This window comes from Streptomyces sp. NPDC058632 (assembly GCF_042717095.1).
Classification (GTDB): Bacteria; Actinomycetota; Actinomycetes; order Streptomycetales; family Streptomycetaceae; genus Streptomyces.
In genome coordinates this window covers 1-41,672 of sequence record NZ_JBHXQZ010000073.1, presented here as the reverse complement: position 1 = coordinate 41,672, position 41,672 = coordinate 1, and the positions used below count along the sequence as shown (strand labels likewise).

Genomic DNA, 41,672 nt, shown 5'->3' with positions numbered 1-41,672 from the left:
AAACGCCCGGTCACATTCCGAACCCGGAAGCTAAGCCCTACCGCGCCGATGGTACTGCAGGGGGGACCCTGTGGGAGAGTAGGACGCCGCCGAACTATTCTTATAGAGCTCTGGCTCTTGGGCACGCAGCCCGAGAGCCAGAGCTTTTTTGCTTTGAGGTAAGGTCAGTGAGCATCATCGGCACGTTTCCCACAGGAGGTCCCCGGGTGGAGGTCCAGGAGACTCGCGTCCAGACGGACCGTGTCCTCACCATCCCGAACATCCTCAGCATGGCGCGACTTCTCGGCGTGCCCCTCTTCCTGTGGTTGATCCTCAGGCCGGAGTTCGGCGGCCCGAAAAGTGACGGCTGGGCACTCCTGGTGCTCGCCCTGAGCGGTGTCAGTGATTATCTGGACGGCAAGCTCGCGCGGCGATGGAACCAGATCAGCAGCCTCGGCCGGCTTCTGGATCCCGCGGCGGACCGGCTCTACATTCTTTCGACCCTTGTCGGGCTCACCTGGCGCGAGATTCTTCCGCTTTGGTTGACGGCCGTACTGCTGGCCCGTGAGCTGGTTCTGCTGGTGATGGTGGGTATCCTCCGGCGCCACGGCTACCCGCCACCACAGGTGAACTTCCTTGGGAAGGCAGCCACCTTCAACCTGATGTGTGCCTTCCCGTTGCTCCTGCTCAGTGACGGAAACGGCTGGATCTCGTCACTCGCTGCTATTTTCGGATGGGCGTTCGCCGGATGGGGTACAACGCTCTATTGGTGGGCAGGAGTCCTCTACGTGGTGCAGGTCCGCCGCCTGGTTCGTGCGGACGCCATGGCCGGTTGACCTCGCTGAGTGGCACGCGCAACGTCGCGCGATGGCCCGCAGTGGAAAAATGCGGGACAATCTTGGTGAGGGAAGTCGGCTAGACCGTCATCTTATGAGGAGGACGCTTCCGACATGAAGGCCGTCGTGATGGCCGGGGGCGAAGGCACGCGCCTTCGTCCCATGACCTCAAGCATGCCCAAGCCGCTCCTGCCGGTAGTCAATCAGCCGATCATGGAGCACGTTCTGCGGCTGCTCAAAAGGCATGGGCTCAACGAAACCGTTGTGACTGTCCAGTTCCTGGCGTCGCTCGTCAAGAACTATTTCGGTGACGGCGAAGAGCTCGGGATGGAGCTCACCTATGCCAATGAGGAGAAGCCACTCGGTACTGCAGGAAGCGTCAAGAACGCCGAGGAGGCACTGAAGGACGATGCCTTTCTCGTCATCTCCGGTGACGCGCTGACGGATTTCGATCTCACCGAGCTGATCAATTTCCACAAGGAGAAGGGTGCACTGGTCACGGTCTGTCTGACCCGGGTGCCCAATCCGCTGGAATTCGGTATCACCATCGTGGACGAGGAAGGCAAGGTCGAGCGCTTCCTGGAGAAGCCGACCTGGGGTCAGGTCTTCTCCGACACGGTGAACACCGGCATCTACGTCATGGAGCCAGAGGTCTTCGACTATGTCGAGGCCGACGTACCCGTCGACTGGTCCGGGGATGTCTTCCCGCAGCTGATGAAGGAAGGCAAGCCCGTCTACGGCTTCATCGCCGAGGGCTACTGGGAGGATGTCGGCACGCACGAGAGCTACGTGAAGGCTCAGGCCGATGTCCTCGAGCGCAAGGTCGACGTCGACATCGACGGCTTCGAGATCTCCCCGGGCGTATGGGTCGCGGAGGGAGCCGAAGTACATCCCGATGCCGTGCTGCGCGGGCCGCTCTACATCGGTGACTACGCCAAGGTCGAAGCCGGCGCCGAAATTCGTGAGCACACGGTGGTGGGCTCCAACGTCGTCGTGAAAAGCGGGGCCTTCCTGCATAAGGCCGTCGTGCACGACAACGTGTACGTCGGGCCGCACAGCAACCTGCGGGGATGTGTGCTCGGCAGGAACACCGACGTCATGCGCGCGGCGCGGATCGAGGACGGCGCCGTCATCGGCGACGAGTGCCTGATCGGTGAGGAATCGATTGTTCAGGGCAACGTGCGGGTGTATCCGTTCAAGACGATCGAGGCGGGCGCGTTCGTCAACACCTCGGTCATCTGGGAGTCCAGAGGACAGGCACACCTTTTCGGGGCCCGTGGGGTGTCGGGAATCCTGAACGTCGAGATCACGCCGGAACTCGCCGTTCGGCTGGCCGGCGCCTATGCGACGACGCTGAAGAAGGGATCGACGGTCACCACGGCCCGAGACCATTCCCGTGGTGCCCGTGCCCTGAAGCGTGCGGTCATCTCCGCGTTGCAGGCCAGCGCCATCGACGTACGGGATTTGGAGAACGTACCGCTGCCCGTGGCCCGGCAGCAGACCGCGCGGGGCAGCGCGGGCGGCATCATGATCCGGACCACCCTCGGCGTGCCGGACTCCGTCGACATCATGTTCTTCGACGAGCAGGGCGCCGACCTCTCGCAGGGCAGCCAGCGCAAACTGGACCGGGTGTTCGCGCGGCAGGAGTACCGACGCGCGTTCCCGGGCGAGATCGGTGACCTGCACTTCCCGGCGAGCGTCTTCGACTCGTACACCGGCTCGCTGCTGCGGAACGTCGACATCACGGGAATCGCGGAGTCCGGGCTGAAGGTGGTCGTGGACGCGTCGAACGGCAGCGCGGGGCTCGTGCTGCCAAGTCTGCTCGGCAAGCTCGGAGTGGACTCGCTGACCATCAACCCGGGGCTCAACGAGTCCAGGCCGACCGAGACGGCGGATGTCCGGCGTTCGGGGCTGGTGCGGCTCGGCGAGATGGTGGCGTCCTCCGGTGCCGCGTTCGGTGTGCGGTTCGACCCGGTCGGTGAGCGGCTCTCCCTCGTCGACGAGAAGGGGAGGATCATCGAGGACGACCGGGCGCTGCTCGTCCTGCTCGACCTCATCGCGGCCGAGCGGCGCAGTGGCCGGGTCGCGCTTCCGGTGACCACCACCAGGATCGCCGAGCAGGTGGCGGCCTACCACGGCACCCAGGTGGAATGGACGACCACCTCGCCCGACGACCTGACCCGCGTGGGCGGTGAGGAGGGCACGATCTTCGGCGGTGACGGCAAGGGAGGTTTCATCGTTCCGGAGTTCAGCAGGGTCTACGACGGCACTGCGGCCTTCGTCCGGCTCATCGGTCTGGTGGCGAGGACGCAGCTCACGCTCAGCCAGATCGATGCGCGCATCCCACGTGCACACGTGATCAAGCGTGACCTGGCGACCCCGTGGGCGGTCAAGGGGCTCGTGATGCGGCGGGTCGTCGAGGAGGCCGGCGACCGCTTCGTGGACACCACCGACGGGGTGCGTGTGGTGGAGACCGACGGCCGCTGGGTGATGGTGCTGCCCGATCCGGCCGAGGCGGTCACCCACCTGTGGGCCGAGGGCCCCGACGACGCCTCTGCCCAGGCTCTGCTCGACGAGTGGGCATCGGTCGTGGACAGCGCCGGACGGTAGCCGGAAGGAGCGTCGGACGAGCGGTACGGGTGTGTGCCGGACAGGCGTCCCCAACGGGGCCTGTCCGGCACGCCTGTGGGCCCGTTCGGAGGTAGCGACCGCGGCATGCGACGATGTGCGGCATGCCGCAGCAACCCCCTGTTCGGAGCGCACCCCAGCGGCTACCGCGTCCGGACGCGTCCATGTCGTTGATCACCAACGTGATGGACCACAGCCTCGACGAGGGATACGCCGAGGCTGCCGCGCGGAAGCAGGCCGATGGTGACGGAGGTATGCCGAAGACCCTCAGGGCGAAACTGGGGCTCGCCGGCGGTCTGGTGCTCACGGCCCTGGTGGTGACCGTCGGAGCCGCGCAGGCCAGAGTGGAGGCTCCCGTCGTCGCCAAGGAGCGCGAGGAGCTGATCGAGAGGATCGACCGGGAGACCGAGGCGGCGGACAAACTCGAGGACGGCGTCGACGCCCTCCGTGCCGACGTGAGCGCGCGGCAGCGCGAGGCGCTCAGGCAGAGCGGTGAGAGCGACCGCACCGATGTGGTGGGCATCCTGGCGGGCGCCGTCGCGGTGCACGGCCCCGGCGTGAAGCTCGTGGTGAACGACGCCAAGGACACGAGCACCGGCGGGGACGGCGACGCCCGGTCGACCACAGGGTTCTCCGACACCGGGCGGGTCCGCGACCGGGACATGCAGCGCGTGGTCAACGGCCTGTGGGAGTCCGGCGCCGAGGCGATCTCCATCAACGGGCAGAGGCTGACCGCTCTTTCTGCGATCAGGGCCGCGGGGGACGCGATACTGGTCGACAACAGGCCGCTGGTACCGCCGTACACGGTCTTCGCCGTGGGGGACGGCCAGGAGCTGAGCAGCCGGTTCCAGAACAGCTCGGACGGGCTGTACCTGCATGCCCTGCAGGAGAACTACGGCATCCGTACCGCTCTCTCGGTGGAGGACGACCTCCGGCTGCCCGCCGCACCGAGTGTGATCGTACGAACCGCACAACCGATAACCGATAACGCACCTGAGGAAGGCACATCGTGATCGCCGTACTGGGCCTCGTCGTGGGAGTCGTGGCCGGCCTGTTGGTCAGGCCCGAGGTCCCGGCGGTCGTCGAGCCGTACCTGCCGATCGCCGTCGTGGCGGCGCTCGACGCCGTCTTCGGCGGGCTGCGGGCCATGCTCGACGGCATCTTCGACGACAAGGTCTTCGTGGTGTCGTTCCTGTCGAACGTGGTCGTCGCCGCGCTGATCGTCTTCCTCGGTGACGAGTTGGGTGTAGGTGCCCAGCTGTCCACGGGTGTGGTGGTCGTCCTCGGCATCCGGATCTTCTCCAACGCCGCGGCGATCCGCCGGCACGTGTTCCGGGCGTGAGACCGATGAGCGATCAGGACCACGAGCACGAGCAACCCCGTCAGGACGGCAGGATGACGCCCGAGCCGCAGGCCGGACCCCGCGCGGCCACCGGAGCCCACCGGGCGTCCCGGTCCCACCCCGCCTCGGCACCGCGCCCTGCTCCCGCGCCGCGTCCCGCTGCGGCATCCGGCGGAGGGCTCCGGAAGGAACTGCCCGACGAGGTGCCCGTAGGCGTGAGCAGGGCCGCGGAGTCCGCCTCCACGGAGGGGGCGGAGCCGCCGGAACGGCACGGATCCGGTCTGTCCGGACGGCAGCGGCTGGTGAACAGCCTGTGGCCGCCTCGGATCACCCGGGCCCAACTCGTCGTCGCTCTCCTGCTGTTCGGCCTGGGCTTCGGCCTGGCCGTCCAGGTGGCCTCGAACAGCGAGGGCGACAGTGCCCTGCGTGGTGCCCGCCAGGAGGATCTCGTCCGCATCCTCGATGAACTCGACGACCGCACAGAGCGTCTTGAGGACGAGAAGCAGGGACTCGAGGAGCAGCGCGACGAGCTCGAGAACAGCTCGGACCAGGCCGAGGAGGCTCGTCGGCAGACGCTGGAGAGGGAACGCCAACTCGGCATTCTGGCGGGCACGGTGGCCGCACAGGGTCCCGGCATCACGTTGGTCGTCGAGGACCCGAAGGGGATGGTCGAGTCGAACATGCTGCTCGACGCGGTCCAGGAACTGCGCGCGGCGGGCGCCGAGGCCATTCAGGTGAACGGCATACGGGTCGTGGCGGGCACCTACCTGTCGGATTCCGGTGACGGAGTGAGCGTCGACGGGAACAAGATCACCGCGCCCTATCGTTTCAAGGTCATCGGCAAGCCGCAGGACCTCGAGCCGGCGCTCAACATCCCTGGAGGAGTGGTGCAGACTCTCGAGAAGGAACAGGCCACCGCCTCGGTGGAGAGGTCGACCAAGATCGTCGTGGATGCCTTGCGACCGGCGAAGCAGCCTGGCTACGCTCGGTCGTCCTCGCAGTGAACCGGGGGTGCATGGAGGGCGACCGGCAAGGGCAAGAGGTTGCGGGGGGTCGGCGCACCGAATGGGTGGTGCGTGGTGGAAACTGTCTGGTGGATACGGACGTTGTGAGGATGTCCGGGTCGGCCAGTGTGTTCAGTCAGGGTTCGTCCTGCCCCACGGGCGGGTCTGTTTCGGTCAAGGGGAATCGCCCGTGAAGTTGTTTGGGAAGTTGTTCGGCAAGAGCGCGCGAGAAGGCCGCGGCAATGCGACCGCTCGTCATCGCGCACAGCCCGACGCGGAGGCGTCGCGTCCGCTGTACCGGGATCAGGCCGGAGCTCCCGGCGAGGACGTCGCGGGAGGCCAGGGCGCGCCGTCGGTTGACCCTGCGCAGTCGAGCGGCATAGGTTTCGGGCAACCGTCGGCCTCAGGTACAGGTGGAGGGTTCTCCGCCCCGTACCCGTCCCGGGCCCCCGGTGGGCAGGAGGATCCGTCCATGTCGGCCTTGGTGTGTACGAGATGCGGTAACCGCAACGCGGAGAACAGCCGCTTCTGTTCGAACTGCGGCGCCCCGCTCAGGCCCGGAGCCGTCCCGGAGCGTCCCTCCGAGACGACGTCCACCATCTCCATCTCCGGTCTCGAGGCGTACGACGCCGAGGTCACCGGCCAGACGCAGGTCCCGGCGCTGTCCCCGGAGGCGCAGGCGGCCGTCGACGCGCTGCCGATGGGTTCCGCGCTCCTGGTGGTGCGCCGCGGGCCGAACTCGGGCAGCCGTTTCCTGCTGGACGGCGATCTGACCACGGCCGGCCGCCACCCGCAGAGCGACATCTTCCTGGACGACGTGACGGTCTCCCGTCGGCACGTGGAGTTCCGCCGCAGCCAGGACGGTTCGTTCACGGTGGCCGACGTGGGCAGCCTGAACGGCACGTACGTCAACCGCGAGCGGATCGACCAGGTCGGTCTGTCGAACGGTGACGAGGTGCAGATCGGCAAGTACCGGCTGGTCTTCTACGCGAGCCAGCGGGGCTACTGACCCTCCCCGGACTCCGTCCGGGGCACCCTGACCCCAGGGAAGGTCCATGCTTCATACACCGAGCGGCGGTGCCGGGCACGGTACCGCCGCCGCGGAAACTGGACTGATGAGCATCGGCACAGTGCTGAACGTGCTGCGCGAGGAATTCCCCGAAGTCACCATCTCCAAGATCCGTTTCCTGGAGTCGGAGGGGCTCATCGAGCCGCAGCGGACCCCCTCGGGGTACCGCAAGTTCAGCGCCGGGGACCTGGAGCGTCTCGGCCATGTCCTGAGGATGCAGCGGGACCACTATCTGCCGCTCAAGGTGATCCGCGAGCACCTGGACGCCATGGAGCGCGGCGAGGCCGTCCCGCTTCCCGCGCTGTCCCGGCAGAAGGACGGGGAAGCGGGCCCCGAGCCGTTTGCCGACCCGCCCGCCACAGCGGCCCGGATCGGGCGGGCGCAGTTGCTGGCGGCGGCCGGCGTCGACCAGCGTCAGCTCGCGGAGTGGGAGTCGTACGGGCTGCTCGCGCCGGTCGAGGACGAGGTCTACGACGCCGAGGCGGTCACCGTCGCCGGCCTCATCACCGAGCTGGGGCGGTTCGGGATCGAGCCGCGGCATCTGAGGGCGATGAAGGCCGCCGCCGACCGGGAGGCCGGGCTGGTCGACCAGGTCGTCGCTCCGCTCAAGCGTCACCGCAACCCGCAGACCAGGGCGCACGCACAGGCGCGCACGAAGGAGCTCGCGGGCCTCACGGCGAAGCTCCACGCCGCGCTGGTGAGCTCGGCGCTCGGGGTGCGGCTGTCATGAGGACGAGTGCGGGGCGCGGAGGGCCGGATCGGCCGCCCGATCCGGGCCCGACTACCCAAACGTCCCGGGCACGGCCTAGGGTTGCTGTGTGAACGAGCTCGATGTCGTAGGTGTCCGGGTCGAAATGCCCTCGAACCAACCGATCGTGCTGCTGCGCGAAGTGGGAGGCGACCGGTACCTCCCCATCTGGATCGGACCGGGGGAGGCGACGGCCATCGCCTTCGCCCAGCAGGGCATGGCTCCAGCGCGCCCGCTGACCCACGACCTCTTCAAGGACGTGCTGGAAGCCGTCGGCCAGGAGCTCACGGAAGTGCGCATCACAGACCTGCGTGAGGGGGTCTTCTACGCGGAGCTGGTCTTCGCCAGCGGTGTCGAGGTGAGTGCCCGGCCGTCCGACGCCATAGCGCTGGCGCTGCGTACCGGTACGCCGATCTACGGCAGCGACACGGTGCTCGACGACGCGGGGATCGCCATCCCGGACGAGCAGGAGGACGAGGTGGAGAAGTTCCGCGAGTTCCTCGACCAGATCTCGCCGGAGGATTTCGGCTCCAGCAGCCAGTGAGAGGCGCCGGCCGTTCCGCCGGAATGCCGCTCGGAGCCGCGGTGCGTGAGAGCCTCACCCGGCCCGCACGGAGGGCATTCGGCTAGCCTTTCCCCGCGGCGGGGCACGGGAAACCACTCTTAGGGTGATTATCACTCGGCGTGCCGAGTGTGGCGATCGTTGACGCACCCTTGGTGACTGCCTACCGTCGAGGAGGCAGGTCAAGGACGGAGGTCGGCGTGAGAAGCACCGGCGACGGTACGGCTGGGGGTGCTCCCGGACATGGTCTCGGGGCGAGCGGTCCGTACCCTCCCCCAGGCTCTCAGCTCCGCGCGAGCGGGGCGTATGCCCATCACGGCAGCTCGGCCGATCCTGCTCCGCAGCGACCGGCGGCCGTGCCGAGCAGTGGAGGGGCGACGACGTCCATGGCGTCCGAGGAGATCGGCTACCGCGGCCCCACGGCCTGCGCGGCCGCCGGCATCACCTACCGGCAACTGGACTACTGGGCCCGCACGGGACTGGTCGAGCCCAGTGTGCGGCCCGCCCATGGCTCGGGGACACAGCGGCTGTACAGCTTCCGGGACGTTGTCGTCCTGAAGATCGTCAAGCGGTTCCTGGACACCGGTGTCTCGCTGCAGAACATCCGGACCACCGTCCGGCATCTGCGGGAGGGGGGCTTCCACGACCTGGAGCGCATGACGCTGATGAGCGACGGCGCCACGGTCTACGAGTGCTCCACACCCGATGAGGTCCATGCCCTGCTCCAGGGCGGCCAGGGAATCTTCGGGATCGCCGTGGGAGTGGTGTGGCGGGACGTCGAGAGCGCGCTCTCGCAGCTGCACGGGGAGCGTATCGACACCGGAGAGACACTGATCGGCCCCAACCCGGCGGACGAGCTGGCAAGACGGCGCAACCGCGCCGTATGAGCCGCTGCGCCGCACGAGTGGTCCGCCCCGACTGCGCTGTCCGTGCGGTGGGGACGGCCGGCGGCAGGCGGGGTGGGGCGTTGTCAGTGGCGTAGGGCAGCATCGGGGATGTGAGATCCGCGCCCACCGTCCTGCACCTCGACATGGATGCCTTCTTCGCCTCGGTGGAGCAGGCGTCCAAGCCGAGCCTGCGCGGGAAGGCCGTGGTCGTGGGCGGGCTCGGACCGCGCGGTGTGGTCGCCACCGCCTCGTACGAGGCCCGGCTCTTCGGGGTCCATTCCGCGCTGCCCATGGCGCAGGCGCGGCGGCTCGCGCCGAACGCGGCGTATCTGGTGCCCCGCTTCGCGTTGTACCGGTCGATCAGCGACCAGGTGATGGGGCTGCTGCGGGCGCTGTCACCGCTGGTGGAGCCGTTGAGCCTCGACGAGGCGTTCGTGGATCTGGAGGCCGGCGGGGCGGCCTGGGACGAACGGTCCGCGCGGCTGGCCGGGGCGAAGCTGCGCGCGGACATCCGGGCGGTCACGGGGCTCACCGGATCGGTGGGCCTGGCGGCCTCCAAGATGCTGGCGAAGATCGCCTCGGAGCAGGCCAAGCCGGACGGCCTGGTGCTGATCGAGCCCGGGACCGAGCGGGCCCTGCTGGCGCCGCTGTCGGTCCGGACTCTGCCGGGTGTCGGTCCGGCCACCGGTGACCACCTGCGGCGTGCCGGGATCCACACGGTCGGGGAACTTGCCGAGGCAGGGGAGGCCGAACTGGTACGTCTGCTCGGCAAGGCGCACGGACACGCCCTGCACGCCATGTCCCTGGCGCGGGACGAACGATCCGTGGTGGCCGAGCGGGAGACGAAGTCGGTGTCGGTCGAGGACACCTACGACGTGGACATCCACGACCGGGTGCGGGTCGGGGTGGAGGTCCAGCGCCTCGCCGACCGCTGTGTGCGCCGGCTGAGGGCGGCGGGACTGTCGGGTCGGACCATCGTGCTGAAGGTGCGCCGGTACGACTTCTCGACGCTCACCCGCTCCGAGACCCTGCGGGGGCCCACGGACGATCCGGCGGTGGTGCGCGAGGCGGCGGCGCGGCTGTTGGACTCGGTCGACACGACGGGCGGTGTGCGGCTGCTGGGCGTGGGGGTCAGCGGGCTCGCGGACTACACGCAGGAGGACCTGTTCGCGCAGGCGGCGGGGGAGAGGGAGAAGGAGCTGCTGGGCGAGGGGGCGGAGGCGGCCGCGCCCTCGGAACGGCAGCAGGCGGGCGCCGAACGGCGCTGGCCGGCCGGGCACGACGTACGGCACCGTGAGTACGGCCACGGGTGGGTCCAGGGCAGCGGCCTGGGGCGGGTCACCGTGCGGTTCGAGACGCCCGGGTCGGCGCCGGGGCGGGTGCGGACCTTCCGGACCGACGACCCTGCCCTGCACCCCGTGGACCCGCTGCCGTTGCTGGAGCGAAGACCTGGGGACGACAGGGAGAGCGCGGACGGCCCGAGCGGCAAGGAGGGCCGGGACGGTGAGGGCGGCCGGGAGGCCCGGGGCAGCCAAGAGGCGGCGGCTGGTGCGGGAGCGGCGGGTGTCTCGGATCCAGGGCCCTCGGGAGGGTAGGGCACGGGGCTGCCCTGGAGGTGGAACAGGGACGAGGACCGTGCGGGCTGTGCCCTCAGAGGCCGGACGGCGGGACAGCAACGGCACATGGGGGGACGGAGGACGTCAGGCGGAGTCGTCGCTGCCTGCGAGTTTGCCGAAGTCGTGGTCCGGGAGCGGAGGAGGGGCGGCGATGTCCAGGCCGTAGTGGTGGTAGAGCTGGAGTTCCTGCTCCGGGGAGAGATGACGGCCCACGCCGAAGTCGGGGGCGTCCTTGATCAGGGCGCGTTCGAAGGGGATGTGGAGGCCGCCGTCGATCAGCTCGCTCGGCTCCAGGGGGACGAAGGCGTCCCGGCTGAACAGACCGGTGCGTATCGCCGCCCACTCCGGCACGCCGGTGGCGTCGTCGAGATACACCTCGTCGATCGTGCCGATCCGGGTGCCGTTGCGGTCGAACGCCTTGCGGCCGATCAGGTTGCGCGGATCGATGTCGGTCTGCACGGGCCCTCCACTGGTCGCAATTGCGCACATCACTCGTCAGCACTACAAAACGGCAGAATCGGCCCGACGGCCACTCGAACCTCCGGCTCCCGCCCTCGCTGGTACGCTGGCAGCGGCTGCTGACCCCGTGCGGGAGAGTCCTCCAGGCACCATCGGAGGGCGCCGAAGGAGCAAATCCTCCCCGGAATCTCTCAGGCCCACGTACCGCATGGACGAGGTCACTCTGGAAAGCAGAGCGGGTGTCGACGGCTTCCGCTCTCACCGACGGTGAAAGCCGGCTGCCCCGGGCGGTTGGTGAAACTCTCAGGTTGAGATGACAGAGGGGGAGGCCGTCCGGGCACCCGTCATGGTGCCCCTCGAAGGTCGTCAGACCAGGAGGCCTCCGCACATGACCACCCATCGCACCCCCCTTTCCGAGCTCGAACAGGGAACACCCTTCGAGCAGCGTCACATCGGCCCCGACCACGAGGCCCGCGCCAAGATGCTCGCGCAGGTCGGTTACGGCTCGCTCGACGAGCTGACGGCCGCCGCGGTCCCGGATGTGATCAAGAACGCCGACGCGCTGGACCTGCCGGGTGCCCGGACCGAGCCCGAAGTGCTGGCCGAACTGCGATCGCTGGCCGACCGCAACGAGGTGCTCGGCTCCATGATCGGGCTGGGGTACTACGGGACCTTCACGCCGCCCGTCATCCTGCGGAACGTGATGGAGAACCCCGCCTGGTACACGGCGTACACGCCGTACCAGCCGGAGATCTCGCAGGGGCGGCTCGAGGCGCTGCTGAACTTCCAGACCGTGGTCGCCGAGCTCACCGGCCTGCCGACCTCCGGGGCCTCCCTGCTCGACGAGGGCACCGCTGCCGCCGAGGCGATGGCGCTGTCGCGGCGCATGGGCAAGAACAAGAAGGGCCTGTTCCTGGTCGACGCGGACGCGCTGCCGCAGACCGTCGCCGTCATCGAGACCCGGGCCGAGCCGGCCGGTGTCGAGGTCGTTGTCGCCGACCTGGGCGAGGGCATCCCCGCCGAGGTGGCCGAGCGGGAGATCAACGGCGTGCTGATCCAGTACCCGGGCGCCTCCGGTGCCGTGCGCGACATCAAGCCGGTGATCGACCAGGCGCACGAGCTGGGCGCGCTCGTCACCGTTGCCGCCGATCTGCTCGCCCTCACGCTCCTGACGTCCCCCGGCGAACTCGGCGCGGACATCGCCGTCGGCACGACGCAGCGCTTCGGCGTGCCGATGGGCTTCGGCGGACCGCACGCCGGATACATGGCCGTACAGGAGAAGATGGCGCGCAGTCTGCCCGGCCGGCTCGTCGGTGTCTCCGTCGACGCGGACGGGCACAAGGCCTACCGGCTCGCCCTCCAGACCCGTGAACAGCACATCCGCCGTGAGAAGGCCACCAGCAACATCTGTACCGCCCAGGTGCTGCTCGCCGTCATGGCCGGCATGTACGCCGTGTACCACGGCCCCGAGGGGCTGCGGACCATCGCGTGGCGCACCCACCGCTACGCGACGGTCCTCGCCGAAGGGCTGCGGGCCGGTGGCGTGGAGATCGTCCACGGCGCCTACTTCGACACGCTGACCGTACGGGTCCCGGGGCGGGCCGCCGAGGTCGTGGCCGCCGCCCGGGACAACGGCGTCAACCTGCACCTCGTCGACGCCGACCTCGTCTCGATCGCCTGCGACGAGACCACCACGCGCGACCGGCTCGCCGCCGTGTGGAGCGCCTTCGGCGTCGAGGGTGACGTCGAGTCCCTGGACGCGGCCGCGCGGAACACCCTCCCCGGCGCCCTGCTGCGCACCGACGAGTACCTGACGCACCCCGTCTTCCACCAGCACCGCTCCGAGACCGCGATGCTGCGCTACCTGCGCAGGCTCGCCGACCGCGACTACGCGCTGGACCGCGGGATGATCCCGCTGGGCTCCTGCACCATGAAGCTCAACGCGACCGCGGAGATGGAGCCCATCACCTGGCCCGAGTTCGGGCAGCTGCATCCCTTCGCGCCGGCCGGACAGGCCGAGGGTTACCTCACCCTCATCCACGAGCTGGAGGACCGGCTCGCGGAGGTCACCGGCTACGACAGGGTGAGCCTCCAGCCCAACGCGGGCTCCCAGGGCGAACTGGCCGGGCTGCTCGCCGTACGCGGCTACCACCGGGCCAACGGTGACGAGCAGCGCACCGTCTGTCTCATCCCGTCCTCCGCGCACGGAACCAACGCCGCCAGCGCCGTCATGGCCGGTATGAAGGTCGTCGTCGTGAAGACCGCCGAGGACGGCGAGGTCGATGTCGACGACCTGCGCGCGAAGATCGAGCGGTACCGCGACGAGCTGTCGGTGCTGATGATCACCTATCCCTCCACGCACGGTGTGTTCGAGGAGCATGTCGCCGACATCTGCGCGGCCGTGCACGAGGCCGGCGGCCAGGTGTACGTGGACGGCGCGAACCTCAACGCGCTGGTCGGGCTGGCCAAGCCCGGACACTTCGGCGGGGACGTCTCGCACCTGAACCTGCACAAGACCTTCTGCATCCCGCACGGCGGCGGCGGTCCCGGCGTCGGCCCGGTCGGCGTGCGGGCGCACTTGGCGCCGTACCTGCCCAGCCACCCGCTGCAGCCCGAGGCCGGGCCGGAGACCGGGATCGGGCCCATCTCGGCGGCACCGTGGGGCTCCGCGGGTATCCTCCCCATCTCGTGGGCGTACGTCCGGCTGATGGGCGGCGAGGGGCTCAAGCGGGCCACCCAGGTGGCGGTACTCAGCGCCAACTACATCGCCAAGCGCCTCGAGCCGCACTACCCGGTGCTGTACACCGGTCCCGGCGGGCTGGTCGCGCACGAGTGCATCATCGACCTGCGACCCCTGACCAAGGCGACCGGCGTGAGCGTGGACGACGTGGCCAAGCGGCTGATCGACTACGGCTTCCACGCGCCGACGATGTCGTTCCCCGTGGCCGGGACGCTGATGATCGAGCCGACCGAGTCCGAGGACCTGGCCGAACTCGACCGGTTCTGCGAGACGATGATCGCGATTCGCGCGGAGATAGAAAAGGTCGGCTCCGGTGAGTGGCCCGCGGACGACAACCCCCTGCGCAACGCCCCGCACACCGCCGCCGCGCTCGGCGGGGAGTGGGAGCACGCGTACAGCCGTCAGGAAGCCGTCTTCCCGACCGGCGTGAGCACCGCAGACAAGTACTGGCCGCCGGTCCGCCGTGTCGACCAGGCCTTCGGCGACCGCAACCTGGTGTGCTCCTGCCCGCCGCTCGAGGCGTACGAGGACTGACGCGGCGGGAGAACCTGCGGGAGAACCCCCTACCGGGGAGTGGAAGGGCCCTGTTTCGGCCAGGTGGCCGGGCGGGGCCCTTCGCCGTACCTCCGACCTGCCCTGTGGGGTCAGAGCAGGGTCTGGGTGGGACCGGGACTGCTCCCGCGTGTCAGACGCGGTCGATATGGACGTTTGTCGACTTCACTCGGGCTGTGGCCTCCATGCCGACCTCCAGCCCCAGTTCCTCGACGGCCTCGCGGGTCAGCAGCGAGACCAGCCGGTGCGGGCCTGCCTGGATCTCGACCTGGGCGGCCACGTCTCCGAGCTTGATCGCGGTGACGATGCCGGGAAAGGCGTTGCGCGTCGAGGTGTACGGCGTGCCCTCCTCGGTCGCGCCGGCCTTCGCGAGGTCGACCGAGAACGCCGCCAGGTCCTGCCCGTCGATGAGCCGCCGTCCGCCTTCGTCGCGGTGGGTGGTGACCCGGCCCGCGTCCGCCCAACGGCGGGCGGTGTCCGGGCTGACGCCGAGCAGACGCGCTGCCTGGCCGATCGTGTAGGACTGCATGCCGATCACGATAGGGCGGGCGGTGGAGCCGGACGGGGCGGGGGCGATGAGAGGGAGCGGCCCCGGCGCCCTCCGAGCGTCAGGTTCGTCGGATCCAAGTCCACCGACCAGCTCTCCGGCAACCCCGTCGGACTGCCCGGGCCGTGGGCCGGCTCCGACTGCACGGCCCTGTTCTCGTATGACTACGGCGAACGGACGTGTAGCGCTGTGTGACGTTCGGAGCTGGATCTGGCGCGAGAGGCGGCGGTACAGCGGTTGGCGATAGCGCCGGTTCCGCTTCGAGGTCGGCTTATCAGACTTCTGTCACCTGACGGCCCGCCAGGGTGGTGCTGCGGTAAATACCGGATTCACTGCGGCGGACCTCTATCGCGATCATCGCGACCTGCGGCGGGCCGTTTCGCCCGCCGGGGCGAGGTGTACGCATTTACTGCGGCAGCGTCGGGAGGGCGGAGCGGGCGTGACGATCGAACCAGTGACCGAACCCGGGAGCGGGAGCGCGCTCTGGATGCCGCGCGCCCGGGTGGTACCCCTGTCCGCCCCGCCCGCGTCGTACACCGCGGCGGTCGAGCGGTACCTCACCGGCGCGGGCATCGCGAAGTCCTCCGCGCGGATCTACCGGATCTCGCTGACGACGTGGGGATGGATGCTCGCCGGCGAGCCCGCGCCGACCGGCCCGGCCCGCCGAGGAGCGAAGCCGCCCGTCTTCCCCCTCGCCGCGATCGACGACCCGGCGCTGCCGGAGGTGCCGGCCGAGCCGGCCGCCGCGCGGGCGGACGAAATGGACGCCGGCACCGTCAACCGGGAGCTGTCCATCGCGCGCAGGGCGATCGGCTGGTGGCAGAGGCAGGGATGGATCGAAGGCGATGCGACGACCGGCATCGAGCGGCGGCCGGCGCCGCCGGACCGCACCAAGGCCCTGGCCGAGAACCAGATCACCTCCCTGTGGTGCCTGGACGTCTCCCTGCGGGAGAAGACGTTCTGGAGGATGCTCTACGAATCGGCAGCCCGCGCCGATGAGGTGCTGTGCCTGAACGGCGAGGACCTGTGTCCGGCGGACAAGCGCGGGAAGATCATCGCAAAGGGTGGGGCGACGGAGTGGATCCACTGGCAGTCCGGCACCGCCCAGCTGCTGCCGCGCCTCATCGCCGGCCGCAAACGCGGGCCGCTGTTCGTCACCAGCCGAGCCGAGAATCAAGCCCCCGCCCCAGGAGAACGGCCAGGCTCTTGAGCGGCCAGGACGGCAGGAGCACCTGACGAGCCGTTTCGGGCGTCGTCGCGGTGCGGGGGACGAGCCGAACGCAGGCGACCATCCCGTGGGTCCTCACCAAGGTCTGGGGTACCACGACCGCCGCGGCAGCAGCCATGTCGTCCGGCATAGGCCGACGCCTCGCCGAACCGCTGGCGTATCGCTTAGCGGGGCCTGAGTCCGTCGACGACGACGTCCAGCATGCGGTTTAGTTGGGGGCGCTGCTCGGGTGCGCCGGCTACGGAAAGCAAACCGGCGAGGATGCCGCCTACGTCGGTCGGGTCGATGTCGCTGCGCAGTTCTCCTGCTGTGGCGCCGGCCTTGAGCACCATCGCCAGGACCTGCTGGACCTCGTCACAGACCGGTCCGGTGCCGAAGCGGCCGGAAGCGCTCATGGCGACCAGGGCCTCGCAGATGCCGCGTCGTTCGCCGGCCCAGTCGGCGAATCGGAGCATCCACGCGTGGAGGGCCTGTGCGGGCGGCTCGGTAGCCAGCAGGGTGCGCGCGTCTTCGCGCAAGGGGCGGATCTGGTCCCGGTAGACCTCTTCGACCAGATCCTCTCGGGTGGGGAAGTGCCGGTACAGGGTGGCGTTCCCTACTCCCGCGCGCTTGGCGATCGCATCCAGCGAGATCGCGCGTCCGGAGGCGAAGGCTTCGGCGGCCGTGACGATCAGCTGCTCGCGGTTGCGCTGCGCGTCGGCGCGCAGGGTGCTGCGTGGAGGTGTCATGACCTTCGCGATCGTGAGTGTCGGATGAGGCTCGGGAGCGAATTGGGGATGTCCCCGGTTCAGTGTACGGTGAGACAACCGGGGAGTTCCCCGATTGTGAAGTGGTCTCGCCCACTGCTTCAGCGACGAAAGGTCTGCCATGCCTACAGCGCTCATCACCGGGGGGACGACCGGGATCGGTAGAGCGACGGCCGAGCTGCTGCACGCCCGCGGCTACCAGGTCGCGGTCACCGGACAGAATCCTGATTCCCTCGCACGGGCACGGTCCGAGCTCCCCGACAACGTGCTCGTCGTCCGATCCGATGCGCGCGTGCTCTCCGACACCGACGCTCTGATGTCAGCGGTGTCGGCGCGGTTCGGGTCACTGGACCTGCTCTTCCTCAACGCCGGGATATTCCGTCCGGCACCGGTAGCCGATGTGACGGAGAAATCGTTCGACGAGCACGCCGACCTCAACTTCAAGGGCCAGTACTTCACCCTCCAAAAAGCCCTTCCCCTCATGAACGACGGCAGCTCGATCGTCCTGACCGTGGGCATCGGATCCCGTCGCGGCAGCCCTGGCGCCACAGTGGGGGCGGCGACACGCGGCGCGCTGTTGGCGATGCTGCCCTCGCTCGCGCTCGAACTGGCTCCGCGCGGAATTCGCGTCAACGCCGTGAGCCCCGGGGCCACCGACACCCCACTGTTCGACAAGCTGGGAGTGCCCCAGAGCGGCCGGGACGCCATGCGCGCGAAGATCCCCTTCGAGCGCTTCGGATCCAGCCAGGAGGTTGCGGAAGTAGTCGCCTTCCTCGCCTCGGACGCCGCCAGCTATATCACCGGTCAGGACGTCGCCGTGGCCGGTGGCTACGGGCTCGGCGCCTGACATACGGACACTTGCCGGTCAACCGGCCCGCACCTCTCGAACGCCACGCACCACAACTACAGGAGAACGCGATGCCACTCACCCTCGACACCTACCGGCTGCTGGGCCGTTCCGGGCTGCGGGTCTCACCGCTGGCGCTGGGCGCGGCCACCTTCGGCAACGACTGGGGCTGGGGCGCCGAGCGCGAGGAGGCGCGCAAGCTCTTCGATCGCTACACCGAGCTCGGCGGCAACTTCTTCGACACCGCCAGCACCTACACCAACGGCAGTTCCGAGCGACTGCTGGGCGAGTTCACCCGCACCAACCGCCCCAAAATGGTGCTGGCGACGAAGTACTCGACGCTGCGCCAGCCCGGTGACCCCAATTCCGGGGGTGCGCACCGCAAGAGCATGCTGGCGTCGGTGGAAGCCAGTCTGCGGCAGCTGAACACGGACTACATCGATCTGCTCTATCTGAATGTATGGGACTTCAGGACGCCGGTGGAGGAGATCCTGCGCGGCCTGGACGACCTGGTGAGGCAGGGCAAGGTTCTGTATGTGGGGATCTCCAGCGCCCCTGCCTGGCAGGTGTCGCGCATGCAGGCGATCGCCGACCTGCGTGGCTGGTCGCCGCTGGTCGCACTGGAGATGGAGTACAGCCTGATCGACCGTACCGGGGAGCGTGACCTGATCCCCATGGCACGCGAGATGGGGCTGGGTGTGGTCTCCTTCTCCCCGCTGGGCGGCGGGGTGCTCACCGGCAAGTACAGCAGGGAGGACCAGAACCCGGTGGGCCCGGTTGCCGGCGAAACCGCCAGCAACCGCAAGAACCTCAACGCCGCCCTGGGATGGGTCACCGACCGTAATCTTGCCATCGCCGATGTGGTGAAGGAGGTGGCCTCGGAGCTGGGCCACACACCTGCCCAGGTCGCCCTGGCCTGGAACCTGCACTCCCCGGGCGTAACGGCACCCATCATCGGCGCCCGCACCATCGCGCAACTGGAAGACAACCTGGGCGCCCTGCAGGTCGACCTCGCTCCTTCCCAGCTGGCCCGCCTCGACGAGGTCAGCGCCATCGACCTCGGCAATCCGCACGGCCTGCTCGCCAGCGACCACATCCGCACGGTCACCACAGGCGACATGAAGATCGAAAACCGCCGCTGATTCACTTCACGAACCGCGACATCCAGACATATCGCCACGTTTTCGATGATGGAACGGAGCAACCTCGGCATGGGTAAGTACAGCGACAAGAATGTGGTGATCACGGGTGGCAGCAGCGGCATGGGGCTCGCGGTAGCGGAGCTGCTGGTGCGAGGCGGAGCCCGCGTGGTGATCACCGGCCGGTCTCAGGAGACGCTCGACGCGGCGCGCAAGCGGCTCGGCGAGAATGCCGTGGCCGTCCGGAGCGATGTGGCCTCACTGTCCGACCTGGACACGCTCGCCGACCGTGTGAAGAGCGAGCTCGGCTCGATCGAGGCTCTGTTCGTCAACGCCGGAATCTCCGCCCTGACGCCCCTGGAGTCGACGACCGAGGAGGCATACGACGAACTGTTCGCGATCAACGTCAAAGGCGCCTTCTTCACTCTGCAGAAGCTCGCCCCGCTGCTGAGCGCGGACGCCGGCGTCGTCCTCACCACCTCGATCGCGAACGTCATCGGCTTGGTGGACACCAGCGTCTACGCGGCCGGCAAAGCGGCGCTGCGCTCGATGGCCCGCACCTTCTCCCGCGAACTGCTTCCGCGAGGTGTTCGTGTCAACGCGATCAGCCCGGGTCCCATCGACTCGGGGATTCTGGAAAGGATGAACTTGTCCGAAGAGGCCGCCGAACAGTTCAGGGCGGAGCGGACCGCGAGCAACCCCATGGGGCGTTACGGCACGGTCGAGGAGTTCGCCAAGGCGGCCGCATTCCTCGCCTTCGACGCCACGTACACCACCGGCATCGAGCTGGCCGTGGACGGCGGCGAAACCCAGCTCTGAACTCGCCCTGCCGTCCCGCCACGGGCGTACGGCCCGCTACGACCGACCGAGAGACTTCCACCATGACCGTCCAGGGACCATACGGAGGTCTCTTCGTGCGCTCAGCAGAACTGATCACGCAGACGCTGGTCACCGTTCATGGCGAGCATGTCGCGGTGCTCGGGATTGCCGGCCCAGTTCCTGCGCGCTGACGGCACAGATGCGGCGGGAAGCGGCCATGATGAGGTCGCCGAAGGGCCCCACACCGCCTCGGCTTCCTCTGGGGTGACGCTGCGAGTCCTCACGGTGAGGTCCTCGGCGACCTTCTCCGCGCGTCGTCATGCCACCGACGGTGAGAGGACGCAGGCTCAGCGGCGCATCCGCCCGGCCACGCCGCCCCAGTCACGCGGGGGCCGTCGCGCTCTCACTCTCGAAGCCGGCGGGCAGGTCGTCCTCCGGGTTGCGCCACCGGTTCGCGCCTGCCACCCGGATCTCCCGGCGGCGCAGCGCGTCCCGCAGCGACACCAGCACGCACAGCTCGCAGGGGATGCGCTCCACGCGGCCCTTGTCGTCCACCGCCGCCGCCCGCCACTGCTCGGGCACCACACCCTCCAGCGGCACCGTCTCCGCCGGGTCGAAGAACGCGCCCTCCTTCAGCGGCTGCTCCAAGTACCGCTTGAGCGGGTCGATCGCGTCCATCACCGGCCGGTAGGCGGTGTTGTCGCACTTCAGCTCCAGTGCCCGCAGCAGCGGCGACAACATCCGCCGCCAGTGCGCCGAGTACGACGACCGCAGCACCGTACGTACCCGAGCCTTGTAGCGGGCCTCGTTCGCCGCGGCCTCCGCCGCCAGCGCCTTGAGCGTCTTCTCCCCGCCCACTGCCGGGAAGATCACCCGCCGCACTGTGCCCGACGGCTCCGATAGCGCCGCCTCCGCTACCCGCAGCAGCATCGCCTCCTTGCCGCGGACCTTCTTCAGCTCCGCCCCCGGCTCCTTCTCGACCTTCCGCTCCGCCCTCGTGTTGATCTTCAGCACGAGCTGGATGAACAGGTCCACCAGCGAGTCGGTGATCTCCGTCTGCCGCACATGGCACAGCGTCGCCAGCAGCGTCAGGTGCCGCGGCGGCTTCATCCGCTCCAGGTTCGCCCGGAACCCGTACGCCGCCCGGATCTCGCCCCGATGCCGCTGGATCGCCCTGCTCTGCCAGTCGTAGTCCGCCCACGCCTCCGCAGGCACCTTGACCTGCTGGGCCACGTACACCACCGCGGCGGCCGGCACCTCCTTGGCCGACTCCGGGAACCGGGCCTCCATCTCGGAGAACCTCAGCAACAACGCGAACCCGAGCCGGGTCGCCCCGGACTTGTTCCGCACCCGCCTCATGTCGTCTTCGAGCAGCGTCCAGACCTCGATCAGGTCCTCCGGATCCCAGTCCTGCCGCACCCGCACTCCTCCACCCCGCCCGAGATCACTCGTTCAGCTCAACAAGGCGCCCGACGAGGGGAAACGACGACCACAGCAGTCACACGGCGCTACATGTCCGTTCGCCGTAGCCATACGAGAACAGGGCCGTCACACACGGCGTGACGGGACGTCACGCCGTGCGAGGGGCCTTGGGCGCGCTTCGGGGCCGGTTCGCGGGAACTCCCGCGGTCCGGCCCCTGGTGTTCCGCGGGCGGTACCTGCTCCGCCCGGCAAAGCTAGGCGGTGGTCGTCACCTGGAGATCGTCCCGGAGGCGCTGCGGGGCGATGCAGCTGCCGTCGGGCAGGAGTTCACCGGTGTCCTCGAAGAGCACGACACCGTTGCACAGCAGGCTCCAGCCCTGCTCCGGATGGTGCGCCACGAGACGGGCGGACTCCCGGTCGGCGGAATCGGCTGAGGGGCACGGTGACTGGTGCTGGCACATGGATGGGATCTTTCGCTTTGGCATGGCCTGTGGGCCGGCTGTCGTTTCAGTTCCGCGGCGTGAAGCCTCGTTCATGGCCGCCTCCCCGTTGAGATAGGCCCGTCGAGACAGGCCGGTCGGAAACAAGTGTTGCCCTTTGGGCAGCGATCCGCAGGAATTCCGCGGCACTGCCCCTCACCGGTTGATGACGCGTCACCCGGGCGGACGGTTCAGTTCAACGGCACTGTCACTTCGGGTGGTTCCGCGTAGCCGGATGAGGCTGGTCCGGCCCGTGCTCCTGGTTGCTCCGGGTGCTTTGAGCCATGGCGGTCTTCCTCCTGGCATGCGCGTGCCCCGCCGTCGGTGGTCCGCCGGCGGGGCACGGAAGAGCGAGGTGCGGGAGGCGGGGCAGGTGTCAGGCGGGTGAGCCGAGCAGCCGGTCGGGTGTGACCCGGTGGGTCAGCACCGGGAGCAGTTCGGCGGCCCGGTGCGGCCGGTGGGCCGCGATGCCCGGCGGCGCCGGGGCGAGCGGGACGAGCAGGTCGGTGGCGGCCGGATGGCCGGTGGCACCGTCCGCGGTGCGGTCGCCGTGCAGCCAGAGGGCGAGCATGTAGAGGCCGGGCACCGACAGCAGCCGGGGCTGGTACGGCTGCGGCAGGGCCTCGGCCTGGCGCAGGGCCAGTTCGGTGGAGGTGATGTAAGGGCCCTCGAAGAAGCGGGAGAAGGTCCAGCCGTCGGGGGTGAGCACGGTGTCCGCCGCGGCCACGGCCCGGTCGCCGCAGCGGATCAGGAAGCGCCAGCCTGCCAGCCGCGTCGCGGACACGCCCTCGGCGGTGACCCGGTCCAGGACGTGCACGGGCAGCGGCAGTTCGGGCGAAGCAGGCCCCTCGGCACCGAGGAGGGAGGGAGTTCGGGCCTCGCTGACCGCGGTGGAGGAGGAGAGCGCGGTCAGGACGGAACGCAGTGCGGGCGCGGGAGCCGGGGGGACATGCAGGGGCATGGTGAGTCGCCTCTCATTCGAAGGCACAGTGGCGCGAGGGCGGGGCGGACGGCGCTGTCAGCTCGCGAAGGTCAAAAGGCAGGGCCGGGGGTCTGAGTACGAGAGGTGGGGGTGAGGACTGCCGCACGTCACCTCGTCGGCTGGATCACTCGACCGTGGGCGCCAACCTTCTGCCTTGTCCACAGAGTTTATACGACGCGTGTTCGGACCATGTTTCGGCTAGCCGTTTTCGAACCGCGGAACAAGGGTACTTTTGGACGATGAAACGGGGGAATTATCCCGATTCTCGACCGGGGATACGGCGATGACCTCGATAAATGGCCGTGCAGTGGTAGGCCTATTGTCGTCGGCGTTTTTCACGAGTTCGCCGTCGCCTTGTAACGTGCACTGTCGGCCATGCCGCGTGAATGTGCCACTGGTTACCGTTCACCAGCGTAGCGGTCGACAGAGCAGTTCGGGGCGTTATCGATCGCATCCGCTGGGCATCCTCCTCTGTGGACCGGGACTCCGGCGGCCGATCATCGGACCGCCCATCCAAGAAGGAAGGACGCTTCGATGGGGGAGAAGGTCGTGGCAGGCGGGTTCGACCTGTCCGATCGCCAGCGCTACCGCGACAAGCTCCGCAGGTGTCTGACGGGCTTGGAGCGACTCCTGGCGGAGAAGCGGTTCGACCGCCCCAGGAACCTCATGGGGCTGGAGATCGAATTGAATCTCACGGGTGCCGACGGAATGCCCAAAATGTTGAATGGGCAAGTCCTCGAACGGATTGCGAGCCGTGACTTCCAAACAGAACTCGCCATGTTCAACCTGGAAGTCAACATCGCTCCACATCGTCTGGACGGCCGGGTATTCGACCGGCTCGCAGAGGAACTGCGCACCTCCCTCGGGTACGCGGACCGGAAAGCCGCCGAGGTGGACGCCGGAATCGTGATGATCGGCATTCTGCCGACGCTGGACCGCGACGACCTGGTCTCCTCGAACCTCTCCGCCGTCGACCGCTACACCCTGCTCAACGACCAGATCGTGGCCGCCCGCGGGGAGGACTTCACCCTCGACATCGAGGGGGTGGAACGCCTCAGTTGCACCTCCGGGTCCATCGCGCCGGAGGCCGCCTGCACCTCGGTCCAGCTGCACCTCCAGGTCACTCCGGCCCGCTTCGCCGACGTGTGGAACGCGGCCCAGGCGGTCGCCGCCGCCCAGATCGCCGTCGGTGCCAACTCACCCTTCCTGTTCGGACGCGAGCTGTGGCGCGAGTCCCGGCCGCCGCTGTTCCAGCAGTCCACCGACACCCGTCCGCCCGAGCTCCAGGCACAGGGAGTGCGGCCGCGCACCTGGTTCGGCGAGCGCTGGGTCGACTCGGCGTTCGACCTCTTCGAGGAGAACCTGCGCTACTACCCCGCACTCCTGCCGATCTGCGACGACGAGGATCCGCTCGACGTGCTGGACCGGGGCGGCACCCCCTCGCTCGCGGAACTCGTCCTGCACAACGGCACGGTCTACCGCTGGAACCGCCCGGTCTACGACGTCGCCGACGGCGTGCCTCACCTGCGGGTGGAGAACCGGGTCCTGCCCGCCGGGCCCACCGTCGTCGACGTGGTCGCCAACGCGGCGTTCTACTACGGCCTCGTCCGCGCCCTCGCCGAGGACAGCCGCCCGGTGTGGACCCGGCTGCCTTTCGAGGCCGCCGCCGCCAACTTCGACGCCGCCTGCCGGCACGGCATCGACGCCCGTTTCACCTGGCCCCGACACGGACGCCACGGCGGTACGGCCGAGGTCGACGCGGTCACGCTCGTACGCGACGAACTGCTGCCGCTGGCCGAGGCGGGACTGGACGCGTGGGGCATCGAACCTGCGGACCGGGACCTGTACCTCGGCGTGATCGAAGAGCGCTGCCGGCGCCGGCAGAACGGGGCGAGCTGGCAGGCGGCGACCTTCCACCGGGCGCTGGACGGAGGCCTCTCCCGGGAGGCGGCCCTGGCGGCCACCACCCGGCGCTACCGTGAGTTGATGCTGCGGGGCCACCCCGTGCACACCTGGCCCGTGGGACTCCCGGAGCCGGTACCCGCGGGCTGAACCCCGAGCGGACGGGACTCGAGGCGTGCGAGTCCCGGACAGCAGGAAGGACGGCCGGTCCCGCGGGACCCCGCCCACGGGACCGGCGGCTGAGGACCGCCGGCCGGACGCCCCACCGGTGCCTTCATACTGAACCGATCGGACAGCTCGGTGATGTGGAGGCAGGTGTGCAGGCGGAGGCGGGGCCGGAGGCCGATGCGTATCCTCAGCGGCGGCTCACGCGGAAGACGCTCCGCGACGAGACGCTGCTCGTGCTCGCGGTGTCGCTCGGCGCGAGCGCGGTGTCCGCGCTGATCAGTTTCGTCGGCTCGGTCACCCGGCCGGGCGGACTGAGGGACCAGGCGGCCACCCTCAACGGCTCGGCGGCACCGGGACGCCCCTGGCTCGACCTGGCCTGGCAGCTCTTCGGGATCACCAGCGCGCTCGTCCCCGTCGCGCTCGTCGCCCACTTCCTGATCCGTGAGGGCGCGGGACTGCGCACCCTCGGCTTCGACCGCACCCGGCCCTGGTCCGACCTCGGCCGCGGGGCGGCGGTCGCGGCGGCCATCGGCAGCAGCGGCATCGCCTTCTACCTGGCCATGCGCGGCCTCGGCTTCAACCTCACCGTGGTACCCGAGGCGCTGCCCGAGGTGTGGTGGAAGTTCCCCGTGCTGATCCTCTCGGCGATGCAGAACTCGATCCTCGAAGAGGTCATCGTCCTCGCCTATCTGCTGCGCCGGCTCGAGCAGCTGGGCTGGTCACCGGGGGCCGCGATGGCGACCAGTTCGGTACTGCGCGGCTCGTACCACCTCTACCAGGGCATCGGCGGGTTCATCGGCAACATGGTCATGGGCGTGGTGTTCGTCCACCTCTACCGTCGCTGGGGCCGGGTGGGGCCTCTCGTGGTCGCGCACACGCTGCTCGACATCGGGGCGTTCGTGGGGTACGCGCTGCTCGCGGGCAAGGTGGACTGGCTGCCTACGGCGTGAACCGATTCGGGAAGGGGGGCGTACGGCACCGCCGTACGCCCCCCTTCCCCCGTCCGGGAACGCGGCTCAGGCCGACGGCCCGCCGCCGCTCGGGGGCAGGCTGCCCGGCAGCGCGGCGCTCAGCAGCTCGCCTTCGATGACGGTCACCGCCCGGCCGCCCAGCAGGGTGCGCTCGCCGCGCAGTTCCGTACGGACGCGGCCCGAGCGGGGTGAGGCCTGCAGGCCGGTGAGAGCGGTGCGGCCCAGGCGCTCGGACCAGTAGGGAGCCAGCGCGGTGTGAGCGCTGCCGGTGACGGGATCCTCGTCGATGCCGACGTTCGGAAAGAAGCACCGGGAGACGAAGTCGTAGCCCAGGGACGGGTTTTCCGCGCGGGCGGTGGCGATGACGCCGCGCGCGGAGTGGGCGCCGAGGGCCCTGAGGTCGGGCCGCAGGGCGTGGACGGTCCGCTCGTCGGCGACCTCGACCAGCAGGTCACCGACGTTCGGGCCGGTGTCGAAGGCCGTGAGCGGCTCGGTCCCCAGCGTCTCGGCGAACCCATGGGGGAGGTCGAGCGGGGTGAGCGGGGCCGTGGGGAAGTCCATGGTCACGGTGCCGTCCTCGGCCGGCGCCGCGACGAGGACACCACTGCGGGTGGAGAACCGGACGGGGCCCTTGTGGGCGCCGGTGGTGTGCAGGACGTGGGCGGTGGCGAGGGTCGCGTGGCCGCACATCGCCACCTCGGCGGCGGGAGTGAACCAGCGCAGCGCCCAGTCGGCGTCCCCGCCCTCGGGCAGCGGATGCGCGAAGGCGGTCTCGGCGTGGTTGACCTCCAGGGCGACGTTCTGGAGCCAGCCGTCGTCCGGGAACGCGTCCGTGTCCAGAAGCAGAACTCCGGCCGGGTTGCCGGCGAAGGGCCGGTCGGTGAAGGCGTCGACGATTCGCATGCGCATCCCCTGAGGGTAGGGCGTCGGCGAAGCCGCAGACCAAGGCCAATGTGGAGCTGCCGGCCCGAACTCTGCGGCCGTCCTCACGGCAGGGGTTGTCCCGACCATTCTTCCGATATATCGTTGAGTTATCGCGACAGGTCAACGATGGAATGGAGAGTGGTTGTGATGCATACCCATGGTTTCGAGCATGGACATGGTCGCGGTGGTCCGAGGGGCGGCCGGGGCGACTTCGACAGGCTGCGGGCCGCTTTCGGGCCCTTCGGTCCCGGTGGGCCGGGTGGTCCCGGGGGTCCCGGCTTCGGTCCGGGCTTCGGGCACGGTCCCTGGGGCGGACGGGGGCGTGGCGGGCCCAGGGGGAGGGCGCGGCGCGGTGACGTGCGGGCATCGATCCTGGCCCTGCTGAAGGACCGGCCGATGCACGGCTACGAGATGATCCAGGAGATTGCCGAGCGCAGCGGCGGGGTGTGGAAGCCCAGCCCCGGCTCGGTGTACCCCACCCTCCAGTTGCTGGAGGACGAGGGGCTGATCGTCAGCGAGTCCGAGGGCGGCAAGAAGCTGTTCGCGCTCACCGACACCGGTCGCGCGGCGGCCGAGGAAGGTCCCGAGGCGCCCTGGGAGGAGGCCTCCCGCGGAGTCGACTGGGAGGCGCTGAGCGAGATCCGGCAGGCCGGGTTCGGCCTGATGGAGGCGTTCGGGCAGGTCTGGAAGACCGGCACCAAGGAGCAGCGCGAGAAGGCGCTCACCGTCGTCAACGAAGCCCGCAAGAAGCTGTATCTCATCCTCGCCGACGACGGCGACTGAGGCCGGGACCGAGGACAGAGGTCCGGTGCCCGAGGCGTCAGGAGGTCGGCCGGCGTGAAGGGGGCGGCCCGTGGAGAGATCCGCGGGGCGCCTTCGTGTCTGCGTGCTGCGGCGTGGTGGGACCCGAGGGGGAGCGGAGCTGATTCTCCTTCCCGAGGAGGAGATTGCGGCCCGGCGTATCCACTTCCCGTGGGACGGGAAGATGCTCCCCGCCGGGGATGCTCCGGACCCGCGGGACTGATGTGGTGGGAGGCGTGCAACACCGTACCCCCAGGCCGTCGGCCTGCCCGGCCCAGGAGCAGGGCATTCACCGCGCGGAACACGGTGCCGGACTCAGTGCGGAGCTGGCAGCGGTGGTCAGCGGTGCCCGCCGCAGAGCGGTCGGGGACGCGGACCGCCGGATCGGCACCGCCCATCTGCTGCACTCACTGCTGGAGTCCGACGCCGAGGTGTGCGCGGTCCTCGGCGAGGGCCCGCGCACCGCTCGGCTGCTCGGCTACCTGGTCCAGCGCAGCATCGGTTACGGCCTGCGCTGGCAGGGCGCCGTCGAGGACTCCGGCTCCGTCCCGGTGGCGGTGCGGACCACCGGGTTCTCGCCGGCGGCGGCCGGCCTGGAGCACGCCCGTGAACGCGCCGCACGTCATGGCGGGCCCGCGCGCGGCGTGGACCTGCTCACGGCGATCATCGTGGACCCGCAGGCGCGGGCGGTGGAGGTGCTCGAGCACGCCGGAATCGACCACCGCGGCGTCCTCGCCCGCCTCGAGGCGGCACGGGCCGGCGACCCTGCTCACTGAGCCGAAGGGCTGAGAGCGTGGTGAGGGCCGGTCGGCTCCCGCCCGGCAGCGGATCCCTTCCCTTCCCCTCCCCTCGCCCGCCCCCGGGCCGCGCGTCCAGCTCGTGAGACAGGTGTCATGAGGGGTGACGCTCCTGTCTGTGCCTGGCATCATGTGCCGGTGCCTACCTCTGCCAGCACTCAAAACGACCGGAGCACCCGTGGGAAGGGCCTCGGGCTCGGCCTCGCGCTCCTGTCCGCGGTGGCCTTCGGAGGGTCGGGGGTCGCCGCCAAGCCGCTGATCGAGGCGGGCCTGGACCCGCTGCACGTCGTGTGGCTGAGGGTGGCGGGCGCGGCCCTGGTCATGCTGCCGTTGGCCGTGCGCCACCGGGGACTGCTGCGCACCCATCCGGCGCTGCTCGCCGGGTTCGGGCTGTTCGCCGTCGCCGGGGTCCAGGCCTTCTACTTCGCCGCCATTTCCCGTATCCCCGTCGGCGTCGCGCTGCTCGTCGAGTACCTTGCGCCCGCGCTCGTCCTCGGCTGGGTGCGGTTCGTGCAGCGGCGGCCGGTGACCCGGGCGGCGGCGGTCGGTGTGGTGCTGGCGGTGGGCGGACTGGCCTGTGTCGTGGAGGTGTGGTCGGGCCTCGGCTTCGACCTCGTCGGACTGCTGCTCGCGCTCGGCGCCGCCTGCTGCCAGGTCGGCTACTTCGTCCTCTCCGACCAGGGCAGCGACCACGGCGACCGGGCGCCGGACCCGCTCGGTGTGATCGCCTACGGTCTGCTCGCCGGCGCCGCAGTCCTCACCGTCGCCGCCCGTCCGTGGTCCATGGACTGGTCGGTGCTCGCGGGCAGCGCGCGCATGGACGGCACCCCGGTCGCGGCCTTCGCGCTGCTCGCCTGGATCGTCCTCGTCGCCACGGTCGCCGCGTACGGCACCGGCGTGCTTTCCGTACGCCGGCTCTCGCCGCAGGTCGCCGGGGTGGTGGCCTGCCTCGAAGCGGTCGTCGCCACCGTGCTGGCCTGGGTCCTGCTCGGCGAGCACCTGTCGGCGCCGCAGATCATCGGCGGCGTGGTGGTTCTGGCGGGCGCGTTCATCGCCCAGTCCTCGGCACCCGCCGGAAGTCCCGACGGCCCGGTGGCGAGCGGGGGAGCCGAAAGGGAGTTGTCCACACCGGGAACCGCGGCCTAGGGTGCTGATCATGCATGCGCGCGCACTTGTTCTTCCGCCGCCCGCCGTCTGAGGCGGGCCCTGAGCTTCCCGCGCCCGGCGCGCTGCCGCCGGGCGTCGTGGTGCTGCCCGCAGACGCAGTCCGCGGGCCCCGCGGGACCGGTTCGATCCGGGCCTGATCCCGGGGCTCCCTTCCGGCCTTTCGCGCAGCGCAGGCACTTCCGTGAGTGGTGCGTACGCGCGCGTATCTGTGCAACTGCGGAGAGAACACGTGTCGAACACCTTCACAGGCCTGCCCGTCGGGCGAGGCCTGCTCTATCTGATCGTCGCCGGTGCCGCCTGGGGCACCGCGGGCGCCGCCGCGTCACTGGTCTACCGGACCAGTGACATGGGGCCGGTCGCCCTTTCCTTCTGGCGCTGCGCGACCGGCCTGGCGCTGCTGCTCGGCGCCCGGATGCTGGTCCCGCGTGCCCGGACCGCCGTGACCGAGGCGCCGGGCTCCCGGGTGCGGCGGGCGGTGGCCACCGGGGTGGGGCTGGCCGTGTTCCAGACCGCCTACTTCGCCGCCGTCGCCGCCACGGGACTCGCCGTGGCCACCGTCGTCACCCTCGGCGCGGGACCCGTGCTGATCGCGCTCGGCGCGCGGCTGTTCCTGGGGGAGCGGCTCGGCCGGGGCGGGGCCGCCGCCGTCGTGGGGGCGCTTGCCGGGCTCGCGGTGCTCGTCCTCGGCGGCGGGGAGACGACCGCGGACCCGCGGGGCATCCTGCTCGCGCTCCTGTCCGCGGCCGGCTACTCGGCGATGACCCTGCTCACCCGGTGGTGGGGGCGTGCCGGCGGGCTGGACGCCTCCGGCATGACCGTCGGGGCGTTCGCCGTCACCAGCGTGCTGCTGCTGCCGTTCGCCGCGGTCGAGGGACTGGTGCCGCACACCGGCGATCCCGGTCTGCTGCTGTGCCTCCTGGTGTACATCGCCGCGGTCCCGACAGCTCTCGCCTACGGCCTGTACTTCGCGGGCGCGGCGGTCGTACGGTCGGCCACCGTGTCCGTGATCATGCTCCTCGAACCGGTGAGCGCGGCAGTGCTCGCCGTCGCCCTGCTCGGCGAGCGGCTCACCCCGGCCGTACTGGCCGGCACCCTGCTGATGCTCGGCTCGGTCGCGGGGCTCGCGATCGACGAGGCACGGGGCGCGCGGACCGGCAGGGGGGAGGGCGGCGCGGCGCCGGCGTGACGGCGCAGGCTCTCAGGGGAGACGCCTTCGGGGGAGGCCCTTCGGACGACCCCTCGGGCGAGGCCGCGGCGTCACAGGGTCGCCAGGTACTCCGGCGGCTCCGTGCCGCCGGGCAGGGCGGGGTCGGCGAGCGGGGTGCCGTAGGCGCGGACCAGGGGGACGACGCCGGCCCAGTGGGGGAGGGCGAGGTCCTCGGGCTCGTCGTTGACGCCGCCGGTGCGGAGCTTGGCGGAGACCTCGGTCAGGTCGAGGCGGATCACCGCGGTGGCGGCCAGCTCCTTCTTGTTCGCCGGGCGGGAGTCGGCGGCGCGGCCGGGGACGACGTGGTCGACGAGGGCGTCCAGCGCCTGCCGCTTCTCCTCGGGACCGGTCACGTCGTACGCGAGGCCGTGCACCACCACGGAGCGGTAGTTGATCGAGTGGTGGAACGCCGAGCGGGCCAGCACCAGTCCGTCCACGTGGGTGACGGTCAGGCAGACCGGGAGCCCGGGGTCGGCCAGGCCCGCCGCGCGCAGCGGGCGCGAGCCCGTCGAACCGTGCACGTAGAGACGCTCGCCGACCCGGGCGTAGAGCGTGGGCAGCACCACCGGTGCGCCGTCGCGGACGAACCCGAGATGGCAGACGTAGCCCTCGTCGAGTATCGCGTGCACCAGGTCCCTGTCGTACGCGGCACGGTCCGGGGAGCGGGTGGGAACCGTGCGCCCGGTGGGCCGGTAGCTGTCGGTGTGGGCGTCGGTGTCGGCGGGCTGCTGCGGCTGCGGGGTCCCCGGCATGGCGTCCTCCATTGCACTAGTGCATACTTGGCTTTGTGCTAGGAGAATATCGGATCACGGGTCGGCGTGCTGCGGAGATTTCGGCGAGCATCGAGCGCGCGGTGGGCGAAGGGGTGCTCCGGCCGGGGGAACTACTTCCGCCGATGCGGGAGTTGGCGGACCGGCTCGGGGTGAATCCCAATACCGTCGCGTCCGCGTACCGGACCCTGCGCGAGCGTGGGGTGATCGAGACCGCAGGCCGCCGAGGGAGCCGGGTGCGGCCCAAACCGGCCACCACGGCGCGCGACGCCGTCCGGGTGGAGGTCCCGCGGGGCGTGCGGGACCTCTCCGACGGCAACCCCGACCCCGCGCTGCTGCCCCCGCTGGCCGAGGCCTTCGCGGCCGCGGCCGAGCAGGGCGACCGGGAACCGGTGCTCTACGGGCACGCACCCGTGGAGCCCGGACTGGCCCGGTTCGCCCGCGCCGGACTGGACGCCGACGGCGTCCCCGACGGCCCGGTCACCGTGACCTCCGGCGCCCTCGACGCCATGGAGCGGGTGCTCGCGGCCCACCTCAGACAAGGCGACGCGGTGGCCGTGGAGGACCCCGGATGGAGCAGCGTGCTGGACCTCGTCCCCGCGCTCGGCCTGCGGACCGTCCCGGTCGGCGTCGACGACGAGGGGCCGCTCCCCGACGACGTACGGCGGGCCCTGACCGGCGGGGCACGCGCGCTGATCGTCACGGACCGGGCGCAGAACCCGACCGGTGCCGCACTGAGCGCGGCACGCGCGCGTGCCCTACGGGCGGTACTCACGGACCACCCGGAGACGCTGCTGATCGAGGACGACCACGGGCATCACATCGTCGACCTGCCCCTGCACCCCCTCGCCGGTGCCACCCGCAGCTGGGCCTTCGTCCGCTCGGCGGCCAAGGCGTACGGCCCCGACCTGCGGCTCGCCGTGCTCACCGGGGACCCGGTCACCCTCGACCGGGTGCGCGGACGGCAGCGGCTCGGGCCGGGCTGGGTCAGCCGCACGGTCCAGCGCGCGGTGCTCCGGCTCTGGACCGGCGGCGCGGTGGACCCGGCGGCGGTGGCGGCGCGGTACGGGCGGTGCAGGGACGCTCTGATCGGGGCGCTGGCCCTGCAGGGGATCACGGCGCACGGACGCAGCGGCATGAACGTGTGGGTGCCCGTGCCGGACGAGACCGGCGCCGTCGCGCGGCTGCTGCACGCGGGCTGGGCGGTGGCGCCCGGTACCCGCTTCCGGATGAGCACCCCGCCCGGCATCCGTGTCACCGTGTCGACGCTCACCGGGGACGACATCGGTCCCTTGAGCGAGGCCATCGGCGCGGCGCTCGGACCACAGGCGGGGGAGTCCAGGACGTATGCCTAGGGCGGGCGTGGGGGCCAGGCCGGACGGTCCCTGCCCCGCCCGTTACCGCGCGCCCAGTTTCCGGAAGTCCCAGGACACGATCTTCTCCGGGGTGAGCCGTATCCAGGCGTGCCTGCCGTCGTGCGGAATCTCGTCGAGGCCGAAGTTCTTGCGCGCGAACAGCGTCTCGGGGGCGTCGAGTTCGGCGCAGAGTTCGCCGGTGCGGGGTACCTCGCCCACGAACTCCACCTGCCCGGACAACTCGGCACCGCGCAACTCGTCGTACTCCTCGCCGGTGTCCACGACGATCGCCGCCCGCTGGTTTCGGCGCAGGTCCGCCCAGCGCTTGGAGCGCACCACGGAGTACAGCCACAGTGAGGTGCCGTCCCAGGCGAACCAGAGCGTGCTGACATGCGGTGCGCCGTCGGCCGACACCGTGGCCACCCGGCAGGTGCGCTGAGCGGTGAGGAAGTCGTCCAGTTCGCCCGGCGTCATCATGATCTTCCGGCCCCGGCGCTGCGTGGCGGTCATGCGGCCCCTCTTCTCTCACGTCGTGTCAGGGAGATCCTCTGACATCACGTCAGAAAAGGATGAGTCGTCTTCCTTCTTCATGCAAGGGTGCCCGGTCTCACCCGCCCGGCCGCCGACGACCGGGGAATCGCGCCGCTGCCGAACGCCGCCCCGACGGCCGGGTGCCAACCGCCCGGCCCGCCTTCCCCGTGTCGTCGAGCGACTGTCCGTACGGGAGTTGGCCGGCACCGTCCGGTGCGCCGTCCCGATCCAGGCCGCCGTCGCCGTACCGATGGACGCCCGTCGACTGCACCCTCGCGATGGCCCGTCACACCCTGTCCGTGGCCGCCACCCTCACGACCACGGACAAGGTGTCGGCCCGCAGGGGCCGGCGACGCCGTACGGTCCGGCGCTGCCGGCTCACGCGAGCGTGATCGAGTCCCCGTTGACGGTGATCTCCATGGCGGGCAGCGGCTTGGTCGCCGGGCCGCTCTGCACACTGCCGTCGGTGATCGAGAAGTTGCTGTTGTGGCAGGGGCAGTTGATGACCCCGTCGGCGACGCTCTTCACCGCGCACCCCTGGTGGGTGCAGGTTGCCGAGAACGCCTTGAACTCGCCCGCCGTCGGCTGGGTGACCACCACTTTGCTGTCGGCGAAGACCTTCCCGCCGCCCTCGGGGATGTCGGCGACCGAGGCGAGCGCGGCACCGGTGGCCTCGTTGCCCTCGTCGCCCGAACCGTCGCCGGTCGCTGCGTTGTTGTCCGGGGAGTTGCCGGGAGCGGCGGAGTCCGACGAGCCGGAGGACTCGTCGGAGCCCCCGCAGGCGGTCAGCGCGACGGCGAGGCCCGCCGCTCCGGCCGCCGCCACGACGGTTCGACGGGCCGGTCCCGATGCGAGCTGATGCGATGCGCTGGTCATGCGGCTATGTCCCTTCCGGGGGGTTGCGTGATCTGGGGAGAGGTACGGTCGGCGTGCCCGCGCTGTTCAGGCGCTGTCGAGCTTGACCCGTACACGGTCGGACGGGCGTAAGCCGCAGCTGTCGTTTCCCTGTCGGAGTACGGGCCCGCTCTGCCCGGGCCGCCTGTGACACGGGGTGACGTGCCGCCCGTGGCCTGGGGCGATGCTCAGGGAAGTGACCGCGACCGGTTACCTCGCCCGCTGCGTGAGGGCGGGTCGCTGCCGGGGCTGGTCGAGGGTGACGATTTCGGCACCCGCGTTCTGACGTTGTCCAGCCAGTGTCCTGCGCCAGAGATCCGTCGGCAGAAGCGGGCGAGGGAATCGAGGAGCTCCTCCAGCGTCTTGACCACGGACGTTTCCACCTGGTCAACGCGGATGGCGGGCGGCCGGTTCCCGGCGCCGCCACTTGCGGACGGTGTCGGCGGTTACCCGCGACTCGCGGGCGACCGCGACGACCGGCGGTGCCTCCGGACCCGCGCACGTCAGCACGATCCGCGCGCGCAGGGCCAGCGCCTGGGCCGACGGCGCCCGCCGCATCCACCGCCCCCGCACCGCCCGCTCGTCATCGGAGAGCGGCAACGGTTCCAGTTCCGGGCCCCGACGAGGGACTGACGCACCAGCAGCAGAAGTCACACAACCACCAACGATCAACTACTGGCCCAGGACACTGGTGGCGTTGTTCTACGATGATTGGACAACGTCCGTGGCCGACCAGAGCGGTTACCTCTTTCGGCGCCTTTCACGGACGTGCCGTCCTCTGCGGCCGATCCTCCCCACGCGCTCCCCGGGGACGCGGCCACTTCCCAGGGAGCGCCGCTGCCGCTGGTGGCAGTGCCGCGAACCCTGTCGCGGCGGCAGACACGCCGAGTGACCGCCGTGGGACGGGTGCTTTGCCGGGCGGCTCCGCTTCGGTCAGTCGTTCCGGAAGGGACCAGGTGGCTCTGCGACCTGTCGCGATGGGTGGCTGTGGGATGTTGACCTGCGCGGATGGTCTTTCGGCTGTTCACGCTCGTGCCCGTTGGCGCAGCCCGAAGTTCCAGTGGTCCCAGGAGACTCCCACTGCCGGCAGCCGTTCTCCCGGCGCCGCAGCGCCTGTGGGTGCGGTGTGGGCTGCCGGGGGCCTGTGTCAGTGACCCGGGGCGGCTGTGCCGCCGCCTTCCGCTCGCTGCGGAGCCTGCCGCACTGCCGAGCCCCTCCCGTACAGAGCGTATCTCTCCAGCATTCGGCGGGCCGCGTGCCCGGCCCTCAGTGATTCACCGGCAATGTACGACTCCCCGGCGCGCAGGGCCTCGGACCGGGCCGTTGAGGACAGGACTGTACCCGTTTGCCCGTTACCACCGAACTGGAAGCCGAGCTGGGTCGTATAGCACTGTGCTGCGGCGGTCTTGTCCGCCAGCACGGCGCCGATGTCGACTGTCACTTCACTCGTCCCGTTGAGCATGCTGCGCTGAGACTCGGTGTCCGGCTGCGGTGCCCGGGTGGCATATGGCATGTCGCGCCACCAGCCGATCCGCGGGGACGGTGCGGCGGCGGCGACCGCCCGGGCGGTAAGGAGGTGGTCGACGTGGCCGCCGATGCCCTGGGGAGCGAGAACGAGGTCCGCCGACGCAACGTGGTGACGAAGCAGGCGCTGCAGCTCTGTTTCCGCCGTGTCGTCGGGGCGGGGAGGCTGGAAAAGCTTCGATGGGCTGTCGTAGCCGCGGTGCGGGGCCTCGGGCAGTGAGAGATGGACCGGTCGGAGGGTGCCCAGCCGTTGCTGGGCGGCCCTGTCCTCTGCGCGGCGCAGGGCCATGTAGTCCACGTCGGGAGGAAGTCCTTTGTCGAGCTGGGTGGAGAGCGCGAAGGGGCAGGGATCGTCGACCGACGCGGTGAAGCAGGTGACCACCCGGACGTGCCAGCCCGTTCGGGACAGCAGCGCCAGTACGCCTCCCGCGGAGAAGACCGCGTCATCCAGGTGCGGGCTGACGGCGACGGCGGTTCGGACGCCTGAAACGGGCGGCATCACAGCAGGTGGGGTTCGCGGCGGAACCGGCAGGACAAGTCCACGACGGGTTCTGTGCCGTTGCCGGCCCAGGCTTCTCCGGTCGTCGTTCTGGTCGGCCATGCGGCGCGCACCTCTTCGTACACGACGCAGATGCGCGCGGCGGCCACCGACCACGACCACTGGGTCCGCACCTGCCGCAGCGCCGTGCGCGCGAGGCGGTCGCGCAGCGGCGCGTCGTCCAACATCCGGCCGACGGCTTCGGCCAGGGCGTGAGGATCGCGTGGTGGTACCAGCAGCCCGTTGAAACCGTCACGTACGCAGTCCACCACGCCGACCACGCCGGTGGACACCACAGGCAGTCCGCTGGCCATCGCTTCGAGAATGGTGTTGGAAAACCCCTCGGCCCAGGTGGGGCTGACGAAGACATCCCCTGTGCGGTAGACGGCGGGGGCGTCGTGGTAACCGGTGGGGCCGAGAATCTCCACGGTGTCGGCCAGGTCGAGCTGTCGTGCCTGGTGGGTCAGCCGGTCCAGGTCGGGGCCGGTACCGGAGAAGCGCAGCCGTAGCCGCCTTCCCCCGGCGTGAAGAAGCCGGACCGCTTCCAGCAGGTCCAGGACGCCTTTGCGGACATCGATCCGGCCGTGGTAGATCAGCACCGGCGGATCGCCGAGGGCCCCCGGCTGCCGTTCGGGTGCGGGGCTGAAGAGATCGGTGTCGGTGGCTCCGGGAACCACGGTGAAGCGCTCGGCCGCCATGTGATGGCGGACGGCGACTGCGTCCCTGAAGGACGATGAGCCGATCAGGAGGGCTGGGGTGTCTCGCAGTACCCGGCGGATCGCCGTGCGGTGGGTGGTGCAGCAGGTGCCGACCCAGTGGCCGTCGCCGCCCTGGATGGAGACCACGGCAGGGACTCCGAGCCGCTCGGAGGCCTCCAGCACAGCCAGTCCTGTCGGGTAGCCGTACTGGGCGTGCAGGACGTCCAGTGGCTCGTGGGCGTGCAGGCCGGCGATCGTGTCGCGCAGTGCGGCAACGTCGGCTTCGAAGTCCGCCGGCAGTCCGTCGCCCACGGCCTGTTCACCCCGGGATTCCAGCGCCACCAGACGCACACCGTCAGGAACCCGCTCGGGCGGGGGAGGACCGCCGCCGTAAACGGCGCGGCCCTGGCGGTCGCCACGGTACTGCGACACCAGGGTGACCTCGTGGCCTGCTGCGGTCAGGGCCCGCAGCAGGTTTTCCGCGTAGGCGCTCATGCCCGACACGGCCGGCCAGTAGCGCCGTGAGACGAAGCAGATCCTCATCGTGCTCCCTGTGATGCGCCGGCGCCGCGTGAGACGGAAGAGTGCGAGGGGTTGCCGACTCCCGCGCCCTCGGCGCTGCGCAGCGCCTTGAGCGCGGAGCCCGCCAGGGTGTCGGCGCGGTGTGCGTCGCGGGACAGTTCCAGGCTCACCAGCCCGTCGTACCGCACGGCGCGCAGCGCGCCGAGGACGGCGGGCAGGTCCATGTCGCCCTCGCCCGGGGCGCGGTGCTCGTGCCGGCCGTACGGCATGTCCTCCACGGCGACCGCGCCGAGGTCCCCGGCGTGCCGCGCTATCGCCTGATCCGGTGTCAAACCTCCGGTGACCAGGCAATGCCCGGTGTCCAGGGCCAGACGCAGGCCGGGGACGAGAGCCGCCAGCAGGGAGTAGCCGGCGCAGTCCTCGATGAGCATGCCCGGCTCGGGTTCGAAGGCCGCCACGATGCCCCGTTCGGCCGCGTACGCGGTGACGGCGCGCGCTCCCTCCACCAAGTGGCCCCACGCCGTTCCGCCGGGGGCGGTGTCCGTGCCCGCCACCGGGACGCCCGCCCAGAACGAGACCGCCTCACTACCCAGGTCGGCGGCGATGTCCACGCACAGACGCAGGAACGCCAGGCGGCGGGCCCGGCCGGCCGGATCGGCGGTGATCAGCGTCGGCTCGTGCTTGTGCCGCGGGTCCAGCAGGAAGCGCGCTCCGGTCTCTATCGTGCTGCCCAGGCCCAGACGGTCCAGTCGGCGGGCCAGCGCCGCCGTGCGGGCGGCCAGATTCGGTGCGAACGGGTCGTGGTGGGATACGTCCACGGTGAGCGCGACGCCGTCGTACCCGCTGTCGGCCAGCAGGGCCAGCGCGTCGTGCAGACGGTGCGAGGTCATGCCGTTGGTGTTGTAGGCGTAGCGCAGCCTGTCGGCAGGAGGTGTCATCGGGACGCTCCTGCGGTAGTGCGGGCCAGTGCGTGCCGGTCGGGTTCGCGGTAGAGGGGATACAGCGCCCCCACCGTCGCCTGCGCGGCTTCGGTGTCGAACCAGGCCGGACCGCCCAGGCGTTCGCGTGCCTCGGGCGTCAGGTGCACCGGCCGTGCTCCGGGGTGGGGAAGCGGCCCCACCCCGGCCAGCGGGTGCTCGCGTTCCATGAGCCTGCGGATTCCGCGTTCGCCGATCCTCGCGTAGGACATGGTCTCCACCTCCATGCCGGGGACGAGTGCCTTGACCGCGTGAGCCCCGCGACCGTCCGCCTCGATCACCAGGACGTCGAAGTCCTCCAAGCGCAGGAGCAGGTCCTCAAGAAGAACGGCGGGGTCGTCGAGTGAGCCGGACGGCACGGTCGGCAGGGAGGAGAAGGCCACGGTGGATCGCCGGGACAGCACGGCGGGCTCCAGCAGCTCCCGCAGCCGCCGGGCGTCCAGGGAGACCCAGGCCCGCATTGCCGACAGCGCTCTGGGCTCCTGTTCCGTCAGAGGCGAGGACAGCTCGCGTTCGAGGTACCCGGACGGGGCGATGCGGGCGATCGTCTCCAGGGGGCCGTGGGAGAACACTTTCCGCGCGCGAGAGGAGACGTACTCCGTCAGAGCCTTGCGCAACGCTGTCCCGCGGTCCGGGTGGGCGGCCTCGCCGCACGCGGTGAGCGCCAGCGCTGCCGCGTCCTCGCGCGTTCCCGAGGTCTCGTCCGTGCCGACGACGTGGATGTCGGCCAGCCCGAACTGGGTGGAGGCCAGCTTGGGCAGCACCTCGATGCCGACCTCTCGGAGCCGGTCGAGGAGGTGGCGGGTGACCGGGTCGTTGACCTCGTCCAAGTCAATGACCACGCCCTCGTCCATCGCGCGGTGCGCGGTGGCGTTGCCGTCACGCTGGAGAATCTCCAGCAGCGCATGGGACAAGGCCCGTTTCCGGGTGTCTCCGGCTCCCAGCCCGTTGGTGACCGGTGTGGTCAGCCAGCCGCCGGGCGGCGGACCACCTGGCAGGTCAAAGCCGCAGGAGGCGGCGAACTCGGCGGGCACCATGACTTCCTCACCGGTGCGGTAGCGGCGCGCGGGTACCCAGTCCAGGGGGTGCTCGAGGCTGTAGTCCGCGCCGGCCGGCAGCACGAGACCGACCGGGTCGGCAACCCGGTCCCGGCCTCGTTCGCGCACCAGTTCCGCGTAGGAGGCACGGCGGCGTTCGGTGCGGGCCATGTGCCGTGCGAGCAGGACTTCCTCGGCGAGTTCGCCGTAGGCGCCGATACGGGCCCGGGTGAGGTCCGCTCCGTATCCACAGGCGCTTTTGCGGACGCCGGCCGCGTCCAGGTGGTCGGCCGAGACGACCGGAAGACCGGTGCGGTCGGCCGCGCTGATGTCGAAGTCCTGCTGTTGGCCAGGGGCCAGCGCGTCCTGGTAGGCCCGCACCACCGGGTGTTCGGCGGCGGCGCTCACCGGTCGCCTCCCAGCTGGAGGGCGGCCGTGCCGGGACGGCCGGCCAGCTGGTGGTCGAACAGGCGCAGGACGTCCGTGGTGGTCACCGGGGCGGCGAACTCGAAGGGGGTGGCCACCGCCTCGAAGTCCAGTGCGCCGATCACCGACCGGTAGTGGCGCACCTCGTCGTGGGAGAGCGGTATCCGGGCGTGGTAGGCCTTGTGGCAGGACAGGGCCCGCGGCACGGTGCCGTCCAGGTCGACTTTGAGGGCGTCGCCACAGAAGAGGATCTTTCGGCGTTCGTCGTGCAGCACGCAGTGGCCGGGGAAGTGGCCTGCGGTGCGGTGCACGGTCAGGCCGGGCGCCAGCTCGAGACGCTCGTCCACCGGCCAGGTGACCCGGAACGCCTTCGTCCACGGCAAATCCTGTACGCCGATGGCCACCACCGGAGGGGCGAAATGGCGCTGGAGCTGCCACAGGGCGCCGTAGCCGTGGACGTGACTGGCGCCCAGCCGGGTGACGCCGCCGAGACGTTCGATCTCAGCCAGCGCGTCGGGCGGGTAGTAGGGGGCGCCTTCCCAGGCGACGTTGCCGCCGTCGGCCTCGATCAGCCAGCCCGTCGAGCCCAGGCCGAAGGCCGGCGAAGCACGGAATCCGGTGACGCCCGGCACGGGCCGGTACCAGTCCGCGACCAGGAGGGCCTCAACCGTCTTCTCGTCGGAGAGATCCCAGCCCTCCTCGGGCAGTGCGTTGCGTACGTCGCAGCAGACCGGGCAGGCGGGTGGGGTGGTGAACCACTGTTGCCAGTGTCCGCAGTTGGTGCAGGCGTACATCATCAGGGTCATCGTCGGCCTTCCTCGGCGGTGAACGGGACCGGCAACAGGGACGTGTCCGGCGCGGAGACCGCGCGGGCGCGGGACAGCGCCTTGAGCAGCAACCGGTGCAGGGCCAGGTCGCGGTGCAGCGGCCACGGCCAGGTCCGCTGCACCGGGCAGCCGGCGCGTACCGCGACCGCGGCCGCGGAGAACCTTTCGATCTGGAGGGCGAAGGGGGACGCGCCGGTGTCGAACGGCACGGGCACGCGGCGCGCGGTGTCCGCGCCGGTGAGCCACAGTTGCCCCCCGGGGTCCTGGCCAAGTGTGTTGACGGCGGTCAGCTGCCCGAGGGTGCCGACGATCTCGAGCCGGCGGCGGGGCAGCGTGTCCGGGGTGTTGTAGGCGACGTGCAGGCTGACCAGGACCGCGTCACCGGTGCGGCCGGCCAGTACGGCGCCGTCGTCGACCGGATAGGGATGAACGCGGTGCTGCACCAGCGCCGTCAACTCCGCCACGTCGTCCCCTCCGAGCAGGACACCCACCAGGTCCAGTCCGTGCGGCGCGAGGTCCAGGGCGGCCCCGCCGCCCGCCCGCGCCGGATCAACGCGCCAGTTGTCGTACGGGCGGCCGTCCGGCGACCAGGCGGGCGGCAGCCAGCAGCCGTAGGTGATCCGCACCACCGTGACCGTTCCCAGTGCTCCGGAGGCCACCACCTCCCGCGCGGCTTGGTGTGCCGGGTGGAAACGCTGGTCGTAGGCGGTCGCCGCCAGAATCCCTGCCCGGTCACAGGCGGCGACCAGCCGCTCGGCGTCGGCGATGTCGGCGGCCAGCGGCTTCTCGCACAGCACCGCGGCCCCCGCCCCCGCGGCCGCCGCGGCCGCGGGGTGGTGGGCGTGGTTGGGCGTCGCGACGTACACCGCTTCGGGCCGGTGCACGGCCAGCAGGGAGGTGAGGTCGGGGGCGGGGCGGGGCCCGGGTGCACCGGCCCCCACCCGGGCGGGGGGCGCCGCGTCGGGCGCGGGCACGGCGGCGGGGCGGGGCGCCGGGCCGCCGGCC

The 41,672-nt window shown here is 70.5% G+C and carries 38 protein-coding genes, 1 rRNA gene, 1 pseudogene and 1 riboswitch; of the genes and pseudogenes, 23 read left to right on the top strand and 17 right to left on the bottom strand.

The window, feature by feature from the left end:
- From rrf to ACFWVE_RS25145, 11 genes and pseudogenes are all read left to right on the top strand, one after another.
- A 5S ribosomal RNA gene (rrf, locus tag ACFWVE_RS25195) occupies positions 1 to 95 on the top strand; the annotation flags it as partial.
- 111 nt (positions 96 to 206) lie between these two features.
- Positions 207 to 815 (top strand): CDP-alcohol phosphatidyltransferase family protein, encoded by a 609-nt coding sequence (locus ACFWVE_RS25190; protein ID WP_384018111.1) that lies wholly within the window; start codon positions 207 to 209, stop codon positions 813 to 815.
- 114 nt (positions 816 to 929) lie between these two features.
- A complete protein-coding gene (locus tag ACFWVE_RS25185) occupies positions 930 to 3,425 on the top strand; it encodes a sugar phosphate nucleotidyltransferase (protein WP_384018105.1) in 2,496 nt (831 codons plus the stop codon).
- Positions 3,426 to 3,607: 182 nt separating this feature from the next.
- Positions 3,608 to 4,456, top strand: a complete 849-nt coding sequence (locus tag ACFWVE_RS25180; RefSeq protein WP_384018102.1) for a DUF881 domain-containing protein — start codon at positions 3,608 to 3,610, stop codon at positions 4,454 to 4,456.
- A complete protein-coding gene (locus ACFWVE_RS25175; protein WP_030808725.1) occupies positions 4,453 to 4,785 on the top strand; it encodes a small basic family protein in 333 nt (110 codons plus the stop codon). The genes ACFWVE_RS25180 and ACFWVE_RS25175 overlap by 4 nt, the downstream gene beginning before the upstream one ends.
- A 53-nt stretch (positions 4,786 to 4,838) precedes the next feature.
- Complete coding sequence (locus ACFWVE_RS25170; protein WP_384018108.1) at positions 4,839 to 5,789, top strand: DUF881 domain-containing protein; 951 nt, start codon at positions 4,839 to 4,841, stop codon at positions 5,787 to 5,789.
- Between the two features lie 61 nt (positions 5,790 to 5,850).
- Positions 5,851 to 6,798 (top strand): FHA domain-containing protein, encoded by a 948-nt coding sequence (locus ACFWVE_RS25165; RefSeq protein WP_384018098.1) that lies wholly within the window; start codon positions 5,851 to 5,853, stop codon positions 6,796 to 6,798.
- A 46-nt stretch (positions 6,799 to 6,844) separates the two neighbouring features.
- Positions 6,845 to 7,588: a MerR family transcriptional regulator gene (locus tag ACFWVE_RS25160; RefSeq protein ID WP_384018095.1), complete on the top strand. Its 744-nt coding sequence runs from the start codon at positions 6,845 to 6,847 to the stop codon at positions 7,586 to 7,588.
- Between the two features lie 88 nt (positions 7,589 to 7,676).
- Entirely contained in the window at positions 7,677 to 8,150 is a 474-nt protein-coding gene (locus ACFWVE_RS25155) for a bifunctional nuclease family protein (RefSeq protein ID WP_003988851.1), read from the top strand.
- Between the two features lie 218 nt (positions 8,151 to 8,368).
- Entirely contained in the window at positions 8,369 to 9,055 is a 687-nt protein-coding gene (locus tag ACFWVE_RS25150; protein ID WP_384018093.1) for a MerR family transcriptional regulator, read from the top strand.
- Positions 9,056 to 9,165: 110 nt separating this feature from the next.
- Positions 9,166 to 10,536: pseudogene (locus ACFWVE_RS25145) on the top strand (DNA polymerase IV); the annotation flags it as partial.
- A 219-nt stretch (positions 10,537 to 10,755) separates the two neighbouring features.
- Here ACFWVE_RS25145 and ACFWVE_RS25140 read toward each other — a convergent pair.
- Positions 10,756 to 11,130, bottom strand: a complete 375-nt coding sequence (locus ACFWVE_RS25140; RefSeq protein WP_257851476.1) for a PRC-barrel domain-containing protein — start codon at positions 11,128 to 11,130, stop codon at positions 10,756 to 10,758.
- 120 nt (positions 11,131 to 11,250) lie between these two features.
- Positions 11,251 to 11,347: riboswitch (glycine riboswitch) on the top strand.
- A gap of 171 nt (positions 11,348 to 11,518) precedes the next feature.
- Here ACFWVE_RS25140 and gcvP point away from each other — a divergent pair.
- Entirely contained in the window at positions 11,519 to 14,404 is a 2,886-nt protein-coding gene (gcvP, locus tag ACFWVE_RS25135; protein ID WP_384018090.1) for an aminomethyl-transferring glycine dehydrogenase, read from the top strand.
- A gap of 151 nt (positions 14,405 to 14,555) precedes the next feature.
- Here gcvP and ACFWVE_RS25130 read toward each other — a convergent pair whose 3' ends face one another.
- Entirely contained in the window at positions 14,556 to 14,951 is a 396-nt protein-coding gene (locus ACFWVE_RS25130; RefSeq protein WP_384018088.1) for a molybdopterin-binding protein, read from the bottom strand.
- Positions 14,952 to 15,408: 457 nt separating this feature from the next.
- On the opposite strand from ACFWVE_RS25130, the gene ACFWVE_RS25125 reads away from it, so the two are divergent.
- Positions 15,409 to 16,179 (top strand): site-specific recombinase, encoded by a 771-nt coding sequence (locus ACFWVE_RS25125; protein ID WP_384018085.1) that lies wholly within the window; start codon positions 15,409 to 15,411, stop codon positions 16,177 to 16,179.
- 182 nt (positions 16,180 to 16,361) lie between these two features.
- On the opposite strand, the gene ACFWVE_RS25120 is transcribed toward ACFWVE_RS25125, so the two are convergent.
- Positions 16,362 to 16,925, bottom strand: coding sequence for a TetR/AcrR family transcriptional regulator (locus ACFWVE_RS25120; RefSeq protein ID WP_384018083.1), 564 nt, complete (start codon positions 16,923 to 16,925; stop codon positions 16,362 to 16,364).
- Between the two features lie 139 nt (positions 16,926 to 17,064).
- On the opposite strand from ACFWVE_RS25120, the gene ACFWVE_RS25115 reads away from it, so the two are divergent.
- The 3 genes from ACFWVE_RS25115 (at position 17,065) to ACFWVE_RS25105 (ending at position 19,748) form a co-directional block, all read left to right on the top strand.
- Positions 17,065 to 17,790, top strand: coding sequence for an SDR family oxidoreductase (locus ACFWVE_RS25115; RefSeq protein ID WP_384018080.1), 726 nt, complete (start codon positions 17,065 to 17,067; stop codon positions 17,788 to 17,790).
- A gap of 71 nt (positions 17,791 to 17,861) precedes the next feature.
- A complete protein-coding gene (locus tag ACFWVE_RS25110) occupies positions 17,862 to 18,932 on the top strand; it encodes an aldo/keto reductase (protein ID WP_384018077.1) in 1,071 nt (356 codons plus the stop codon).
- Positions 18,933 to 19,001: 69 nt separating this feature from the next.
- Entirely contained in the window at positions 19,002 to 19,748 is a 747-nt protein-coding gene (locus tag ACFWVE_RS25105; RefSeq protein ID WP_384018074.1) for an SDR family oxidoreductase, read from the top strand.
- A gap of 381 nt (positions 19,749 to 20,129) precedes the next feature.
- Here ACFWVE_RS25105 and ACFWVE_RS25100 read toward each other — a convergent pair whose 3' ends face one another.
- The 3 genes from ACFWVE_RS25100 to ACFWVE_RS25090 all read right to left on the bottom strand — a co-directional run bounded on the left by ACFWVE_RS25100 (position 20,130) and on the right by ACFWVE_RS25090 (position 22,610).
- Positions 20,130 to 21,167, bottom strand: coding sequence for a DUF4158 domain-containing protein (locus tag ACFWVE_RS25100; RefSeq protein ID WP_384018072.1), 1,038 nt, complete (start codon positions 21,165 to 21,167; stop codon positions 20,130 to 20,132).
- A gap of 257 nt (positions 21,168 to 21,424) precedes the next feature.
- Complete coding sequence (locus tag ACFWVE_RS25095) at positions 21,425 to 21,631, bottom strand: DUF5999 family protein (protein ID WP_384018069.1); 207 nt, start codon at positions 21,629 to 21,631, stop codon at positions 21,425 to 21,427.
- A gap of 394 nt (positions 21,632 to 22,025) precedes the next feature.
- Positions 22,026 to 22,610, bottom strand: a complete 585-nt coding sequence (locus tag ACFWVE_RS25090; protein ID WP_384018066.1) for a hypothetical protein — start codon at positions 22,608 to 22,610, stop codon at positions 22,026 to 22,028.
- A gap of 555 nt (positions 22,611 to 23,165) precedes the next feature.
- Between ACFWVE_RS25090 and ACFWVE_RS25085 the strand changes: the two genes are divergently transcribed.
- Positions 23,166 to 24,683 carry a glutamate--cysteine ligase gene (locus ACFWVE_RS25085; RefSeq protein ID WP_384018063.1) on the top strand — a complete coding sequence of 506 codons (1,518 nt, stop codon included), beginning with the start codon at positions 23,166 to 23,168 and terminating at the stop codon, positions 24,681 to 24,683.
- Positions 24,684 to 24,850: 167 nt separating this feature from the next.
- Positions 24,851 to 25,651, top strand: coding sequence for a CPBP family intramembrane glutamic endopeptidase (locus tag ACFWVE_RS25080; RefSeq protein ID WP_384018060.1), 801 nt, complete (start codon positions 24,851 to 24,853; stop codon positions 25,649 to 25,651).
- A 66-nt stretch (positions 25,652 to 25,717) separates the two neighbouring features.
- Here the strand turns inward: ACFWVE_RS25080 and ACFWVE_RS25075 are convergent, their stop codons facing one another.
- Positions 25,718 to 26,581 (bottom strand): PhzF family phenazine biosynthesis protein, encoded by an 864-nt coding sequence (locus ACFWVE_RS25075; RefSeq protein WP_384018057.1) that lies wholly within the window; start codon positions 26,579 to 26,581, stop codon positions 25,718 to 25,720.
- A 162-nt stretch (positions 26,582 to 26,743) separates the two neighbouring features.
- On the opposite strand from ACFWVE_RS25075, the gene ACFWVE_RS25070 reads away from it, so the two are divergent.
- From ACFWVE_RS25070 to ACFWVE_RS25055, 4 genes are all read left to right on the top strand, one after another.
- On the top strand, positions 26,744 to 27,379 hold the full coding sequence (locus ACFWVE_RS25070; protein ID WP_384018054.1) for a PadR family transcriptional regulator: 636 nt from the start codon (positions 26,744 to 26,746) through the stop codon (positions 27,377 to 27,379).
- A gap of 254 nt (positions 27,380 to 27,633) precedes the next feature.
- Positions 27,634 to 28,173: a Clp protease N-terminal domain-containing protein gene (locus tag ACFWVE_RS25065; RefSeq protein ID WP_384018052.1), complete on the top strand. Its 540-nt coding sequence runs from the start codon at positions 27,634 to 27,636 to the stop codon at positions 28,171 to 28,173.
- Between the two features lie 153 nt (positions 28,174 to 28,326).
- Complete coding sequence (locus ACFWVE_RS25060; protein ID WP_384018049.1) at positions 28,327 to 29,340, top strand: DMT family transporter; 1,014 nt, start codon at positions 28,327 to 28,329, stop codon at positions 29,338 to 29,340.
- Positions 29,341 to 29,590: 250 nt separating this feature from the next.
- Positions 29,591 to 30,547: a DMT family transporter gene (locus ACFWVE_RS25055; protein ID WP_384018046.1), complete on the top strand. Its 957-nt coding sequence runs from the start codon at positions 29,591 to 29,593 to the stop codon at positions 30,545 to 30,547.
- A gap of 71 nt (positions 30,548 to 30,618) precedes the next feature.
- Here ACFWVE_RS25055 and ACFWVE_RS25050 read toward each other — a convergent pair whose 3' ends face one another.
- Positions 30,619 to 31,320, bottom strand: coding sequence for a pyridoxamine 5'-phosphate oxidase family protein (locus tag ACFWVE_RS25050; RefSeq protein WP_384018043.1), 702 nt, complete (start codon positions 31,318 to 31,320; stop codon positions 30,619 to 30,621).
- Positions 31,321 to 31,355: 35 nt separating this feature from the next.
- Here ACFWVE_RS25050 and ACFWVE_RS25045 point away from each other — a divergent pair, with 35 nt between their 5' ends.
- The gene (locus ACFWVE_RS25045) at positions 31,356 to 32,693 is read left to right on the top strand and encodes an aminotransferase class I/II-fold pyridoxal phosphate-dependent enzyme (protein WP_384018040.1); all 1,338 of its coding nucleotides are present in this window, start codon (positions 31,356 to 31,358) and stop codon (positions 32,691 to 32,693) included.
- A 42-nt stretch (positions 32,694 to 32,735) separates the two neighbouring features.
- Here ACFWVE_RS25045 and ACFWVE_RS25040 read toward each other — a convergent pair whose 3' ends face one another.
- The 9 genes from ACFWVE_RS25040 to ACFWVE_RS25000 form a co-directional block, all read right to left on the bottom strand.
- Positions 32,736 to 33,203: a pyridoxamine 5'-phosphate oxidase family protein gene (locus tag ACFWVE_RS25040; RefSeq protein ID WP_384018037.1), complete on the bottom strand. Its 468-nt coding sequence runs from the start codon at positions 33,201 to 33,203 to the stop codon at positions 32,736 to 32,738.
- 399 nt (positions 33,204 to 33,602) lie between these two features.
- Complete coding sequence (locus tag ACFWVE_RS25035) at positions 33,603 to 34,100, bottom strand: Rieske (2Fe-2S) protein (RefSeq protein WP_384018034.1); 498 nt, start codon at positions 34,098 to 34,100, stop codon at positions 33,603 to 33,605.
- Between the two features lie 405 nt (positions 34,101 to 34,505).
- Entirely contained in the window at positions 34,506 to 34,718 is a 213-nt protein-coding gene (locus ACFWVE_RS25030; protein WP_384018114.1) for a hypothetical protein, read from the bottom strand.
- 547 nt (positions 34,719 to 35,265) lie between these two features.
- Positions 35,266 to 36,141, bottom strand: coding sequence for a PIG-L deacetylase family protein (locus ACFWVE_RS25025; protein ID WP_384018031.1), 876 nt, complete (start codon positions 36,139 to 36,141; stop codon positions 35,266 to 35,268).
- A complete protein-coding gene (locus ACFWVE_RS25020; protein ID WP_384018028.1) occupies positions 36,141 to 37,421 on the bottom strand; it encodes a glycosyltransferase family 4 protein in 1,281 nt (426 codons plus the stop codon). Before ACFWVE_RS25020 ends, ACFWVE_RS25025 begins: the two co-directional genes overlap by 1 nt.
- Positions 37,418 to 38,338, bottom strand: coding sequence for a sugar phosphate isomerase/epimerase family protein (locus ACFWVE_RS25015; protein WP_384018026.1), 921 nt, complete (start codon positions 38,336 to 38,338; stop codon positions 37,418 to 37,420). Before ACFWVE_RS25015 ends, ACFWVE_RS25020 begins: the two co-directional genes overlap by 4 nt.
- Positions 38,335 to 39,822 carry a YcaO-like family protein gene (locus tag ACFWVE_RS25010; RefSeq protein WP_384018023.1) on the bottom strand — a complete coding sequence of 496 codons (1,488 nt, stop codon included), beginning with the start codon at positions 39,820 to 39,822 and terminating at the stop codon, positions 38,335 to 38,337. The genes ACFWVE_RS25015 and ACFWVE_RS25010 overlap by 4 nt, the downstream gene beginning before the upstream one ends.
- Positions 39,819 to 40,646: an MBL fold metallo-hydrolase gene (locus ACFWVE_RS25005; protein ID WP_384018020.1), complete on the bottom strand. Its 828-nt coding sequence runs from the start codon at positions 40,644 to 40,646 to the stop codon at positions 39,819 to 39,821. Before ACFWVE_RS25005 ends, ACFWVE_RS25010 begins: the two co-directional genes overlap by 4 nt.
- Positions 40,643 to 41,672: Gfo/Idh/MocA family protein (locus ACFWVE_RS25000; RefSeq protein WP_384018017.1), on the bottom strand; the 1,030-nt coding region annotated here is incomplete at its 5' end. The genes ACFWVE_RS25000 and ACFWVE_RS25005, both read right to left, overlap by 4 nt.

Bases quoted from the DNA above. Each gene is read 5' to 3' on its own strand.
- ACFWVE_RS25185 (WP_384018105.1), top strand. From the start codon at position 930: ATGAAGGCCGTCGTGATGGCCGGGGGCGAAGGCACGCGCCTTCGTCCC.
- ACFWVE_RS25180 (WP_384018102.1), top strand. From the start codon at position 3,608: ATGTCGTTGATCACCAACGTGATGGACCACAGCCTCGACGAGGGATAC.
- ACFWVE_RS25170 (WP_384018108.1), top strand. From the start codon at position 4,839: ATGACGCCCGAGCCGCAGGCCGGACCCCGCGCGGCCACCGGAGCCCAC.
- ACFWVE_RS25165 (WP_384018098.1), top strand. From the start codon at position 5,851: ATGGGTGGTGCGTGGTGGAAACTGTCTGGTGGATACGGACGTTGTGAG.
- ACFWVE_RS25160 (WP_384018095.1), top strand. From the start codon at position 6,845: ATGCTTCATACACCGAGCGGCGGTGCCGGGCACGGTACCGCCGCCGCG.
- gcvP (WP_384018090.1), top strand. From the start codon at position 11,519: ATGACCACCCATCGCACCCCCCTTTCCGAGCTCGAACAGGGAACACCC.
- ACFWVE_RS25130 (WP_384018088.1), bottom strand. From the start codon at position 14,951: ATGCAGTCCTACACGATCGGCCAGGCAGCGCGTCTGCTCGGCGTCAGC.
- ACFWVE_RS25120 (WP_384018083.1), bottom strand. From the start codon at position 16,925: ATGACACCTCCACGCAGCACCCTGCGCGCCGACGCGCAGCGCAACCGC.
- ACFWVE_RS25115 (WP_384018080.1), top strand. From the start codon at position 17,065: ATGCCTACAGCGCTCATCACCGGGGGGACGACCGGGATCGGTAGAGCG.
- ACFWVE_RS25110 (WP_384018077.1), top strand. From the start codon at position 17,862: ATGCCACTCACCCTCGACACCTACCGGCTGCTGGGCCGTTCCGGGCTG.
- ACFWVE_RS25105 (WP_384018074.1), top strand. From the start codon at position 19,002: ATGGGTAAGTACAGCGACAAGAATGTGGTGATCACGGGTGGCAGCAGC.
- ACFWVE_RS25095 (WP_384018069.1), bottom strand. From the start codon at position 21,631: ATGTGCCAGCACCAGTCACCGTGCCCCTCAGCCGATTCCGCCGACCGG.
- ACFWVE_RS25090 (WP_384018066.1), bottom strand. From the start codon at position 22,610: ATGCCCCTGCATGTCCCCCCGGCTCCCGCGCCCGCACTGCGTTCCGTC.
- ACFWVE_RS25085 (WP_384018063.1), top strand. From the start codon at position 23,166: ATGGGGGAGAAGGTCGTGGCAGGCGGGTTCGACCTGTCCGATCGCCAG.
- ACFWVE_RS25075 (WP_384018057.1), bottom strand. From the start codon at position 26,581: ATGCGCATGCGAATCGTCGACGCCTTCACCGACCGGCCCTTCGCCGGC.
- ACFWVE_RS25070 (WP_384018054.1), top strand. From the start codon at position 26,744: ATGCATACCCATGGTTTCGAGCATGGACATGGTCGCGGTGGTCCGAGG.
- ACFWVE_RS25050 (WP_384018043.1), bottom strand. From the start codon at position 31,320: ATGCCGGGGACCCCGCAGCCGCAGCAGCCCGCCGACACCGACGCCCAC.
- ACFWVE_RS25040 (WP_384018037.1), bottom strand. From the start codon at position 33,203: ATGACCGCCACGCAGCGCCGGGGCCGGAAGATCATGATGACGCCGGGC.
- ACFWVE_RS25035 (WP_384018034.1), bottom strand. From the start codon at position 34,100: ATGACCAGCGCATCGCATCAGCTCGCATCGGGACCGGCCCGTCGAACC.
- ACFWVE_RS25025 (WP_384018031.1), bottom strand. From the start codon at position 36,141: ATGCCGCCCGTTTCAGGCGTCCGAACCGCCGTCGCCGTCAGCCCGCAC.
- ACFWVE_RS25020 (WP_384018028.1), bottom strand. From the start codon at position 37,421: ATGAGGATCTGCTTCGTCTCACGGCGCTACTGGCCGGCCGTGTCGGGC.
- ACFWVE_RS25015 (WP_384018026.1), bottom strand. From the start codon at position 38,338: ATGACACCTCCTGCCGACAGGCTGCGCTACGCCTACAACACCAACGGC.
- ACFWVE_RS25005 (WP_384018020.1), bottom strand. From the start codon at position 40,646: ATGACCCTGATGATGTACGCCTGCACCAACTGCGGACACTGGCAACAG.